This window comes from Phenylobacterium sp., assembly GCF_013911965.1.
Classification (GTDB): Bacteria; Pseudomonadota; Alphaproteobacteria; order Caulobacterales; family Caulobacteraceae; genus Phenylobacterium.
Genome location: NZ_JACESE010000014.1, coordinates 1 through 56,512 on the forward strand (window position 1 = coordinate 1; position 56,512 = coordinate 56,512).

Sequence of the window (56,512 nt, forward strand, 5' to 3'; positions counted from 1 at the left end):
AGGACGAGAGGACCGGGATGGACACACCTCTGGTGGACCTGTCGTGGCGCCAGCCGCGCAGCAGGGTAGCTAAGTGTGGAATAGATAACCGCTGAAAGCATCTAAGCGGGAAACTAACCTCAAAACAAGGCTTCGCTGAGAGCCGTGGTAGACCACCACGTCGATAGGCCAGGTGTGGAAGTGCCGCGAGGCATGGAGCTTACTGGTACTAATCGCTCGATCGGCTTGATCGTTCTTAGCAAAACTCATGTACGCCTTGTCCAATCCAGACAATGACGTCTTTCATCACCGATCCGTTTCGTTGACCTGGTGGCTATGCCGAGAGGTCCCCACCCGATCCCATTCCGAACTCGGTCGTTAAGCCTCTCTGGGCCGATGGTACTTCGTCTTAAGGCGCGGGAGAGTAGGTCGCCGCCAGGTCTACCAAACGGATCAACCCCAACACCCTTCCTTCACAACATCACCCTGCCGCGGGGTGGAGCAGCCCGGTAGCTCGTCAGGCTCATAACCTGAAGGTCACAGGTTCAAATCCTGTCCCCGCACCCAAATCCAACAAAACCCCCGCAGGCAACGCCCGCGGGGGTTTTCTCGTTGGGCGGACAGAGCGGCGCTTGAAGCGCCCGACGCTGTCTGGGGGCTGTTACGCGCCCTGGGCGGGACCATGATCCAGACCGACACGCCGGCGGCGCGACGACGCGCCGCTGAATCCCCAACAGACAGGCTCCAGGCCGCGACGGCCCAGAGTGTCTCGCGCCCGCCACAAGAATCCCCTACTACTCACCTAGAGTGAGTATTGGGGGCAGGCATGAGATTTGGGGTCGCGGCCGCAGTGGTGGTCGGTGCGTGGAACCTGACCACGGCAGAGTCTTCGGCCTACAGCTACGCATCGCCGACTCTGATCGAGCGGTGCGCCGGGCAGGCGAGTTGCGACATTCCCGCCGAGGAGATCGGCGCCGGGAGCTTTGTCGGTGCGCGGCTGATCCGCAGGGTGTCGCTCTCGCGCGACGGTGTGCCCGTCCTTCTTATCGAGCCTGAGCGGTCTCAGCCGCGCGCCGATACCTGGCTGATGCGCGTTGGACTGTTCGTGTCCCTGGACGTGGAGCAGCGGCCGATGCTCGTCGTCGCCCGCTACTACGAGAGAGGCGACAACCGCGATTACCGGGTCGACTACCCGGTGACCGATCCGATCTCGATGTGGCGGTTCGACGAGGGAGACAGCTTCAACCTCGATCTGACCGTCTACGCTTCTGGCGATCAGATGTGGATCGAGGCGCGTGATGGCCAAAGCAGCCTGGCGACAGTGCGAACCCTGCCTCTGTTCTTCGGCTTTGGGCCGAATGACGGGGCCGTTCGGATTTCTGTCGATGAGGCGGCGCTGAGTGGCGACGCCCGGCCGTCCTATTTCACGGCCAAGGCCGAGGCGCTTCTGGAAGACATCAACACCCGCTACGCCGCCGCGCCGGATGGGACTCCCTTCCTGGTCCAGGCCGACCGCCGCGCGGCGAGCGCCCTGGCCGCGGCCATCGTCAGCGGGAGCGGTCAATGAAGGCTTCATCACGCCTTCTCCTGGCGGCCGTCACGGCGGTCGCGGCCTTGTCAGCCTATGCGCAGGCGCCGGCTCAAGAGGCCGGGAGCGTCCTTCGTGCCCCACCGAGCAATCCATTTCCGCCCCGGCATGCCTGCCGTACGCCGCTGACGACGCAGCGAGAGGCCTGCGACGCCCTGCGGCGGATCATGAATCCGGACTGGTCGGCGCCGGAGGATTTAATCCTGCTGCCGCACCGCGGATACTGGGGGTTCGGCGCTGTCGCCTTCGTGCCGGAGAACTCGGGGCAGGGGCTCGCGAACGTCCGCCGCAACCGCTACGCCGCATCAGAAGTCGATTTCATGCCCAGCCTGGACGGCCTCGTGCTGTCGCACGACTACGTGCTGACGCGCATCGCCGACGCGCCCCCGAACGACCGCCGGCTGATCTACAATACGCCCACGTCCGAACTGACCCGCCTGCATCTGCGTGACCGTTTTGGGAACGTCACCGAGGAGGAACTGGCCACGAGCGGCGTTCTCTTCGACGGCTATTCGCTCGACGAGATGCCGGCTATTATCTTCGCCGATATCAAGCAAAAGGAAGGCGCCGGCCAGGCCTTCGCGGACAACTGGGTCGCGGCGCTCTCGCGCATACTCGAGACGACGCCCGGCCGCCACCGCGCGCGCCTGGTGGTGAAGACTCCCTACACACCCGACTACATCCGCAGAACCCTCAGCCCGGCCGCGCGCGCCCGCATGGACGAGATCCTGTGGATGCCACAGGTCGCCGACGACAATTACTACAAGAGCGTCCATCCCGGTGTGGATGGAACCCACGTCCGGAACTCCGCCGACTTTGTGGATGTATGGCATCGGACCGGGCTCGTGGCGGCGTTCGAGACGAACTGGAAGCTGCGGCACGACTCCCGTCGCTCGCCCTTCTCTCGCGGCGGAACGACCTACGCCAATATTCTCGACTACATCCGCCGAACCACAGGCCTGAGGGGCGGCGTCTTCGCCGAGGAGCCGGTGGGTCCGCGCGGTGTCGTGAACCGGCACGCCCAGTGGCACGTCAAGGACGCCGCCGCCGATCTGCGCGGCGACTTCTTCTTCGAGGCCGTCGAGCCGGAATGGGGAGGCTTCATGGTCGTGACGACCGACCGACCCGACATCTGGGAAGAGATGCGGCGCAAGGTGTGGCCCCGTCGCGAGTCCGAACCGCTCGCGCCGGGAACGGCCGAAGACTTCTGGAAGGAGAGCGCAAGATGAAGCGCTTTGTAGCCTTTGCGACCTTGGCGGCGTCGCTGTGGGCGACACAGGGGGCCGCGGCTACGCTTTCATGCGTCGATGGCCGCGTCGCGCAGCTCGGCTGGTCGGGCTACGCGCTCTCCGCCGACGCCGTCTCGTCCCCGAACAGTCCTTCGATTACGGGCCGGGTCGGGGATCGGTCTGTGATGATCACAATGCGCAAGGCCGACGATCGTCAGCGGCTTGAGCTGGCGCAAATGCGCTCGCAACTCGTGGCGGCGATGATGAGCGGCGCACGCGTCCGCTTTCACAGCAGTCTTCCCTTTCGGGAGGTGATCGCAAAATGCGAGCGACCGCAGGCGGTGGTCGAGCTCGTGGTCGAGGAAACGTCTGTCGAGACCCTCGCGCCGCAGATTTTCCCTTAACCGATCAACGCGCGCGCCGAGCGTGCCCCCATTCCGGTCGGCTGCGACAGGCCGCCATACGATAGGATCGAACATGTTGAAGCTCCTCGCCGCGGCGTCCGCCTGCGGACTGCTCTTCGCCGCCGCACCCGCTGCAGCGGGTGAAAGCTGTGCCTATGGAAAGATCGCCAGCCTCACCTGGTCCGGCTTCCGGCCCGAAACGGGTCCGGAGGCGGAGGTCAGCAACAAGCCGACGATCCAGGTGGAGATCGGCTCCAGCACCTTCGTCATCGGCATGAAAACGGCGGACGACCGGCAGCGCATGGCTCTCGCCGAGATGCGCGCCCATCTGACCGCGGCCATGTTGGCCGGCATGAATGTCAGAGTGTCTGCGATGAACGGTTGCCGAGCGTCGGGCGGCTGGGTTGAGGAAACGGCGGTCGACATCCTTGCGCCCTGAGGCGCGGTCGGGCGGGATCGCTGGTCGGCGTCCCGTCCGCCTTACCCGAAGAAATGCGCCTTCAGGGGGAGAACCGCCGCGCCCAGCGCCGTGGGCTCGCCGCTCAGTTCGGCCGGGATGACGGGGGGCAGAGGCCGGGGCGCGCCGCGGCGGGAGGCCGCAAAGGGCTTGATCCTCGGAATAAGATGCTCGGCGAGCGCGCGCGGCATGCGCCCGCCCAGAACGATCACCTTCGGATCCGCGACCGCCCCAAGCGCGGACACGATCATGTCCAGCGGCTCGCGCACCCGGTCGCACCAGGCTGAAACGCCGGGCGTTGAAAGGTCGAAATCGGCGATCAGCTCGGAGATCGACCCGACCTTTCCGCCGGCGTCCCGCACCATTTGCAACAGCAGCGCCATCGTCGGCCGGTCGTCGAACATATCCAACGGCAAGACGCCGGCCACCTCGCCGGCATTGCCGCGGGCGCCTCTCATCAGACGGCCGTCGACCACCATGCCTCCGCCGACGCCGGCGGCGAAGTGGACATAGGCAAAGCTGTCATGGCGCCGGCCGACGCCCAGAAAACTCTCCGCCACGGCGGCCGCGCCGGCGTCATTCTCGAGGATCACCGGCAGGCCGAGACGCTGTGAGAGCAGGGCGCGCAGGTCGATCAAGGCGAAGTCGTCCAGCGGCGGCGGCGGATTGATGCGTCGGCCGTCCTCCAGAAAATAGCCCGTGACCGCCACGCCGGCCCCTAACAGGCGAGCGCGGTCTGACACATGACGTCCGATCATGCCCTCAGCCAGAGCGGCCACACGGGTCAGAACGCCGTCTGCTCTCATATCAAGCCGCGGCTCATAGCAGGTCTCGAGCGCATCCCCACGGAAGTTCATCAGGACCACCGAGACGGCGTCGGTCATGATGGAAACGCCGATCGTGAAAGCGCCGTCTGGCGCCAGTTCGACACCATAGCCGCCCGAGGGATTGCCCCGGGTGCTGATGCGGTCGCCGAAACGCAGCAGGCCCCGTTCCGCCAAGCCGTCCACCAGTCTGGAGACCGACTGGATCGTCAGGTCCGTCTCGCGCGCCAGTTCCGCCCGGCCGACCGTCCCGTGCCGCAGGACAAGCTCAAGCAGGGCGCGCTCATTGCGGCTCGCCGCCACGTCGAGGCGACGCGAGAAGGCGGCGGGCGCCTTGGGGGTGCTTGCCTTGACCATAACGCTCCTTTGGCGCGGCGGCCGGGCCCGCGTCAAACGCCCTGTGTGATGCGGTTGTCATAAAATAGTGAGTTTGAGTGAGTAATGGTTCAACGGCATTCGAGGGGGACCACATGACCAAGCCATTCAAGCGCCGCACAGTTCTGCTCGCTTCCGCAGCCCTGCTGGCCGCCGCTGACGTCGCCGCGGCTCAGACGCCCGGCGCCGTCGCCGCTGATGTCCAGGAACTGGTGGTGACAGGCGCGCGCCTGCAAAACCGCAAGGCCGTCGCCGAGCGGCGCGAGACGCTGCAGGTGACCGACACCGTCACCTCCGACGAGGTGGGCCGGTTGCCCGACTTCAATATCGGTGAGGCGCTGCTTCGGCTGCCCGGCGTGGCGGTGCAGAACGACCAGGGCGAGGCGCGATTCGTCACCGTCCGGGCGCTGAACGCCAACTACAACTACACCCTGGTCGACGGGGTCTCGATCGCCGTTCCCGACCGCAATGGCCGGCGCGTCTTCATGGACGTTATGCCCGCCTCGCTGGCCGATCAGATCAACGTCTACAAGACCTTCACGCCCGACCTGGAGGGCGGCGCGATCGGCGGCGTGATCGACATCCGCACCGCCAGCGCCTTCGATCGTCCGCGGCACAGTTTCAGTGTTTCCGCCGAGATCGGCCGCTACGAGAACGACGAGGGCTTCGAGGGTTCGGGTCCGTCCGGCACGGCGGACTTCACCTATTCGACGACCTATGGCGACGCCGACCAGTGGGGCCTCGTCCTCTTCGGCAACTACTACAAGCGCGACTCCTATGCGCCCCAGGCCGAATACGGCAGCACCCGGCGGTTCTACACCGACGCTGGCGTCCCGGCGGGCCAGCCCGGCGCAAACACGGGCGTCTATCCGGGCAACGGTTTCGCCGTGCCGGGCGAGCGGCGCTGGTATGTCTATCACAACGACCGCACGCGCTATGGCGGCGGCGCCAAGCTGGAGTACAGCTCGGCCGCCGGCCACGACCTCTTCCTGCGCGGCTTCTGGAACACCGCCACCGACAATGAGGCCCGGCAGACAGACCTGCTCACCCACGGCGGCGGCGGCGTCATCGCCGATCAGACGGCGACCAGCGGCGATCTCCGTGGCGGCTCGGGCCTGTCCGTCCAGGAGAACCTCGGCCAGTTCGACTTCGAGCGCACGGTCTGGGCCCTGACCGGCGGCGGCGACCACCGCGCGCTCGGCGGCGACCTCTCCTGGCGGCTGAACTATTCAGGCTCCCATTTCGAGAACCCCGAGAACTGGGCCGAGTGGCGCCAGAACGGGGCGGGCGCGGCCTTCACCTACCAGCAGGTCGGCGACCACTACGTCTTCACCCCCGTGAACCCGGCGGCCTTCAACGACTATTCGGCCTACGCCCCCTATCGCCGCCAGTTCGACGACCGCGAGCTCAACGAGGACCTGTACGAGGCCAAGATCGACTTCGGCCGCGAGCTTCCAGGCCTGGGCGCCGATTGGCGCTACGAGGTGGGGGCCGGCGTGCGCCGGATCGAGCGCGATTTCGACGAGAACCGCGACCGCTACCTGCCGAACGCCGGCGCCACCTACGATCTGGCGGCCGCGGATGTTCTGCGCCAGGACCTCTGCCTGCGGCCGCCGGGGGCCGGGGCGGGGCAATGCATCGTGGTCATCGACCCCGCGCGGGCGAGCGCCAACTTCGCCGCCCACCTCGCCGCAAATCCCAGCCAGTGGCGGCTGGACACCATGGAGACCAACGACAACAACCTCGACTACAGCCTCCAGGAAACGGTCTGGAGCGGCTATGGTCTTCTCGCCTATGCCGGCGCGCGCTGGGACCTGATCCTCGGCGTCCGCTACGAGGACACCGAGACCGAAGGCAGGGGGCGCCGTCAGGTGAACGGCGTCTGGACCGACACGCAGAATTCCGGCGGCTACGACGATCTGCTGCCCTCGGTGAACCTCAGCTACGAGCTGGTCGACGACGTGAAGCTGAGGGCGGCCTACTCGAAGTCCATCGGCCGCGTTCCGTTCGACGCCATTGCGCCCGTGGGCGAAAGCCTCCGCGAGGACGGGACCAACGTCACCCTGTCGCGCTCCAACCCCGACCTGCTGCCCCGGCGGTCCGACAACTTCGACCTGGCGCTCGACTGGTACTTCGGCGGCGGCCGCGGACTCCTGTCGGCCAGCCTCTTTTACAAGAAGGTCGAGAACGAGTTCTTCACCGCCGCCTCGCTCGCGACCGTCGATCTCGACGGACGGCAGGTGGAGGCGACGGTGACCCAGCCGATGAACGCCGAGGACGCCGTCGACATCTACGGCCTGGAGGTCAACCTGATCCGCGAGCTCGACCCCATCCTGCCCGACGCCCTGCGCGGCTTCACCGTCTCGGCCAACCTCACCTTGCTGGACACCAACTTCAAGCAGCCGATGGGCGACGGTTCGGTGGTCGAGCTGAAGACCATGATCGGCCAGCCGGAGACCGCCTACAATCTGGCCCTCTCCTACGATCGCGGGCCGGTCTCGGCGCGCCTCGCCTACAACTACATGGGCGAGCGGATGTCGGAGCGCGTCAACACAAGCTCCGCCTATCGCAACCGCTATGACGGCGAAGAAGAGGCCCTGGACTTCAAGATTCGCTACGCCGTAACCGACCAGTGGTCGGCGCACGTCACCGCCTCCAACCTCACGGGCGAGGGCCGGACCGAGTGGATCGGTTGGGACCAGGAACTGCCCATGGTCGCGGCCGACTACGGCGCGGCCTACTACGTCGGCTTCACGTACAGGCATTGAGGAACGCGATGACCCACCGACTGATGCGGCGCCTTGCGGGCGTCTTGCTGGGGGGCGCGCTGGCCGCCGGTGCGGCGGGGGGCTGGGCCCTGGCCGCACCGGCGCCGAACCTGTCGCCGCCCGCCGCGGTCCGCGCCGAGGCGCTGCGGGACACCTTCCTCGATCCGACGGGCCGGGTGATGGTGGTGGCCCATCGCGGCTGCTGGAAGCAGACGGCTGAGAACGCAGTGGCGGGGATCGAGGCGTGCGTCCGGCTGGGCGTCGACATGGTCGAGCTGGATGTCCAGCGGACGCGCGACGGGCATCTCGTTCTCATGCACGACACAACGGTCGACCGCACCACCAATGGGACCGGCCGGGTCGCCGACCTGACCCTCGCCGAGGTGAAGGCCCTGCGTCTCAAGGCCGGGGCGGGCGGACCCGGCGCGCCCTTGACCGACTGGACGCCGCCCACCTTCGCCGAGGCCATGGCCGCGGCGCGGGGCAGGGTGCTGGTCAATGTGGACGCCAAGGGCGACGTGAACGACCAGGCTCTGCGCGACCTCGACGCCATGGGACTGGCGGGTCAGGCGCTGTTCAAGAGCGCAGCGCCCCCGGAGACCGCCGATCTCGCCGCCATCCTGTCGCGCGAAGACCTGCTGTTCATGCCCATCCTGCGCGAGGCCGACGGGACCTCTCTGGCGCTGGCGCCGGAGCGTTATCCACGACATCCGCCAGCCTACGAGCTGACCTTTGACCGCGAGGCCTATCTGGCCGAGGGCGCGCCAGGACTACGCGCGCGGCAGGCGCGGATCTGGGTGAACACCCTGCAGCCGCGCCACGCCGCCGGCCACGTGGACGCCGAGGCCGTGCGTGATCCCGAGGCGCACTGGGGGCGTCTCCTCGCCATGGGCGCGAGCATCATCCAGACCGACGAACCCGGCGCGCTCATCGCCTGGCTGGCCGAGCGGTCCCGCGCCTCGGCTGTCACGCAATGATTGCGGTGGGCCGATAAGCTCGCCGGGATTCTCACGGACGGACGCAGGGGTCCGCGCCTGCAGGACCCCTCGTTCATGGTCGGCCGGATGGCTATCGCCCCCTCGCCAGAACCCGTCGGCAAGCCCCTCGGCGCCGGCGCGTTCGGCGCCGTGACGGCGGCCTACGGCTGGGCGCACTACGGCAAGAGCCTGTTCTGGTACACAAGCGAGATCCTCTTCGCCTTCTTCCTCACCGAGGTCGGCGGGCTCACGGGGCGCGGCATGGGGGTGGTCCTAGGATTGGGCCTGCTGGCCAGCGTGGGCTTCGACCTGGCCTTCGGCTGGGGCCTGCGCAGCCGGCTCGCCGAGGTGCAGCGCGCCGCCCGGCTGCAGCTGACCGGCGCCATGCTGAGCGCCGGCGCCCTGGGCGCGCTCTTCCTGACGCCGTGGGTCGACGCGGCCCAGGTCAAGTTCGCCTTCGCCCTGGCCGCCATGCTGGCGTTCCGCTGCGCCTACGCGGTCTATGACCTTCCGCAGAACGTCCTCCTCGCCCTGGCCACCGGGAGCGCGCAGGCGCGTACGCGCGTGGCCACCTTGCGCCTCTTCTTCAGCGGGCTGGCGACCCTGTCGGTCTCTCTGCTCGTCGGCTTGGCCGTGGCCGACGGCGACGCCCAGTCCCGCGCCCGCGCCTTCCTCTGGAGCGCTGCGGCGATCGCCGTGCTGGCGGTGGGCAGCGCCTGGGGTCTGCGACGTGCGCTGAGCGGAGCGCCCGCGCCGGCCGACGACCCCGGCCCGGCGCCCTCCGCCCTGCCGCTGTCGACCAGCCCCGCAGCTTCGACTCTCGCCCCGGCGGCTCTCCTGCTGGCGGCGACCTTCGTCGTCTCCCTGACCGCGTCGATGTTCTCGAAGCTCGAACCCTACCTGGCCGCCTATGTCCTGGCCTCGCCGATCTGGGGCGGCGCCATGATCACCGCGGCCGCCCTCGGCACGACCTTTTCGCAGCTCGGCTGGGCGTGGCTGTCGGCCCGCCGGTCGCGGCCGGCCGTCTTCGCGCTCGCCGCCGCCCTGCTGATCGCCGCCGCCCTCGTCTTCCTCGCCGGCGTCACCATCTCGCCCTGGATCGGCCTGGTCGCGGCCCTGGCCTTCGGCGCGGCGAGCGGGGGTCTGGGATCGCTGATGTGGGCGGCGTTCGGAGACGTGGTCGCCGGGCGCGCCCAGATGGCCGGCGGCCTCGCCTTCGCCACCTTCACCGGCGTCTCGAAGCTCGCCCTGGCGCTCTCGGGTCTGCTGCTGGGCCTGTTCCTCCACGCGTTCGACTACCGCGATCCAGACGGCAGGGCCGTCCTTCTGGCGATGACGCTCTGGCCGGCCCTGGGTGGTGCGGCGTGCCTGGTCCTCGCCGCCCTTTGGATGCGGCGTCGCGGACCCGCCGCCTTCGGAGCCGCGCCGGCGCGTGCGCGATCCCGCTGCGGCGCGTGAGCGCAGACATCTCTCGCCGGATCTCGCCGCCGGCCGCTCCGGGCTTCAGCGGCCCGGCCTCAGCTCGTCACCCAGCTGGCGGCGTCGACCCGCACGGCGCGGACCCCGAGACGGCGGGCGCCGGCGAGGTCGGTGCGGGGGTTGTCGCCCACCATGAGCGCCTGGGCGGGGCTGCAATCGAGCCCGGCCAGCGCCTGGCGGAAGATGGCCGGATGGGGCTTGCCGGCGACCAGGTCGGGCCGCCGGTCGGCCGCCGCGGCGATGGCGGCGGCGAGAGCCCCCGTCTCCGGCACCGCCCCGCACCGGCCAGGATGGGTGTGGTCCAGATTGGCCGCCCAGAACTGCGCGCCTCTGGCGATCAGGGCGACAGCCTTGGTCAGCTTGGCGTAGTCGAAGCCCTCGTCGCGCATGACGATCACCGCCTCCGGGGCTGTGTCGTCGATGATCAGGCCCATTCCTTCGGCGGCGCCGGTCATTCGATGGCAGGCGACAAGCCAGATCCGGCGCGTCGCCAGCCGGCGCGCCGCCTCGCGCAGAACCGCCTCACCGGCCAGGTGCACCCTGGACGGCTCGATCATCAGGCCCTGATCGGCCGCGCGGGCCGCCAGGTCCTGAGCCGTCAGGGTGGAGTTGTTGGAGACGATGGCGAAACGCCGCGCCGCCGCGACGACCGTGACCGCGCCTTGTCGCAGGACGTCGTCGACGGCGAGACAGCCATCCCAATCAAGCATCACGGCCTGCGCCGAGCGGACCTCGGCGACAAGCCGCTTAAAAGTGACTGGCTTCAAAAGACCAGGTCTTTCTTCTTCATCTCCATGCCGTCGCCTCGCGCGGCGAGGGCCGCCAGCATGTCGCGCGAGATCGGGGCGACGAAGGGGTAGCGTTCCACGAAGGCCGTGTGGGTGACCATCTGGCTCCCGTCCCAGCGGTGCAGCTGGAAAGCGGGCGGCTCCATCTCGAAGAAGCCTTCGGCCAGCCGCTCGGGACTGGGGGCGCCGGCCGCCAGGTCGAGGTTCACCTGGTGGGCCGTGGATGGGCAGATGGTGGCCAACCGCCCGCCGACCAGGGTCTGGATGGAACGATGAACATGGCCGCAGAGGACGCGCACGATGTTCGGCCGCCGCGACATGGCCGCGACGATGCCGTCCGCCCAGCCGGCGCCGAGGGCGTCCATGGTGACGATGCCGGTCTCGAACGGCGGGTGGTGCAGGGCCACGACGGTCGGCTTGTCGGCGTCCTCGGCGAGCCGGGCCTCGAACCAGTCGAGCCGCGCCTGGCAATAGTCGCCGCGATGATGCTCGTCGCTGGTGGAGTCCAGGACGATCAGGCGCACCGGCAGATGGTCGACCGCATACTGGACGAAGGGCCGTGCGCCGTTCAGGTGCGGATAGTCCAGCTCGGCCAGCAGGGTCGCCCGGTCGTCATGGTTGCCGATGGCCAGGTAGAAGGGGATCTCCAGCCGTGCCAGCTGGGCCTTGAGCTCGGCATATTCGGCCTTCGTGCCGTGGTCGGTGAGATCGCCGGCGATGAGCACCACATCGGGGCGCGGATCGAGGCCGTTGAGGCGGTCGACCGCCTTGGCCATCATGGCGTTGGTGTCGACCTGCTCGCGATAGGCGCGGGTCCCCGCGGCCACGACATGGGTGTCTGTAATCTGGGCGATGAGCATGGTGCGGGCCTCAGCTAGAGAGATGGGGCGATCTGGGCCGCAACCGGGGCCCGGCGTGCGGCGAAGCGATGGAGGAGGAGCAGGCAGAGTCCGGCGCAGATCAGCGGCGGGGCGGCCGCCATCCAGCGCAGGGTCTGGCTGAAGGCGGCGCGCGCGGCGGCGTCGGCCTGGGGGTCGAAGCCGAGATGGCCCAGGATCCAGAGCGCCCCGGCGCCGCCCAAGGCCCCCGCCAGTCCGAGCGTCAGATTGAACGAGGCGTAGAAGACCCCGGCGCGGCGCTCGCCGGTGGCTTCGGCGTCGACGTCCACCAGGTCCGAAACGATGGCCCGGAGCAGCATGTATTCGGCGCCCCAGATCAGTCCCTTGGCCACGATGAAGCCGGCGAAGACGCCGAGCGCGCCGGCCGGCAGCAGAAGTGGGACCGGCGCCAGAACCATCTGGGCGGCCAGCACGCCGATGAGCGCCCGTCGCTTGTCCGTCCTGCGGCTGACCGTCAGCCAGAGGGGGATGGAGATGAAGCCGAACAGGGCCTGGACCACCAGAAAGGTCGCCGCCCAATCGGGCAGGGCCAGGCCATCGCGCACCAGGAACAGGTAGATGGACGAGCCGATCGCGTCCCCGAGCCCGACCAGGAAATAGGCGCCCGAAATGATCGCGAAGTCGCGCCGCCGGAAGACCACCAGATAGGAGTCGACGATGCTGGCTATGTCGAACCGGCTGCGCCGGGCCTGCGGCTCGGGAACCACCGCCATCAGCCAGCCGATGACCAGCGGCAAGGCGATGATGACGAGCCAGCCCATGAACTGCATCTGGTCGGCGATGTCGGCCCCGGACCGGCGCTCGAGGACGGCCGGGCCGATGGCGAAGATCGGCAGGGCGCCGGCCACTGCGAGCATCTTGAAGCCGAAGATTCGGGAGCGCTCGTCATAGTCCGAGCTGATCTCCACCCCCCAGGCGCCGTGGGCCACGATGACCATGGTCCAGGCCGTGTTGAGCACGATCGACCAGCCCAGGATCACGCCGAAGCCGGTCCCAGGAGCGGCGAAGTAGAGTTGCCAGGTGGCCAGGGCGATGACCGGGGCGCCGGCGAGGACCCAGGGCCGCCGCCGTCCGATGGGCGTCTGCGTGGCGTCGGTCAGCAGGCCCATGATCGGGTCGTTGACCATGTCCCACAGCCGGGCCAGCAGCATGATGTGGCCGACCGCGACCAGGGACAGGCCGACGTGCTGCGTCAGGAAGGCCGGCGCGAAGACCGTCATTGGGATCTGGAAGCCGGCGACCAGCATGGCCGGCGCCGACAGGGCCAGGATCTGGGCGAGCGACAGGCGGGCGAGCCGCTGCGGTTCCATCGGGATCTCCATTGGCCTTCCCCTGGGCCTCAGAACCGCGCGCCCAGGCGCACGCCGTAGAAGCCGGGCTCGCCGCGGATCGCCGTGGAGAGGCCGCCGAAGGATTTCCCCGTATTGCCGATGTCGATGACGAATTCTTCGTCGAAGATGTTGTTGCCCCAGACCTCGGCGTACCAGCGGTCGCCCGGACCCGAGACCCCGAAGGCCCCGTTGACCAGGGTGTAGGCCTCCTGCTGCTCGGCCGGCAGGTTGTCGTCGTTGAAGTAGTGCTGGCCGCGATAGGCGACTGTCCCCTGCAGCCGAAGCGTCATGCCGTTGGCCAGCGGCCAGCGATAGTCGCCCGCCGCGCTGAAGGTGTGCTTGGGCGCCAGACGCAGACGGTTCCCCGAGAGGTCGCCGGCTGAGGTGCGGAAGTTGTCGTACTGCCCGTCGTGATAGGCGTAGCCGACGGAGACGAGGAAGTTGTCCGTCAGTTCGCCGTTCAGGCTCGTCTCGAAACCGGTCGCGCTGGCCTCGCCGGCGTTGATCCGGCCGATCGCCGGGTCGGGGTCGACGGTGATGAAGTCCGTGTACTCGAAGTGGTAGAGGGCCGCGTCGAGGACCATGCGATCCAGCGCGCGGGCCTTCAGTCCGACCTCGTAATTGTTCACATATTCTGGCTTCACCACGTCACGGACGCCGACGCCGGCGGCTGTGAATCCGACGCCGATGCTGCCGGATCGTGCGCCGCGGGCGATGCCGGCATAGAGGTTCACCGACTCGTTCAGTCGGTAGAGCGCGACGATCCGCGGCGTCAGCAGGTCGAACCCGCCGTCCTCCTCGAAGAACACGCCCTTGCTGTTCCCCCCGAAGGCGCCGTTGCGCAGAGCGATCGGGGCGCGGCCGTCGAGCGTCGTGACCGTGGTGGCCGCCCGGCTGACGCCATGGTCGGACTGGTAGCGGAGCCCGCCTTCCAGGGTGAGGCGGTCGTTAACGCGCCAGCTGACGTCGGCGAAGACCGCCAGGCTGTCGCGCTCGTTCTGCTGAACCCGCCCGGTGAGGGTCATCGAGGTCACGGGCAGCAGCACGCCCGGGGCCGCCGGGAACATCGTCACGGGCGGAGCGGTGAGCCGGCCGCCGTTCAGCAGGTATTGCTCGTTCAACCCGATGGCGAGGTGGTCTTCGATCTCCTCGTGGAAGGCGCTGGCCCCGAAGAACACCGAAACCGGTCCGGCCGGTTGCCAGCTCAGGCGAAGCTCCTGACTCACCTGCCACTGCTGGGTGTCCTGATCGCCGATGATGTAGGCGACCGCCGTGCCGTCGCCGTCCCACTGCTCCAGGGCGTCGATCTCGCGATAGCCGCTCAGCGACTGCAGCGTCCATTCCGGCGACAGCCTGTAGGTGCTGTCGAGCACCGCGCTGAAGACGCGGCGATTGAGCTTCTGGTCGGGCCGGTCCTGGGCCGTGGGCGTGAACGGGCTGACGTCGCCGCCGGCCGGTGGAATGCTGATGCTCTTGAATTCGGTCGGGCCGGGATCGTCCTGCTGCCCCTGCAGGATCAGGTCGGTGGTCCAGTCGGCCGTGGGTTCGTACCGGAAGGCGACCCGGCCGAACTGCGTGTCGCGCGCCATCATCTGGCTGACCGGGCCGGCCAGGTTGTCGACGATGCCCTCGCGGCGCTTGATGCGCACTGCGCCGCGCACGCCCAGTACGCCCTCCACCAGCGGCGCATTGGCCCAGGCCGTGGCGTTGGTGAAGTTGTAGTCGCCGCGCTCGACCACCGCCTCGCCGAACGCCTCATTGAGATTGGGACGCGCCGAGCGGATCGAGATCGCCCCGATGGCCGCGCCGCGACCGAACAGGGTGCCCTGCGGCCCCTTGACCACCTCGACCCGCTCCAGATCGACGAACTCGACGATGGAGCCCGACTGGCGGCTGCCGTCGATGCCGTCGGCATAGATGGAGATCTGCGGCTCGGCGAAGGCGTCGGTCACCTCGGCGGTGATGCCGCGCATCACATAGCCGGTCCGCTGCGGGCTCTGTTCCTGAACGATCAGGCCCGGCGTCAGATAGGCCAGCTCGTTGTGGCCCTGGATGCCGAAGCTCTCGATCGCCTGGGGCCCGAAGGCCGTGATCGCGACGGGCACCTCCTCGATCGCCTGTTCGCGCCGCTGGGCGGTGACGACCAGCGCTTCCACCTCATGGGCGGCGGTCGCCTCGCCGGCAGGTTTGGCCTCCTGAGCGCCGGCGCTGGCGGCCAAGGCCCAGGACATCACGCTCAGACTCACGCCCGCAAAGCCCAGAAGGGCCGCTTTCCGGCTCGCCATGACACACCCCCAAGTCTGTTGTCTTGAACATACGTACCAGGGAGGTGCGACAAGAATGTGAAGTGCTGTCGGTGCAAGAACGCGCAAGCGCGTAGGCTGACAATCTTGACCTGAACATATGTCCCAGGCTCTAGGGCCGGGGGAACATCAGTTCCATGGCTTCGGCGACCCGTTCGGCGCGGCCGGCCGCGCCGGCGGCCCGTTCTGCGTCGCACAGAAGGGATGCGCCGCTTTCCCAGACGGCGTAGTCGGCGGCGTCGGCGCCCCCGGCCGGGCGTCCCAAGGCCGCCCCGAGCGCCGAGCGCGTCACCAGTCCGCGTATGCGGCGAAGCTCTATCGCCACCGGCCGGAAGCTGGGATCCACCGCGGCCTCCAGGCCGACCTCGGCGATGGCCCGCACCATGGCCAGGCGCTCCCCGGGCCGGCCGGCGCCGTCCCGCTCGCCGCGCGCCTGCTGATCGCGGGCGAAGGCCGCCAGGCTGGGGGCTTGCGCCGGCCCGGCGGGCCGGGAGGTCATCGACCGTTCGAAGACCCGCAGCAGCCCCTCGCGGACGAGATCGGCCCGCGAGCTGAAATGATAGGTCATGGACGACAGAGAGGCGCGCGCCCGGGCGGCGATGGCCCGGTGGGTCGCATCGGCGGTGCCGGCTTCGGAGATGATGTCGGCCGCTGCGTCGATGATGCGGTTCTTGACCGTCAGGTCCCGCTCCGAGGGGGCGGGCCTGGGATCCATGTGGTCCAGGCAGAGCTCGGTGTGCCAGTGAGCGTCCGACGGCCGCAGGGGCTCGCCCGCGGTGCGTCTCAATACGCGGCGCAGGGCCTCGCCGACGATCAGCTCCCGCTCTGGCGAGCCCGCCAGCGCCGGCAGGAAGACCAGCTCGAAGGCGGCGAACTCCGCAGCGATCGGATGGGGATCGATCTTGGCCCAGGCCTGACGCCAGGCCTCGATCCAATCGGCTGTCACTTCCGCCAGCGCCGGCGCGCGATCGGCCGCGAGCAGCAGGTCGCCCCAGAGCCGGGCGAGATCGGGCCGGTCGGCGGACAGGGCGAAGAGCCAGGCGGCGGCGGCCTCCGTCCGCTGCTCAAGGCTTTCGCTACGCCCGGCGAGTTCCGTCAGGCGCGCCAGCTTCTCCCGCCACGCGACGCCGGCCAGGTCGCAGGCGCGAGCCAGCAATCTGGGACGCGTCTCAAAGTGATAGGCGAGGAGGCTCGGCGCGACGCCTGCGGCCGCGGCGATCTCCCGCATGGAGACATCGAGGGGCCGGCGGCTGCGGAAGAGGGTGAGGGCCGCCTCCAGGATCGGTGCGGCGCCTCGTTCGCGGCCACTGCGAATCGCCTCATCGGTCATCGGGCCGATTTAACAGGCCTCTCTGCTCAAGTCCCGTCGACCGACCCGCAGGAGCCGGGTCCCTGGGGTCGGAACGCGACGCCAACGCCTCGAGCGAAGCAACCCATCCGCCGGGCCGGCGACAGCGCCTGAAGCACGCCGGCCAGGTCGGGCGGTCCTGCTGGCGTCTCGCCGAAGAAGGCGGCGGCGGCGAGGGCGCCGAGGGCCGGGGCGGTCTGAAGGCCGAAGCCGCCCAGGCCGGCCATCCAGAAGAAGCCCGGCGCCCGGCCGTCCCATCCGACGAGCGGCAGGCGGTCGGGCGCAAAGGTGCGCAGGCCGGCCCACCGGCGGCTCACATGGGGCGGCGCGTGGGTGGTCATCTCGCCCAGCCGCGCCATGGCCAGGGCGACGCCGGCTTCGTCGGCGACGGCGTCTTCCGGCGCGCAGGCCGTCTCATCGGCCGGACAGACGAGCCACTGCGCGCCGAAGGGACGGATATAGAGCCGCTCGCCCAGGTGCTTGACGATCGGTCCGTCGAGGCTGCGCGGCGGCGCTTCGACGAGAACCACGGTCCGTCTGTAGGACGTCAGGCCAAGCGGCGGCAGGCCCGCCCGGCCGGCCGTCTCGTCGGCCCAGGCCCCTGTCGCATTGACGATCGCGCGGCAGACGATCTCCTCTCCGGCGAGCCTGAGGCGCCAGCCCTCGCCGTCATGCGAGACGATGTGAGCCTCGGTCCCGAGCCATACGGCCGCCCCGCGGCGGCTGGCCATGGCGATGAGACCTTGGTGCAGGCGGGCGGCGTCCAGTTCCCCCGTCTCCTCTTCCAGCCATGCCGCGCCGACGACAGACGAACGCAGGACGGGGCAGAGATCGCGCGCCTCGCGCGGGGTCAGCGGCCGGACCTTTCCGCACGGGGGTGGGTGATCGCTGGGCCCGAAATGGAGGACGGGGCGGGGCCGGACGAGGGCGTCGCCGATTTCGGCCGGCGGCCGCTCGAGAAACGGGCGGCTCGCCTCGGCCAGCGTGCGGACGACCGGGCCGCCGTAGGATGGGATGTACATTCCCGTCGAGCGCCCGCTGGCGTGGGCCCCCAGCCGCGCCTCCTTCTCCAGAAGGAGAACCCTGATCCGCGGCGCAAGGCTGGCCGCCACGGCGGCGCCGGCGACCCCGCCGCCCAGGACGACGGCGTCGAACCTATGGCCCGCCATCAGCCCGGCACGGGGCGCATGCCGGGCTCGCCCTCGAGGTAGCCGGCGACCAGGGGGGCCGGAAGGTCGCTGGCCCTGAGCTGAGCATGCAGCCGTTCGACGTCCCCGCTGTCGATGAAGCGGCCGTAGGCGGCGATGACCGCAGACATGTCGCAGGCGTGCGGGGAGAGGCGCAGGGCGCGCACCCCGGCCGTCCACAGCGTCTCCGGCGAAAGCCCGACGCACTGCACGCCGTGGGAAAGCGTCTGCACCCCGTTGATGCTCAGGAACGGCGCGCCCTCCACAGTCTGGACCGCCTGGCCATCGGGGTCGCGGTCGCAGACGAAGCGGCAGGTGTCCTTCGACAGGCCGAAGCGGTGGGCGTGGTGGCAGCGGGCCGAGAGCGCGAGCGGCATGCGCCCGAAGGCGAACAGCTCGATCGGCAGCGTCGGGCAGGCCCGATGGATTTCGGCGATCGCGCGCAGCGGCAGTTCGACGTTGGCGCAGAGGCGGTCACATCCTCGATCGATGAGAATCTGCGCCGCCGTCGCGTTGTAGACGTTCAGCAGCGGCCCGGCCGTGAAGGGCTGGCCGACCGGCAGGACTGGCAGCGCCGAGACGTCGTTCACCTCCACCAGCGCCGCGTCCTCCAGCAGGCGGCGCATCCGGCTTCGGTCGCGCGCGGTGGCGAGCAGCGCCAGGGTGGACCAGACCACCTCCTTGCCGGCGGCCCTCAGGCGATCGGCCGCCCGGGCGAGGACGTCGGCGTTCAGAGGCTCGCGCTTTCCGCAGACCACCTCCCCCAGATAGACGCGCCGCACGAGGCTCTCGCCCGCCATGCGGTCGTAGAAGCCGGCGACATCCTCCGCCGACCAGTTGAACAGAAGCGGGCCAAGCGCGAGCTCCAATGTCATCCTAGCGCCACCGCTTGTTGTAGGCGCCGGCGGTCTCTCGCCCGCCTTCGGCCAGGTCGGTGAGCAGGTGCTCGAAGGGCGCGGTGCTCTCGCCGCGGTCCAGGGCGTCGATCGCCGAGCGGAAGGCGCGTGTCACGCGCGCCACATAGGCCTTGCCGCGCTGCCGTCCCTCGATCTTGACGGCATGGACGCCCGCCGCCCGCAGTTCGGCGAGCAGTCCCATGGCGTTGAGGCTGGTGGGCTCCTCGAAGAGGTAGGAGGCTTCTCCCTCCACGGCGAAGCGTCCCTTGCACAGCGTCGGATAGCCGACCGTCTTTCCGGCCGGCGCGTGATCGAGCGCCAGACCGGCCAATCGGGTGGTCATGCCCGCGGCCGAGCGTTCGAAGCTGACGGCTTCCGGCGGCGAACAGACGCCCGACAGGTTCGGCGACTGGCCGGTCGCATAGGACGAGAGCGCGCACCGCCCTTCGGCCATGACGCAGAGGCCGCCGAAGACGAAGGCTTCCACCTCGGTGGCGACATCGGCGACCAGGCGGGCGATTTCCTGCGCCGACAGCACCCGCGGCAGAACCACCCGGCGCACCCCGAAGGTCTCGGCGTAGAAGGCGATCGCCTCGGGCGTGTTGGCGGCCGCCTGGACCGACAGGTGCAGCCGAGCCGTCGGGCTTAGGGCCCGGACGTGGGCCAGGACGGCCAGATCGGCGGCGATGATGGCGTCAGCGCCGGCTTCCAGGGCGGTTTCGGCCGAACGGCGCCAGCGGGCTTCGTCGCCGGCCCGGGCGAAGGTGTTGATGGCCACGAGCACCTTGGCCCCTCGGCGGTGGCAATCGGTCACCGCCTGCGCCAGCTCTCCGGCGTCGAAGTTGAGGCCCGGGAAATTGCGGGCGTTGGTCTCGTCACGCAGGCCGCAATAGACGCTGTCGGCGCCCGCCTCCACGGCGGCCTCGAGCATGGCCGGCGATCCCGCCGGGCAGACGAGCTCAATCGATCCCATGGGCCCCTCGCGGTCGAAGCGTGGTGCGGCGCCAGTCCAGCAGCCGGCGCAGGATCGGCTCCAGGCCGGGCGCCAGGGCGGCGGGCGCGAGAAGATCGGCCAGGCGCAGGTCGGCCGCCTCCAGGGCGTTGTGCAGCGCCATGATCGCGGCCGTGTCGCCGGTGACGTCGAGAGCGCCGGAGAAGAAGATGGCGTCGGCGTCGGCCGACCCCTCGAACAGGGCGAGCAGATCGGGCAGGGCGCCGGCGACGGCGGCGACGCAACCGGGCGTCGGACCCCGCCGGACGACCCGAACCTGCCCGCCGCCGCTTTCCAGCCTCAGCTCGAAGGCCACCGGCAGGTCGGTCGGCGCGATGAGGTACCGGCAGCCCTGATATCGGCCGAGGCGCCCGAAGGCGGCCGGGGATCGCCTCCAGGCCCGCCGGATCGCCCGATTGAGCAAGACTTCAACAGGCCGTCGCATCGCCATGGCGACGTCGGCGAGCGCCTGTTCTGTCACGCGCTTGTCCAACTGCAGCATGGTCCCCCTCGTGGCGGAGCCGATCGCTCCTGTCGGAGGCCTACGGGATCGGGGCGGGACGTCGAATGGCGTCGGTCAACGGCGCTGTTGACCTTGGTTGGCCCGGCTCTCCTAGGCGATCAATTGGGTCGGTCTGTTGGACCAGGTTTCCAGCTGCGCCTTGCCGGCGCTGCGCGTCACCTCGGGCGCATGGCTGTCGATCAGCAGGTCGGGCTTGGCCAGGCGCGCCAGGACGACCGGCCGGGTGATGGTCACGGAGGGGCCGTTCACGCTCACCCCGTAGTCGGCCAGGTTGGCGAAGGCCCGCGAGAGGTTCTCCGGCGTCATGCCCAGCAGGGAGGCGAGCACCCGCTTCTCGTGAGGCAGGGTCACCGTTTCGGCGTCCCCCTGCCGGACCCGCAGGGTGATCAGGTAGTTGGCCAGGCGTTCGATGCCGCCGCGCAGCTTCTGGTTCTTGATCGAACGGACGAGGCCGCGGTAGCAGCCGGCGAGCTCCTCGCTGACTGCGAACCCGAAGCCGGCATCCTCGCGCATCTCGCGGCGCAGGGTTTCGCCGGAGATCATCAGGACATCGGATCGCTCGCGGGTGGTGGCGGTCATCAGGGCGCTTGTGTCGAGCACCACCGCAGCCAGGATGAAGGTCGAGAGCGGTCCCAGCAGGGCGAGGATCGTCTCCTTGTCGTTCCAGGTGCCGGACAGCTCCACGGTTCCGTCCAGCACGATGTAGAGAAAGTCGACGCTGTCGCCTTCCATCAGGAGCGTCGTGCCGGCGGGAAACCGCTGCAGAAAGGCCCCCTGCATCAGACGCTGGAAGGTCTCCTCGCTCGCCGCCTGCAGGAACGGCAGGGTGCGCACGCGTTCGATGTCGGCTTCTCTGATCGGCATTCATGACCCTCCCTTGCAGGGAGGGAACATGCGGGCGTTCGTCGCGCGAACCTTGATCTATGTCAGGCCGCCGAGCATTGGCGGTCCGCCGTATCGTCGCAGCGCGCCAGATCGGCCGGCGTGTTCAGGTTGACGAAGGATCCGGAGGCCTCCGCCGACCAGGACACCCGGCAGGCGCCGATCTCCCGCAGCAGCCCCTTCAGCGACCGGCCGCCGTGAGCCAGGTAGGCGGTGAGGCTTTGGCGCGCCTGGGGCCTCCAGAGGCCGCAGGCCGGATGGTCGCGATGGCCGTCGCTCGGGAAGGCGGCGAGGACCTGAGGCGCAAGGTCGAGCGCCGCCTCCAGCCGGCAATACAGATCCGTCGGCAGGCGCGGTGCGTCGCAGGGAATGGTCAGCACATGCTTCACCCCCAGTCCCGCGGCGTGATCCAGGGCGGCGGCCACGCCGGCGAGGGGCCCCTCGACCCCATCCGGATCGAAGAGCAGAAGGGCGGGCGGCAGACCGGCGGCCTGGCCCGCGTCCCGGACCGACAGGGCGAGGTGATCGGCGAAGCCGGCGGCCAGGCGGAGCGCGTGTTCCCCCAGCGGGCGGCCGTTCAGGAGGCGCTGTGGCTTGCCGCCCCCCATCCGCTCTCCGGCGCCGCCGGCCAGCACCACGCAGAGCCGCTGCGCGCTCATGGCCTTCGCCCCTGCCGCCGGTGGAAGCGGTCGGAGGCCGCCAGCGCCCGCGCCCGCTCGAGCCGGCCGACCGAAACGTCCAGATCGCGCAGCAGGCCGTCCTGGATGGAGTAGATCCAGCCGTGGACCTCCAGCGGCTGCTTTCGCCGCCAGGCGTCGCGGACGAACGGATTGGCCGCGATGTTGCGGACCTGTTCGATCACGTTGCGCTCGCAGAGGTCGTTCACCCGCGCCTCCGGATCGGAGATGGTCGCCAGCTCGTGCTCGCATCGCCAGGAGAGCGTGCGGACCGGGGAGAGCCAGTGGTCGATCAGGCCGTGCCGCTTCTCCGACAGGGCGGCGCGCACGCCGCCGCAGCCGTAGTGGCCGCAGACGATGACGTGGCGGACCTTGAGCACCTCGACCGCAAACTGCAGCACCGAAAGGAAGTTGGCGTCCTGCGCCGGCGCGAGGTTGGCGACGTTCCGGTGCACGAAGAGCTCGCCCGGATTCAGGCCGACGATCTCGTTGGCCGGCACCCGGCTGTCGGAACAGCCGATCCAGAGGTATTCCGGGCTCTGCTGACCGGCCAGGCGGCGGAAGTACTCCGGATCGGCGCGGTTGCGCGCGGCGGCCCAGCGCAGATTGTTCTCGAAGAGGTCGGCGATCACGGGCGCGCGTCCAGGACCAGTCCGCGCCGGGCGGCCAGGCGCCGGCTGAGCGCCAGGAGGTCCTCGGCCGACAGCCTCAGCCGGGCGATCGGCAGGACGACGGCGTTCTCCAGCGCCAGGTGCCGCAGTTCATGGCGCGCGAAGGTGACGAGGGTCGACTTCGCCTGAGGATCCAGACCCGGCGCCTTGCGGGCCGAGAGGCAGGCCTCCAGGCGTGTTCGCACCGCCTCGGCGTGGGCGACGTCGGCCCTGTGCTCGGCCGACAGCCGTCCGAGCGCATTTTCGATCTCGTCCTCCGGCAGGGCGCGGCGGCGGAGCAGGGGAAAGAGGTCTTCTTCCTCGTCGATGACGTGCAGGGCCAGGTCGTAACGGATGAAGTCGAGGATGCGCGTGATCGGCTCGGCGGCGAAGGCGCTCGCCGCGGCGACCTCCTCCACCAGGCGGCAAAGCTGGCGATGCCGGTAGTGCTCGGCGAAGAACCACTCGAGCGGCTCGCGCAGCAGCTCGCGTGGAATCTCCTCGATGTCGGCAAGGGGGGCGCTCGCCATGGCGGCTCTCCAGAGGCTCAGTAGCGGTAGTCGAGGCTCACCCAGACCTTGGTGCGGTCGGCGTAGCCCGGGCGGTCGCCGTCGAACCACGCGACCTTGGTCTCCAGGGTCAGGCGCTTGCCGAGCGGCGCGGCGGCCAGGAGATCGATTTCGGTCCCGTACGGATCGCCGTCGTCGGGCAGGGTGAAGCGGTGAGCGGCCGCAACCAGGCGGATGGGGGGCAGGGCCTGCGTCCGCAGCGTGGCGCCGGCCTTCAGGTTGAGGTCCTGGACGCCCTCGGGCGGCGTGGCGAGAAAGACGTCGGCCCAGCCCTGGAAGGCGTGAAGCGTCGCGAGCGGCGTGGAGAAGCCGCGGCGGCCGTCTCCGTCGAGGCGTTCGACGCCGAGGCTGCCCCAGGTGTCGCCCTTGCGCAGCCCGACCGAAGCCGCGGCGTAGTCGACCTCGAAGTCGAGGGGATTGGCCGCATGGTCCGTCTGGCGCGCGTAGGCCGCCTCCAGCGTGCCCTTCAGGCCGTCGGCTGAGATCGGCTTGTGGATCTGGACCCCGAGACCGAGCGTGGCGCTCGACTGGGTCGGCGCGTTTGCGAAGTCCAGCCACTCGCCGTGCGCGCTGAGCTGGCCCCAGGGCTGTTTCCAGTCGGCCTGAGCCAGGTGGCTGTCGGAGCGCCATTCGCCCTGAGGGCTGTCGTCGCCGAACACCCGCCGCACCCGGTCCACATAGGCGTAGGTCACCGACAGATCCTTGGCGGCCTTCAGGTCGAGCCGGACGGCGTCGAAGGTCTGCTCGTTCTGGCGGAAGCCCACATTGCCGACGAAGCGGGCCGAACCGAGCACGATCCGCTGGCGGCCGACGGTCGCTGCGCCCTTGTCGCCCGTCCAGGAGAGCTGCAGGCGGTTGAGCTCGGTCGTCTCGGGGTCGGCCACGACCGGAAGGTTCGCCTTGCCGTTCGTGGTGGAGTTGTAGCGGTCCTCCACGGCCAGGACGTTCTCGCCCTCGATCAGGCCCTGGAAGCCGCGCCAGACGGGCGTCTGCAGGCCCAGACGCGTGCGCAGGGTGAGCGCCCCGGCGTCCTTCGCCAGGTCCGCCTGATCGACGCCCTCGTAACGCAGGCGGCTCTCCAGGATCAGCTTGACCTCGTCGGCGGCGGCGGGACTTGCGCAGAAGGCGCCGGAGACGAGGGCCGCAGCCCACAGATGTGGATGGCGCATGGTCTTCAGACCCTTCGGATGACGGTGAAGCGCGGCTTGGGCGGCGCCACCTTGAGGCGGAGAATGGCGGCCAACGCGGCGAGCGCGGGGTCGGCGGCGCCCTGGGCGGCGGAGATGAGCTTGGTCCAGTCCTCGTCCGTGGCCTCGGCCAGGAAGTCGGCGGTGGTCGCCTGCACGTAGTCTGCAAGCGGGACGCCTGCGGCCTCTGCGGCCGCCGCCACCTTCTCGAAGAAGGCCGGGTCGACCGCCTGCAGCCAGGACTCCAGACGTTCGCCGGCCAGCCCCGGCTCGAGCAGCCGGCCGAGGGTGAGCGAGCCCTCGCGGACCCGGCCATCGTCGCTGAGGCTGACCGCCACGCCCTCGGTGCGGGCCGCGGCCGCCAGGTCGGCGACATAGCGGGTCGCCGCAGCGGTCCAGGCGCGGCTCTCCAGGTGAAGGCGGATCCGGTCCTCGACCAGCTCGAAGGGCAGCAACCGGCCCTCGATGCGGCGATCGAGGCGGAGCACATGCCAGCCGAAGCGGGAGCGGACGGGCGAGGCCGCCACTTCGCCCGGCTGGAGGCCCGCCAGCGCGCTCTCGACCTCGCCCACCAGGTCGCCGGGGCGAAGCTGGCCCAGGGAGCCGCCGGCGCTGGCGCCCGACGGGCAGGCCGAGTGGGTGCGAGCGAGATCGGCGAAGCTCGCCAGGCCCTGGCGGAGCTGAGCGATCAGGTCATCGGCCAGGGCCTGGGCGCCGGCGTCGCCATCCGCCTCCGCCTCCGCCTCGAGCAGGATGTGCGAGGCTTCGGTGAGCGGCGGGGTGCGGAACCGCTCGCGCTGGCTCTCGTAGAGGCGCAGGCACTCCGCCTGGCTGGGCGTGGCCACCGAGAGCTCGGTTTCCAGCACCGCGCGGGCCAAGGCCTCTTCGGGGGTTTCTTCCCGCCCCAGGGCGTCGGTCTCCGGTTCCGGCGTCAGGCCGAGGTCCTGACCGCGTCGGATGAGCAGAGCCCGGATGGCGAGCGCGTGGGCGGCGGCGGCCCGGGCCTCGGCCGCCGAGGCGCTGGGATGGTTCTGGATTTCCTGGGCGATGAGCGCTTCGGGCAGCTCGACGCCGTCGATCACGAGAGAGGGCATGAGGGGGCTCCGGCTCAGCGATCGAGGTGCGGGCGCACGGCGCGCGCGACATAGACGGGGGCGGCGGGCTCGGGGCGCCGCGGGAGCGGGCGCCTTGTCCGCACCAGCTGCCAGCCGCGCCGGTTCAGGTACCAGATCGGCGCCGACAGCATGTGGACGAGCCGGGTGAACGGGAAGACCAGCAGGATGGTCAGGCCGAGGAAGAGGTGGGCCTTGAAGATCCAGTGGACGTCGGCGACGTGGTCCGCAGCCCCGGCGCGGAAGGCGAAGATGCCCTGCGCCCAGTTCATGAACTTGACCATCTCGTGCCCGTCGCGGTGGCCGAGGGAGATCGGGATGGTCGCCAGGCCGAGCGCCAGCTGGATGACCAGGATCGCCAGGATGGCGGTGTCGCCGAAGCTGGAAGTGTTCCGGATGCGCGGGTCGAACACGCGGCGGTGCAGCAGGATGAGACCGCCGAGGATGGCGACCAGGCCGGCTGCGCCGCCGGCGACGATCGCCAGCATCTGCTTGAAGCTGTGGCTGATCCCGAGCGCGTCGAAGACGGCGATCGGGGTCAGCAGGCCCACGAAATGGCCGCCGAAGATGGCCAGTACGCCGAGGTGGAAGAGGATCGAGCCGGTGACCAGCTGCCGCCGGCGCAGGAGCTGCGAGGAGCCGGTGCGCCAGGTGTAGGGCTCGCGGTCGAACCGCAGGACCGAGCCGATGACCAGGACCGACAGGGCGATGTACGGGTAGACCCCGAAGACGACTTGGTTGAGATCCATCTCACGCCTCCTTTAGGCGGACGCCCGAGCGCGCGCGGGCGCCGGCGCTTGCATGGCCTGGACGAGGGCCTCGGCCTTCGGGCAGCCCACATCGGAGGGTCCGAAGGTCACGGCGGTCTCGGCCCACAGCCTGTCCATGGCTTCGAGGTCGGCGGGGTCGTCCTCCGGCTCCTGAAGGAGGGCCGCCAGCGCCTCGCTGTCGGCCGGATGGGCCGCCAGCGCCAGCAGGGCGCCGAACGCCGCGCGATAGGCGCTGCCGCGCTTGTGCAGCCGCTCGCCCAGGGCGGCGATCACGTGGGAGGCCTCGCCCAGCAGCGAGGCGGCTTCGGCCGGGGGCTGGGTGGACAGGAACTCCAGGAAGACCGGCAGGTGGTCGGGGAGCTCGTTGGCCGTCAGGTCCAGGCCCTTGCTGCGGTAGAGCTCCAGCAGGGCGACCATGGCCTGGCCGCGGTCGCGGCTCTCGCCATGGATGTGCTCGTAGAGGTTCAGCGAGAGCGATCGGGTGCGATCGAACAGCCAGACGTAGCGCTCCTGCGCCTCATAGAGATCGCCGGCGCCGATCTCCTCGCCCAGCCGGGCCAGGGCCCGCTTGATCGGGTGGGGCAGGGCGGCGTCCTTCTGCAGAACCGCCACGGCCTCGTCGAGCGCCGCCCGGGTTTCGTCGGTGGGGTAGCGCAGCAGGAGCGCCAGAGCGCGATAGGACAGGGACATGGATCAGGCCTCCATCGGCGTCTTGGCGCGCGAGCGCTTGTTGGGCCCGAAGAGGCCCAGCTCGGTGCGTCCGCCGGAACAGTCGTTGCCGAAGGTGAAGCCGCAGGAGCCGCGCATGTCGTAGGCGTCCTCTGCGGTCTCGCGGTGGTTGGTGGGGATGACGAACCGGTCCTCGTAGTTGGCGATCGCCATGTACCGGTACATCTCCTCGACCTGGGCGGCGGCCAGCCCGACCTTGGCCGCGACGCCGTGGTCGATGCGCCCGTCCACGGTCTTGGCCCGCATGTAGCTGCGCATGGCGAGCATGCGTTGCAGGGCGAGCGTCACCGGGGCCTCGTCGCCGGCGGTCAGCAGGTTGGCGAGATAGCGGACCGGGATGCGCAGCGAGGCGACGTCGGGCATTTCGCCGTCCATCTCCAGGGCGCCGGCCGCGGCCGCCGACTGGATCGGCGAGAGCGGCGGCACGTACCAGACCATGGGCAGGGTCCGGTATTCTGGGTGCAGCGGGAAGGCGACCTTCCAGTCGATCGCCATCTTGTAGACCGGGCTCTGCCGCGCGGCCTCGAGCCAGGCCTCCGGGACGCCGTCGGCGCGCGCCTGGGCGATCACCGAGGGGTCGTTGGGGTCGAGGAAGACGTCCAGCTGGGCCTGGTAGAGGTCCTTCTCGTCGGGCGTCGACGCCGCCGCCTCGATCCGGTCGGCGTCATAGAGCAGGACGCCGAGATAGCGGATGCGCCCGACGCAGGTCTCCGAGCAGACGGTCGGCTGGCCGACCTCGATCCGCGGGAAGCAGAAGGTGCACTTCTCGGACTTACCGGACTCCCAGTTGTAGTAGATCTTCTTGTAGGGGCAGGCCGAGACGCACATGCGCCAGCCGCGGCACTTGTCCTGATCGATCAGGACGATGCCGTCCTCGTCGCGCTTGTAGATGGCGCCGGACGGGCAGGCCGCCACGCAGGCCGGATTGAGGCAGTGTTCGCACAGCCGCGGCAGGTACATCATGAAGGTGTTTTCGAAGGCGCCGTAGATGTCCTTCTCCACGCCTTCGAAGTTGTAGTCGGCCGACCGCTTGGCGAACTCGCCGCCCAGGATCTCCTCCCAGTTCGGCCCCCACTCGATCTTCTCCATCCGCTGGCCGGTGATCTTCGACCGCGGCCGGGCGGTGGGGAACGCCTTCATCTCCGGCGCCGTCTGCAGGTGCGCATAGTCGAAGTCGAAGGGCTCGTAGTAGTCGTCGATCTCCGGAAGGTCGGGATTGGCGAAGATCTTGGCGAGGATGCGCCACTTGGCGCCCATCTTCGGCTCGATCTTGCCGTTCGCCTTACGGACCCAGCCGCCGTTCCACCGCTTCTGGTTCTCCCAGTCCTTGGGATAGCCGACGCCGGGCTTGGTCTCGACATTGTTGAACCAGGCGTATTCGACGCCTTCTCGGTTGGTCCAGACGTTCTTGCAGGTCACCGAGCAGGTATGGCAGCCGATGCACTTGTCGAGATTCAGCACCATGCCGATTTGAGCGCGGACCTTCATCAGACGGTCTCCTTGGCCGAAGCCGGTTGGTCGAGCCAGTCGACCTTGTTCATCTTGCGGATGACGACGAATTCGTCCCGGTTTGCGCCCACGGTGCCGTAGTAGTTGAAGCCGTAGGCCAGCTGGGCGTAGCCGCCGATCATGTGGGTGGGCTTGAGGACCGTGCGGGTGACCGAGTTGTGTATGCCCCCACGCCGGCCGGTGATCTCCGATCCGGGCGTGTTCACGATCTTTTCCTGCGCGTGGTACATGAAGGTCGTGCCTTCACGCATGCGCTGGGACACCACCGCCCGGGCCGCGATCGCCCCGTTGACGTTGAAGACCTCGATCCAGTCGTTGTCGACGATGCCGGCGCGCTGGGCGTCGACCTCCGAGATCCACACCACCGGGCCGCCGCGGTTGAGCGTCAGCATCAGCAGGTTGTCGCTGTAGGTGGAGTGGATGCCCCACTTCTGGTGCGGGGTGATGAAGTTCAGCACGATCTCGGTGTTGCCGTTGGGCTTGGCGCCCTTCACGTGCGTGGTCTTCAGGTCGACCGGCGGACGGTAGACGCAGAGCGCCTCGCCGAAGGCCCGCATCCACAGATGGTCCTGGTAGAGCTGCTGGCGCCCGGTGAGGGTCCGCCAGGGGATCAGCTCATGCACATTGGTGTAGCCGGCGTTGTAGCAGACGTGCTCGCTCTCCAGGCCCGACCAGATCGGCGAGGAGATGATCTTGCGCGGCTGGGCGACGATGTCGCGGAACCGGATCTTCTCCTCTTCCTTGGGCCGGGCGAGGTGGGTGTGCTCCCGTCCGGTCTGCTTGCCCAGGGCGGCCCAGGCCTTCACCGCGACCTCGCCATTGGTTTCGGGGGCCATCATCAGGACCGCCTCGCAGGCGTCGATGTCGCTGACGATGCGCGGCAGGCCCTCGTTGGGCCCGCTGTTGACGCGCCCGTTCAGGTCGCCGAGCAGCTTGATCTCGTGCTCGGTGTTCCAGGCCAGGCCCTTGCCGCCGTTGCCGACCTTGGTCATCAGCGGCCCGATGGAGGTGAACTGCTCGTAGAGCGCCGGATAGTCGCGGGTGACCACGGCGATCTGCGGCATGGTCTTGCCGGGGACCGGCTCGCACTCGCCCAGGTACCAGTCCTTGACGCCGAAGGCCTGGGCCAGTTCGCCGGGGCTGTCGTGCTGGATGGGCGTCAGGACGACGTCCTGCTCCACGCCGAGCACCTCGGGCGCCACCTGCGAGAACCGCTTGGCGATGGCCTTGAAGATCTCCCAGTCGGACTTCGACTCCCAGGCCGGGTCCACCGCTGCGCTCAGCGGGTGGATGAAGGGGTGCATGTCCGAGGTGTTGAGGTCGTTCTTCTCGTACCAGGTGGCCGTCGGCAGGACGATGTCGGAGTAGACGGCCGTGGTCGACATGCGGAAGTCGAGCGTGACCAGCAGGTCGAGCTTTCCTTCCGGCGCCGTGTCATGCCAGGCGACGTCCGCCGGCTTCTGGCGGCCTTCCTCGCCCAGATCCTTGCCCTGCACGCCATGGGCGGCGCCGAGCAGGTGCTTGAGGAAGTATTCGTGGCCCTTGCCCGACGAGCCGAGCAGGTTGGAGCGCCAGACGAACATGTTGCGCGGCCAGTTGGCCGGATCGTCCGGATCCATGCAGGACATCTGCAGGTTCCGCGACTTGAGCTCGCGAACCGCGTAGGCCTTGGGATCGATCCCTTCGGCCGCCGCGGCGCGCGCCACCTCCAGCGGATTGGTCTTCAGCGCCGGCGCCGAGGGCAGCCAGCCCATGCGTTCGGCCCGGGCGTTGAAATCGATCAGCGAGGCGTCCCAGGGACCGGCCGGCGCCGTGGGCGAGAGGATCTCCCCGGCCGTCACCGTCTCGTAACGCCACTGGTCGGTGTGGGCGTAGAAGAACGACGTCGAGTTCTGCTGCCGGGGCGGCCGGATCCAGTCGAGGGCGAAGGCGACCGGCGCCCAGCCGCTCTGCGGACGCAGCTTCTCCTGGCCCACATAGTGCGACCAGCCGCCGCCGGACTGGCCGACGCAACCGCACATCACCAGCATGTTGATGACGCCGCGGTAGTTCATGTCCATGTGGTACCAGTGGTTCATCGCCGCGCCGATGATCACCATCGACTTGCCGCCGGTCTTCTCGGCGTTGGTGGCGAAGCCGCGGGCGACGGCGATGATCTGGTCGCGCGGGACGGTGGTGATCGCCTCGGCCCAGGCCGGCGAGTAGGGCTCGGCGTCGTCGTAGTCGCGCGGCATGTGATCGCCGCCGAAGCCCTGATCGACGCCGTAATTGGCCAGGAAGAGGTCATAGACCGAGGTCACCAGGGCCTCGCCCTCGGCCAGGGCCAGCCGCTTCACCGGCACGTTGCGCACCAGCACATCGGGGTGGTCGGTGGAGGCGAAGCCGTTCGAGGCCTTGTTGGCGAAATAGGGGAAGGCGACGCCGGCGACGTCGTCATGGGCGCCCTTCAGCCCGATCCGCAGGCGGATCTCCTGGCCCCGGGAGTCCTTCTCTTCCAGGTTCCACTTGCCGTCCTCGCCCCAGCGGAAGCCGAGCGAGCCGGTGGGGGTGACGATCTGGCCCGAGATCTCGTCCAGGCCCACCGTCTTCCATTCGGGATTGTTCGTTTCGCCCATCTGGTCGGCGAAGTCGGACGCGCGCAGCAGGCGGTCCGGCACGAGCTGGCCGTCCTGTTCCACCAGGCGCACCAGCAGCGGCAGGTCCGAATACTTGCGCACATAGTCCCGGAAATAGGGGACCTGGCGGTCGACGTGGTACTCCTTGAGGATCACGTGGCCGAAGGCCATGGCGAGGGCGGCGTCGGTGCCCTGTTTCACCGCCAGCCACAGGTCGCCGAACTTCGAGGCTTCCGAATAGTCGGGGCAGATGACGACCGACTTGGCGCCGCGATAGCGGGCCTCGGTGTAGAAGTGGGCGTCGGGCGTGCGCGTCTGCGGGACGTTGGAGCCCCACAGCATCAGGAAGCCGGAATTGTACCAGTCGGCGCTCTCGGCCACGTCGGTCTGCTCGCCCCAGGTCTGGGGCGAGGCCGGCGGCAGGTCGCAGTACCAGTCGTAGAACGAACCGCAGACCCCGCCGAGGAGCTGCAGGTAGCGGGCCCCGGCGGCGTAGGAGATCATCGACATGGCCGGGATGGGCGAGAAGCCGAACACCCGGTCGGGCCCCCAGGTCTTGACCGTATAGGCGTTGGCCGCGGCGATGATTTCCGTGACCTCGTCCCAGGTGGCGCGGACGAAGCCGCCCGAGCCGCGCATGGAGGTGTACTCGGCCCGCTTGGCCGCGTCGTTCTGGATGGAGGCCCAGGCCGCCACCGGCGTCTGGGTCGCCCGCGCGGCCCGATAGAGCTTGAGCAGGCGGGAACGGACCAGCGGATACTTCACGCGATTGGCCGAGTAGAGGTACCAGCTGTAGCTGGCGCCGCGGGCGCAGCCGCGGGGCTCATGGTTCGGCAGCTCCGGACGGGTGCGCGGATAGTCGGTCTGCTGGGTCTCCCAGGTGACGATCCCGCCCTTGACGTAGATCTTCCAGGAGCAGGAGCCCGTGCAGTTCACGCCGTGGGTGGAGCGCACGATCTTGTCGTGGCGCCAGCGGGACCGGTAGGCCTCCTCCCAGCTGCGGTCGTCGTCGTTCATCACGCCGTGGCCGTCGGAAAACAGCTCGGTTTTGCGCGTGAAGAACGCCAGGCGGTCGAGCGTATGGCTCATTGGGCGGCTCCCAGGATGACAGGTTGCTGGGCGTGCAGCAGCGAGTTCTTGCGGCCGTAGAAGACCCAGTTCACCGCGACGCAGCTGAGGTAGAAGGCGAAGAAGATCAGGAGGGCGGTCTCAGGCCCGCCGGTCGCCTTCAGCGATTCCCCGAAGAGCTTGGGGATGACGAAGCCGCCATAGGCGCCGATCGCCGAGGAGAAGCCGACGATCGCCGCCGACTCCATCTCCGAGGCCTTCAGCCGGCTGGCGGCGTCGGCCTGCGGCATCAGGCGCGGCATGTCGCTGCGCATGATCGCCGGGATCATCTGGATGGTGGAGGCGTTGCCGATCCCGGTCCAGGCGAACAGCCACATGAAGCTGGCGAAGAAGATCGCGAAGGAGGGCTCGGCGCCCCAGGCGCCGATGCTGTGCAGCACCGCGGCGACCCCGGCGGCCATGGCCAGGAAGACCCAGTGCGTCACATGCTCGCCGCCGAACTTGTCGGACACCCAGCCGGTGAGGGCGCGCGAGCCCGCGCCCACGAGCGGGCCCAGGAAGGCGTACTGCAGCGCATTGCTGTCGGGGAACAGGGTGCTCGAGAGCAGCGGGAAGGCGGCCGAGAAGCCGATGAACGAGCCGAACGTCCCCAGATAGAGGTAGCACATGATCCAGTTGTGCTTGCGCTTGAACACGACCGCCTGGCTGGAGAACGAGGCCTTGGCCGAGGCGATGTCGTTCATGCCGACCCAGGCGAGGCTGGCGGCGGCGAGGATGAACGGGACCCAGACGAAGCCCGCGTTCTGAAGCCAGAGTTCGCTCCGCACGCCCTCGGCGATCGCCACCTGCGGCGCGCCGACGACGGGCGCGAAGGCGCCGGCCGCGATGACCAGCGGCACGAGGAACTGCATGACGCTGACGCCGAGATTGCCGAAGCCGGCGTTGAGGGCCAGCGCATTGCCCTTCTCGGCCTTCGGATAGAAGAACGAGATGTTGGCCATGGACGAGGCGAAGTTGCCGCCGCCGAGGCCGCAGGCGAGCGCCAGGGCGACGAACACCCAGTAAGGCGTCTCCGGCTGCTGGACGGCCAGGCCGATGCCGATGGCCGGGACGAGCAGAGAGAGGGTGGAGACCGTCGTCCACAGGCGGCCCCCGAGGATCGGGACCAGGAAGCTGTAGAAGATCCGCAGCGTCGCCCCCGAAAGGGCCGGCAGGGCCGTGAGCCAGAAGAGCTGGTCGGTGGTGAAGTCGAAGCCGATCAGCTTCAGCTTGGCGACCACCATCGACCACACCATCCAGATGGCGAAGGCGAGCAGCAGGTTCGGGATGCTGATCCAGAGGTTCCGGCTGGCGATCGGCCGGCCGGTCGCCTTCCAGAAGTCAGGGTCTTCGGGGCGCCAGTCGGTCAGGACGTGGCTGGAAGGGTTGGCGGAGGACATGGCTGTTCTGCCCTTTCGAGAGTCAGCGGCCGGCGCGCGCGGCGCTCTGGCCGGCGGCTGGCGGTGAAGAGGGGTGGGCGACGAGGCCGGCCATCTCGGGCAGACCCGGCAGGTCGCGCAGCTGCGGGGCCGCCTTCTGCTCCATCCGGCGGATGGCGAAGTGCATCCAGGCGAGCGCGCTGGCGACGAGGACGAAGAGCAGCATGAAGCAGCTCGTCCAGATTCCGGTGAGGTCGTTCAGCAGGCCGAAGACGATCGGCAGGATGAAGCCGCCCAGGCCGCCGACCATGCCGACCAGCCCGCCGACGGCGCCCACATGGGCGGGATAGTAGACGGGGATGTGCTTGTAGACCGCGGCCTTGCCGAGGCTCATGGCGAAGCCCAGCACGAAGGTCAGGGCGACGAAGGGCGCAAGCCCGGTGGCGAAGCTGAAGCTGATCGGGCCGCGGACGCCCTCGATCACGTAGTGGGTGGCCGGATAGGACAGCAGGAAGGTGCAGATCACGCTCAGGCCGAAGGTGATGTACATCACCCGCCGGGCGCCGATCTTGTCCGAGAGCCAGCCGCCGAAGATGCGGAAGAGCGATCCGGGGATCGAATAGGCCGCCGCCAGCATGCCGGCCGTCTTGATGTCGAGGCCGTAGACCCCGACCAGATAGCTGGGCAGCCACAGAGCCAGCGCGACGAACGCGCCGAAGACGAAGAAGTAGTAGAGGGCGAAGCGCCAGACCTGCAGCTTGCGCAGCGGCGTCAGCTGAGCGGCGGCGCGGACCGGCTTCTCGCCAGAGGCCCTGCGCGCGACCCGCTCCGGGTCGTCGCGCGTGACGAGGAAGGTCAGGATGGCGATGCCGGCCAGGGCGGCGGCCCAGATCTGGGCGACGGCCTCCCAGCCCATCGCGACCATGACAAAGGGGGCGGCGAACTTGGTCACCGCCGCGCCGACATTGCCGGCCCCGAAGATGCCCAGCGCCGTGCCCTGGCGCTCCTTGGGGAAGAACTTGGCCACATAGGTGACCCCGACGGAGAACGCCCCGCCGGCGACGCCCACGCCCAGCGCCGCCACCAGGAACTGCGGATAGGTGTGGGCGAAGGAGAGGAGATAGGTCGCCGCCGCGGCGGAGAGCATGACGGCCAAGTTCACGATCCGGCCGCCGTACTGCTCGGCCCAGATCCCCAGGATCAGGCGAATGAGGGATCCGGTGAGGATGGGCGTGCCGATCAGGAGGCCGAACTCCGCCCCGGACAGGCCGAGCTCCTGCCGGATCTGCACGCCGATGATCGAGAAGATCGTCCAGACCGCAAAGCAGGCGGTGAAGGCCAAGGTGCTCATCCACAGCGCCGTCTGGGCGCCCGGTTGATTGGCTGTCGGTGCGCTCACCGATCGTCCCCCTCTCAAGACCGAGCCAAATCTCGGTGTCGCAGGGATAGGACGTTCCTTCAGTTGTTCTGATTGACCGTCGTCAATTCAATGCGTGGACAACTGCAATTGGGCCGAATTGTCGCGGATATACTCGAAAGCAAGATAATATCTTCAGGCCGCAGCCGGAAATACTTCTGAGGGTCGCTTGATGTTTTTCAAGCGGCCGCTTGAGGGTTGTTCCTAACCCCCCAGCTGCGCCAGATTGCGGGTGTCGCCGAAGCGGTCCTCGGCCAGGCGGTGACCGCGGGGCTTCAGGGCGAGCGCCGACTCGATGCGCGCTTCCAGGGCGGCCGAATCCCCATTCTGCAGGAGGTCGCGCAGATCCACCCCGTCCTGGCCGAACAGGCACAGGCGAAGCTTGCCCGCAGCGGTGACCCGCAGCCGGTTGCAGCCGTCGCAGAAGCCGGGCGCATAGGGGGCGATGAGGCCGAGCCGTCCCCGGTGGTCGGGGTGGACGTATTCGATGGCCGGGCCGTCGTCGCCGGCCCGGGCCTTCGGCGTCCAGCCCCGGGCGGTCAGCCAGGTGACGAGGCGCTCGCCGGGCACGTGCTGGTCCTGGAAGAAGCCGGCGTTGTCGCCGGTGCGCATGAGCTCGATGAAGCGGACGGCCACGGGTCGCTCCCGGACGTACTCGGCGAAGCGGTCGAACCCCGTCCCCACCGAGTCGCGCTGCAGCACGGCGTTCAGCTTGACGCCCGCCAGGCCGAGGGTCAGGGCGCGGTCCACGCCCTCGAGGACGGCGGCGAGACGGTCATGGCCCGTGATCTTGGCGAACACGGCCGGCTCCAGGCTGTCGACGCTGACATTGAGGTGCGTGAGGCCGGCGTCGGCCCAGGTCGCGATGTTACGGGCCAGGTTCCAGCCGTTGGTGGTCAGGGCGACCTTGTCCACGTTCGACAGGTCGCTCAGCCGTCCAATGATCTCGGCGAGGTCGCGGCGGACCGTCGGCTCTCCGCCCGTCAGCCGGAACTTGCGCACGCCGCGCGCGCTGAACACCCGGCCCAGCCGCTCGATCTCCAGCGGCGTCATGAAGCTGCGTGGTCCCGACTTCTGATAGCCGTTGGGCAGGCAGTAGACGCAGCGGAAGTTACACACCTCGGTCACCGAGACGCGCAGGTAGCGGAAGCGGCGGCCGAAGCCGTCGGCGAAGGTTTCCACGTGGAGCCCCTTTCCAAACACGGGAGGCGAGGCTGTTTCCAGCCCCACCCTTGCCGTTGGCGACGGCGCGGCGCGGCGTCCTTGGCCGAAGCGGTAGGACGGCGCGCTCGGAGCGTTGCGGCGGGCGAATACGCCGCCGAATGGACCGGAGCCTAGGCGGGCCCGGCTCCGGGGCGATTGACAGCCATCAAGCGCGGCGCGCGGCGATCGGACGCGGCCGCGTCAGCATCGGGCTGTGGGTGACGACGAACAGGCCGAAGGCGCCCGACCACGCGGCGACCGAGGCGGCGAGCAGTTCCGGATGATAGCCGGCCGCCGCCGCGGCGAGTCTAAGGACGGCGGCGAGGTTCGCCAGCAGGTAGATGGCCTGGACGCTGCGGTCGGCGCTGAGGTCGCGGCCGGTGTGGCCGCGGCTGGCCCGGGTCATGACGGCCAGCGTCATGACGCCCACCGCCCCGACGGTCAGGGCGTGCACGCCCAGGGTGGTCGGCGCTTCGGGCAGTACGGCGCTGAGGCCCATCAGCATCAGCGACAAGGCGAGCCAGAAATAGCCCAGGTGCAGGATCCAGACGAGCGGCTCGGCGGCTGCGCGCCATCCCCGCCACCGCACCAGGCGGACCAGGTTCGCAAGGCCCGCCAGACCCAGGCCAAGGCCCGTCGCCGCCGCGCTGGGCGCGGCGATCCAGGCGGCGAGGGAAGCGGCGCTCCCGAGCAGGATGAGGTGGTCGAACCGGGACTCCGGCCGGGCGGAGGGCGTTCGGCCCTGCGCCTTCAGCCAGTTGTTGGTGAAGCTCGGCGTGATCCGGCCGCCGATGAGGGCGATCAGCATCGCGACGGCCGCCAGGCCCGTCCGCCAGGCCATGTCGAAGTCCCAGCCGGACGGACGCAGGTGGAAGAGCAGGTTGCCCGCAGCCATGAGCGTGAGCAGCAGGCAGACGGGCAGGTTGCGCCAGTTGCGGCCCGCCGCCACCTCCCGCCAGATGATGGCGGCGAACACCAGCAGGAAGGCGCTGTCCACGACGGCGGCGACCCCCGGCGCGAGCCCCGGCAGGAGCATCGCGATCCGCCCGGCGAGCCAGAGGCCGACCAGTCCGGCCAACGGCGCGCCGATCACCGGCATACGTCCGGTCCAGTTCGGCACCGCGGTGGTCAGGAACCCGGCCACGATGGCGGCGAGCGCGCCGAAGATCATCTCGTGGATGTGCCACTCCCGGGTCAGCAGGCCCTGGCCGCTCACGAAGCTCCACACCCAGAGGGGCGCGCTGATCGCCGCCCAGGCGGCGCCGAGAAGGAAGAAGGGGCGAAAGCCGAAGCTGAAGATCGCCGGGCCGGCATAGGCGCGGCGGCGGGATGCGGTGCTCATCTCCTGAGACTGCGCCGCATCTGCGCGAGCCGCCTTAACAGCTATCAAGCCGCCGCCGCGGCTAGCCGCATTTGGAGTAGCCGCAGTCCACGCAGGTCTCGCAGCCTTCGCGCTTCACCAGTTCGAACCCGCCGCAGCGGGGACATGCGTGCCCGCGCGCAGCTTGGCGGGGCGAGGCCGCGACCGCAGGCGCCGCCGCCGCAACCGATGGCGTCAGCGCGCCCTGGCGCAGGGCGAGGTGCTGCTCGATCACCCCGCCGATCGCGGCCAGCAGGGAGGGCACGTAGCGGCCGTCCATCCAGCCGCCGCCTCGCGGGTCGAACACCGCCTTCAGCTCTTCCACCACGAAGGAGACGTCGCCTCCGCGCCGGAAGACGGCCGAGATCATGCGCGTCAGCCCCAGCGTCCAGGCGTAGTGCTCCATGTTCTTGGAGTTGATGAAGATCTCGAAGGGACGCCGGCCCTCCGGTTCGACGACGTCGTTGATCGTGACATAGACGGCGTGCGCGCTCTCGGGCCAGCGGAGCTTGTAGGTGGCGCCCTCGAGCGCCCGCGGTCGCTCGGGCAGGTCCGGCTCCGCCCGCGGTTCGGGGGCCGCTTCGGACGTCGCCGGCGCCACCGACAGCACCGAGCCCGTCACCGCATTGGGCCGGTAGGTCGTCAGGCCCTTGCAGCCCAGCCGGTACCCTTCGAGATAGACGTCGCCGAAGTCGTCGAAGGCGATGTCCTCCGGACAGTTGACCGTCTTGGAGATCGAGGAGTCGATCTCGGCCTGGGCGGCGGCCTGCATGCGCAGGTGGTCGGCCGGGGTGAGCGTCTGGGCGCTCACGAAGATGTCGGCCGGCGGCGGGGCGTCGCCGTGCGTCCGCTTCCAGACGGCCAGGGCGTAGTCCTCCACGGCTTCCTCGCGCGTCGTTCCGTCGGGCTGGCGCACCTTTCGCGTATAGGCGTAGGCGAACACCGGCTCGATGCCGGAGGAGACGTTCCCGGCCAGGAGCGACGTCGTGCCGGTCGGGGCGATGGAGGTCAGGCAGCCGTTGCGCAGGCCATGACGGGCGATGTGGGTGCGGGTTTCCTCGTCCAGACCGAGCAGATTCGGCCGGTCGAGGATGGCCGCGTCGTAGAGCGGGAAGGGGCCCTTCTCGGCGGCCAGGTCGGCGGAGGCGCGGTAGGCCTCCCGCTTGATGAGGCCGAGCCATTCCTGCGTCAGCGCCACGGCCTGTTCGGAGCCGTAGGGAACGCCGCAGAAGACGAGCGCATCCGCAAGCCCGGTGACCCCCAGCCCGATCCGCCGCTTGGCCTTGGCCTCGGTCTCCTGCGCCTCCAGGGGAAAGCGCGAGATGTCGATGACGTTGTCGAGCATCCGCACGGCGGTATAGGTGAGCTCGCTGAGCTGGCCCGTGTCGAGCCGGGCCCCGGGCGAAAACGGCTCTGCGATGAGACGGGCCAGGTTGATCGATCCGAGCAGGCAGGCGCCGTAGGGCGGCAGCATCTGTTCGCCGCAGGGATTGCTGGCCAGGATGGTCTCGCAATAGGCCAGATTGTTCTGCGCGTTCACCCGGTCGATAAAGATGACGCCGGGCTCGGCGGCGTCATAGGTCGCCTGCATGAGCCGCCGCCAGAGATCCTTGGCCGGCACGGTGCGATAGGTCACCCCTTCGAAGGTCAGCGGCCAGTCTTCGCCGGCGTCCAGGGCCTGCATGAAGGCGTCGGTGACGAGAACCGACAGGTTGAAGTTCCGCAGCCGGCCGGGATCGCGCTTGGCGTCGATGAAGGCCTCGATGTCCGGGTGATCCACGCGCAGACAGCCCATCATGGCGCCTCGGCGCTGGCCGGCCGACATGATGGTGCGGCACATGGCGTCCCACACGTCCATGAAGCTCAGCGGCCCGGAGGCGTCGGCGGCGACGCCCCGGACCGGCGCGCCCGAGGGCCGAACGGACGAGAAGTCCATGCCGACCCCGCCGCCCTGCTGCATGGTGATGGCCGCTTCGCGGACCTGGCCGAAGATGGCCTCGAGGCTGTCGGGAATCTTGCCCATGACGAAGCAGTTGAAGAGCGTCACGGCGCGCCCCGATCCGGCGCCGGCCAGGATCCGGCCGGCCGGGATGAAGCGGTAGTCCTCCATGGCGGTCCGAAAGCGCTCGGCCGTCGCCTTGCGCAGGTCGGGGGCTTCGGCCTGGGCCAGGGCGTTGGCCACGCGTCGCCAGGTGGCCTCGATCGAGTCGTCGGCGTTCGCGCCGGTGGACGGCGCGAAACGGTACTTGCTGGACCAGATTTCCTGGGCGAGGGGATTGTCGAACGCCATGAGACTGCCTCCTGAGTGGGCCCTCGACGCTGGTCGATTCCATGCGGCGTGCGACAGGGCCGACTCGCGGTCGCAGCTTGGCCAAATCCTGCCTCCCGCCGACTGATCCAGATCAAGCCTCGCCCACGTCGCCTTCAAGGCGTCCGGCGCCGGTCGGGCGCACGATGGCCCCTCAAAGAGGAGGTCGTGGTCATGCTTTCCGAGATGCGGATCGTGGAGCGGGAATTCGCCCGCCGGCCGGCGTCCGCCGACGAGGACGCGCCCCCAGCGGTCCGGCGCCGCCGGCGTTCCCCCCGGCGGGGGCTCGCGGCTTGGCTTCTGGAGATGGTCTGGATGATCGACACCCCCTATGCGGCGGCGCGCCTGCGCCCCACGGCCGGGGGCGCTTAGAGCGGAAGGACGCGGAGCCGGTCGCCGGAGGCCGCCGCCGGCGCGCCCGCGGCGCGGCGGACCAGCAGGTTCCATTCGGCCATCACCGCCTGGGCGCTGGAGTCCTGGCTGCCGCAGGCCGCGGCGCCGAGGTCTGTGGCGCGCGCGCGAACAAACAGCTCTCGCTCGCCTGCAGGCGGGAAGGCTCCGGCCGCCGGCGCGTCGCGCCAGGCCCAGGCCGCAGCGGCGGGCCGCCCCGTCAGCATGGCCAGGATCGGCGCGAGGAAGAGGCGCGCCGTCACCATGGCGGCGGTCGGATTGCCGGGCAGCCCGACGACCAGGGTTCCGGCCGCGCGGCCGACCCAGACGGGCTTTCCGGGCTTCATCGCCACCTTGTCCACGATGAGCTCGAGGCGATCGAAGGCGGCGCGCGCGAAGTCCCGCTCGCCCACCGATGCGCCGCCGGTCATGACGATGAGGTCGGCCCCGTCCTGGGCCTCGGCGACGGCGCGCTTCAACGTGTCGAGATCGTCCTGGGCATGGCGACGCCGAACCTCGCCCGCACCCCAGCGGCGCGCCAGGCTGGCGACGCCGAAGGAGACGCTGTCGGGCACGCGGCCAAGGCGTTCGAGCGCCTGGCCCGGAGGGACGAGTTCGTCTCCCGATGCGATGATCGCCACGCGCGGCTGGCGCACGACGGCGAGCGTGGGGCGGTCGGCGGCCGCGGCCAGCAGCAAGGCGCCCGGATCGAGGGTTCGCCCGCGGGGCAGGAGGCGCTGCCCGGTCCGGAAATCCGATCCCCTCGCGCGGACGTGCCGCCCCGAAAGCCGGGACGCCTCGACCATGATGCGATCGGCGGCGCGCTCGACCGCTTCCTGAGGCACGACCCGGTCCAGGCCGGCCGGCAGCGGCGCGCCGGTGAAGATGCGGGCGCAGGCGTCCGGCGGCAGGGACGGGCTTGCGCCGTCGCCGGCGAACACCGTCGCCTCCACGCGCCACGCCCGTCGTCCGGCCGCCAGCTCAGCCTCGGCGACGGCGTAGCCGTCCATGGCCGAGACGGGATGCTCGGGGCTGTCGCGGCGGGCGACGACATCCTCGGCCAGGACGCGGCCGTCGGCCTCGTCCAGGTCGACCGCCTCCGATGGCAGCGGACCGGCGAGGTCTTCGAGCCGCCGACAGGCCTCGTCGAAACCGATCATGCGCAGACGCCGCGATAGCGAGGCACCTGGCCGACCAGCGAGCAGGGCCGGAAGCGGCTGTCGAGCTCCTTGGAAAGCACCAGATCCCAGGCGTCGCGGCAGGCGCCGGTGGAGCCGGGAACGCAGAATATGAAGGTCTCCCCGATCTGTCCGGCCAGCGCCCGTGACTGCAGGGTCGAAACGCCCACCGTGCCGTAGCTCGCCTGATGGAAGACGACGGCGAAGCCATCCATCTCCCGGCGCAGCAGCGGCCGGACCGCCTCAGGCGTGACGTCGCGCGGGGAGAAGCCCGTCCCGCCCGTCGTCAGGATGACGTCGGCCAGGGGATCGTCGACCCAGGCGCGCACCTGGGCTTGGATGTCGGCCACCTCGTCGCGCACGATCGCGCGGCCGACCAGCTCGTGACCGGCCTGGGTGAGCCGGTCGATCAGGAGGGCGCCGGAGGAATCCGTGCTCTCGTCGCGCGTGTCGGAGACCGTCAGCACGGCGATGCGCAACGGGTGGAAGGGCAGGCTTACGTCGAGGCCGGCTTTCATGGCTCAACCTCCGGAGAAGGCGGAGAAGAAGGCGACTTCGGCGCCGGCCTGCACGTGAACGTCTCCGGCGGTGAGAACCTTGTCCACCGCCATCCGTACGCCGGGCGCGGTGAGCGCCGCCTCCGCCTGCGGCAGCTGCGCCGAGAGAAGGCGTCTCAGTTCGGAGGCGGAGACGCCGCCGGGCGGCAGATGGAGCCGGTGGCTCCGTCCGAGTTGGTCCCCGACGGCGCCGAAGAACAGGACGGTGGTGTTCGCCGCCTGCGGCGCGGCGTTGAGTGTCTGAAGCATAGGCGTCCCCGCGGTTCGAGGAGCCCTGACTAGGGCGCGGCCGCCCCCGTCGTACTTGCGATGCGTCAAGCCAGGCGCCTCCGGTTGCATTTGTCGCAGCTCCGCCAGGGAGCCACGTGACGGGCTTAGCCTGCGACAGGGGGAATCCGATCGGCGGATGTCATTTGGCCGCCCGACGATGATCAAGCCGGCGTTTGACCGCCGCCATGGCGGACGAGGGGGCGGCGGATCAGGCTTGGCGCATGAACGGGGAGGACCCTCATGCGTCTCAATCTGCGTATCGACTCTCTCGCCGGCGCGTCCGTCGCGCTTTCCATCGTCTTGGCGGGCGCATCCCTGGCCCTGAACGGCGCCCACGCTCAGACCGTGGCCGACGTCGCGGTGGAGGGGCGAGAGGCCACCACCACCACCGTCGCCTACCTCGGCCGCGCGCCCGAGGCGGTCCGAAGGGACGTCCGCGAAGCTGCGGGCCAGGTTTGCGGCGCGGCCCTGCGCAACAGCGAGCTCGAGCCCCTGGACCTGCGATGGTGCCGTGACACCGCGGCGGCGCGCACCCTTCGCACCTATGCCAGCCTGCGCGCCCAGGGGCTCGCGGCCGCCGCCCCGCTCGAGGTTCGCGTCCTCGCGGCGCGCTAGCCTCGCCCCTCGAGCCCCGGAGGAACCATGCCTCTTACGACCTGCGCGCGGGCGCTGCGGCGCACCGACAGCCATGTGGAAGGCGTGTTGAGCCGCGACCTCGGCCACCCGCCGGACCTCATCTGGCGCCACCTCACCGAGCCGCATCTTCTGCCGCTCTGGCTGGCGGAGGGGCAGGTGGAGCCGCAGCGGGGCGGGGCGGCGCGGCTCGACTTCGGACAGAGCGGCGCGGTGATCGACAGCCTCGTGACGGAGGCCATACCAGGCCAGGCGCTCGACTATTCCTGGAGCGCGCCTGGCGAGCCGCTGCGTCCGCTACGCTGGCGGCTGCGGGAGATCGGCCGTGGCGAGACGCGACTGCTCCTCTCGGTCAGCGTGCCCCTCGCGGAGGACGCCGCGCGCGCCCTCGCAGGCTGGGACGCCCATCTGGAAATGCTGGCCACGACCCTCGAAGGCGTGCCGATGAAATTTCCCTTCGAGCACTTCCAGAGCGTCCGCGCGGCCCTGGCCTCGCAACTCTGAGGCGAAGCGTCTCCGGCTGACGAAGATCAAGGCCGCAAGCGGCGGGCGCCAAGGCAGGTCGGACGCGGCGGGCCTACAGGAGTCCATCGGAGGTTCTCATGATTTCCCCAGACACCTGTGTTCGTGACATCGCCATCAGCCGCCCCGGCGCCACGGCCGTCTTCCGGCGGCACAAGATCGACTTCTGCTGCAATGGCGCGGCTTCGCTGTCGCAGGCCGCGGCGCGGCGCGGTCTCCCGGTCGTGCAGCTGCAGTCCGAGCTGGAGGCCCTTGGTCCTGATGAGGCGGGCCCGCCGAGCGATCCCAGCGCCCTGATCCCCCACATCCTGACGCGCTATCACGAGGTTCATCGCGCAGAATTCCCCGAAGCGATCCGATTGGCGCGCCGCGTGGAGGCGGTCCACCGGGCCAAGGACGACTGTCCGCATGGCCTGGCCGATCACCTGGCGTTGATGTTCGACGATCTGGAAGGCCACCAGCAGAAGGAGGAAGCCGTGCTCTTCCCGATGATGCTGCGCGGCGGCGGGCCGATGATCGCCTTTCCCATCGAGCGGATGGTGGCGGAGCACCTGGACGTGGGCGAGCAACTGGAGGAACTGGCGCGCCTGACCACCGACTTCGCGCCGCCGCCGGGCGCCTGCACGACCTGGCGAGCCCTCTACGAGATGTGCCGCAAGCTCGACGCCGACCTGCGTGAGCACATCCATCTGGAAAACAACGTGCTCTTTCCGCAGTTCGCCTGAAGCGGGCGACGCGCCGGCCGGACCTGCCGCGGCTATGTGTGTCGCCGGTCTTCCCCGGCGGCGGCGGCTGCGACGTTCCGCCGGCGCGCCTCAGCCAGCAGGCCTTCCACCGTGGCGCGGGTCTGCGGGTCAAGATCGGCTCGCGCCAGAAGGCGCTGGAAGTGCTCGATGTTCAATTGCCGGATGCGGTCTTCGTCCATGTGGGCTCCGAAGCCGGGAAATCGCGCTTAGGTTGTCATGAAGACCCATGTTCGTCGAGCGGGCCGGCGCCCGTTTCGGTGATCCTCGTCCAGCGGCCTAGCGTCGCACCGAAGCTCGCCCCGGCGACCTCGTCCCGGGTCCCGCGCGGAGCACCCGCCGCCGGCGGCCTCCTACTTGTGCCGCAGAATGAGCCGCGCGGCGGCGAGACGCCGTCTGTCCAGCGGTGAGCGCCGAGCTTGATCCGCAAGGTTGGCGGCCAGGCGCTTCACCTCGCAGCGCCGGAGCGGCCCGACGATCGCCTTGGCCTCTTGCAGGTTCACGGGCGGCCTCCTTTTGCCGGCGGCCCATCTTCGCCCGGGCGCGGCCGAGGGGCCTGGGCGGAGGTCAAGCTGGCCCTTGATCATCGGCAATCGGATCGTCCTGCCGGTGCGCGAGACTGTGTCGAGGCGCGCAGGGTGGTCCACCCGGGGAAGGAGGATGGGCGGCGCGCCTGACTGCCAGCCTCCCACTTGGCCCCTCAGCCTGGCTGCGGGGCCATTTTTCTTCATTCGGGCGTTCGTCGTGGCCTGGATGTCGCTAGCGGCAGCCCCCACAGGAGGCTCCAAGCGCCTTTTTTCTCACCGCTCAAGAATAGGGTCGCGGCGAGGCGGAAAATTAAGCGTGAATTAATCGCCGGAGATCACAGGTCTGCCCCGTCTCGGCAAAGGAATTCCTGCATGCGCTTCTTCGAGGGTCTGGCGGTTTCAAAGAAACTCCTGGTTGCATTCAGCGTCGTGCTTGCAATTTCTTTGGGCGCCTCGGTGATCTCCTTCCAGCGTTCGCAGGCGGTTGAGGAGGCGACCCGCTGGAACACGCACACCTACAAGGTGCTGGCGGAGGCTGAAGCCGTCGGCTCCGCCATGGTCGATCAGGAGACGGGGGTGAGAGGATACCTCGTGTCCGGCGATGAGAGCTTCCTTGAGCCCTATCATGCGGGGCTGAAGCGCTACGCGGCCGCAGTCGAGACGCTGGAGACCCTCACCGCAGACAACCCGCAGCAGCAGGAGCGGATCGCAGCCCTCAAAGGCTTCGCCGAGGAATGGCGCGTCGGCGTCGCCGAGGTCGAAATCCAGCAGATGAAGGATCCCTCGACCATCGAAGCGGCCCGCGCCCTCGAAGCTTCGGCGGCGGGCAAGAAGGCGATGGACGGCATCCGAGCCCTTCTGGACGAGATCCGCTCGACGGAGACCGCGTTGCTGGACGAGCGGTCCGCCCGCCGGGACCAGGACGCGGCCAATGCGCGCCTCTCGCTCCTCATCGGCGGGGTGCTGGCCGCCCTCGCTTCGGCGGTCATGTGGCTCCTGCTCTCGCGCACCATTGGAGCGCCGGTCTCCCGCCTGACGGAGGTGATGCGGCGGCTGGCTCAGGGGGACAACACGGTGGCTGTTCCCGCAGCCGACCGGTCCGACGAGATCGGCCAAATGGCCGCGGCGGTTCAGACGTTCAAGGACGCCGCCATCGAGAAGCTCCGGCTGGAGGGCCTTACCGCCGAGCAGGCCAAGGCGGCCGAGGAGGAGCGCCGGCGCGCCGAGGTGGCCAAGGCCGCCCTGGCGCAGCAGCAGGCTCTGGTGGTCGAATCGCTGGCGAGCGGACTGGGCAAGCTGGCGGCCGGCGACCTCACCTTCCGCCTGACCGAGGCCTTCGCGCCGGACTACGAGCAGCTCCGGTCCGACTTCAACGCCGCCATGGAGTCGCTCCAGGAGACGATGACCGTGATCGGCGGCGCGACCCAGGGCATTCACTCGGGATCGGGCGAAATCACACAGGCTTCGGACGACCTCTCCAAGCGAACCGAGCAGCAGGCCGCCAGCCTGGAGGAGACCGCCGCCGCCCTCGACCAGATCACCGTCACCGTGCGCAAGACGGCCGAAGGCGCGAATGCTGCGCGGGACGTGGTGTCTGCGGCGAAGCGGGACGCCGAGCACTCGGGCAGCGTCGTGAGGGACGCGATCGCCGCCATGGCCGAGATCGAAAAGTCATCGTCCGAGATCGGCAATATCATCGGGGTGATCGACGAGATCGCCTTCCAGACCAATCTGCTCGCCCTGAACGCCGGGGTGGAAGCCGCCCGGGCCGGCGACGCCGGCAAGGGCTTCGCTGTCGTGGCGTCCGAAGTCCGGGCGCTGGCCCAGCGTTCGGCGGAGGCGGCCAAGCAGATCAAGACCCTGATCTCCAACTCGAGCAATCAGGTCTCGCAGGGCGTTTCCCTCGTCGGACAGACGGGCGAAGCGCTCAACCGGATCGTGGCGCAAGTGGCCGAGATCAACGGCGTGGTCTCCGCGATCGCCTCCTCCGCCCAGGAGCAGGCCACGGGGCTTCATCAGGTGAACACGGCCGTCAATCAGATGGACCAGGTCACCCAGCAGAACGCTGCGATGGTCGAGGAATCCACCGCGGCCAGCCACAGTCTCGCTCAGGAAGCCCGCGAGCTGCAGCGTCTGATGGCCCGCTTCAAGACCGGACAGACCTCAGCTCAGCCGCCAGCGTCTTCCCGCCGCGCCCAGCCGGCGTTGAAGACCATCGCGCGTCATGCCGGCGGCGGCGGCGCGCTGCGGCGTGAGGAGATGGACGCCGAGTCCGAAGGTTGGGCGGAATTCTAGAACGCGGTCCTCTCGCCGCCGATGACAGGCGGCGAGGCGCCGTGCGCGCTCTTGGGCGCGAACTCTCCAGGGACGAGGCGCTCACCGTCGTTCGCGTCGAACCGGGCCCCCTTGCGGCGCCGGCCGGAGCCTAGGCGCCGGCCCCGCCCTTGGGCTTGCAGATCGTCATGAAGCCGCCGGCCATGAAGGCGGCCATCCGTTCCTTCACCGCGACGAAGTCCTCGGAACTGCACACCCCGTTCGACAGCTTGTCGATGCGTCCGGTGCGCGCGAGCGTCAGCATCAGGGCGCCGGTGACGAAGTGGTAGCCCCAGAAGATGTCGGCCTCCGCGCAGTCGGGCAGGGCCTTCTTTAACAGGTCGATCAGGCGCAGCACCACGGGGTCGAAGTGCTGGTCCATCAGCTCGGCGCCCCATTCGGGCGTATTGGCCACCTGGGCGCTCAGAGCGCCGTAGTTCTTCCAAGGCTCGCCCCCCTGGGTGTAGAGGTCAAGGTCGGTGTCGAGGAAGGCGCGCAGGGCGCCCTCGACCGTGGGCTTGCCGCCTGTCTCGGCGTCGTAGCGGTCCAGGGCCGCCATCCGCAGATCGCGCGTCACGACCGCACGGCGGGCGAAGACCGCGTCGAACAGCTGCTTCTTGTCGTTGAAATAGTAGTTCAGGAGCGTGTGGTGGACGCCGACCTCCTTGGCCACGTCCTTCAGCGTCACCCCGTGCAGGCCGTGGCGCGAGAACAGGCGCTCGGCCGCGTCGAGGATCTGCTCCATCTTGTCGGCGCGCTGCTGCTCCTTGGTCGGGCGTGCGGTCTTGCGCGGGGGCGTGGCGGCCTTCTGGCGGGAGGGCGGCGCTGCGGCGGCTGTCAATGCGATCTCGGGATGGGGCTTACTCGCGGCCATACTCAGCTCTCAGACGGGACTTGTCGATCTTACCAGTCGCGGCCAGGGGCATCGCCTCCAGCCGGATCACGGCGTCGGGAATCCACCACGGCGCCACCCGGCTGCGCAAAGGCGAAAGGAGCGCCTCGTCGCTGATCTCGCCGTCCCGTGTCTGCACCACCAGCACCGGCCGCTCGCCCCACTTCGGATGGGGCCGCCCGATGACCGCGGCCAGAGACACCTGCGGCAGCTCGGCGACCACGGCCTCGATCTCGGCGGGGTTGATCCATTCGCCCCCCGACTTGATCAGATCCTTGGCCCGTCCGGTGATCGTCAACTCCCCGGACTCGTCGATGCGCGCCAGGTCGCCGGTGGGGAACCAGCCGTCGGCGTCCGTGGCCGGCTGGGCCTCGCCGAAATAGCGGCGCAGGACGGCGGCCCCCTTGACCCTCAGGTGCCCCTCGACGCCCCGCTGCTCCGGCAGGGGACGGCCCTGGTCGTCCGTCAGCAGCAGGTCCACCCCGACGGCCGGGCGACCCGAACGGGCGGCCGCGCGTTCCGGGTCGTTGGGCCGGGCGAAGGTGCCCGATGGCGACAGCTCGGTCATGCCCCAGCTCGTCTGGACGGTGACGCCGAGGCGCTCTTCGAGCCGCGCCATCAGCGCCGGAGCGAGCGGCGCGCCGCCCACCACCAGCCGTTCGAGCGAGGGGGTTTCGGCGCCCGTCGCCTCCAGATGTTCGAGAAGGCCCAGCCAGACCGTCGCCACCCCGACGCCGACGGTGACGCGCTCCTCGTCGATCAGCCGGGCCAGGGCGGCGCCGTCCAGACGCCGGCCGGGCAGCACCAGGGCCGCGCCGGCCGCCGGGGCGGCGAAGGGCAGGCCCCAGGCGTTGGCGTGGAACATCGGCACCGCCACCAGCAGGCGGTCCCGCACGGTCAGGCCCAGCACGTCGGCCTGCAGCAGGCGCAGGGTGTGCAGGTAGCTGGAGCGGTGGGTGTAGGTGACGCCCTTCGGCGCCCCGGTCGTCCCGGAGGTGAAGCAAAGGCCGCACGGGGCGGTCTCGTCGAACCGGCCCCATTCGACCCTTGGCTCGGCGGCGTCGATCAGGGGCTGAAGATCAGGGCGCGCCGCCTCGGCCTCGTCCGCCGGCTCCGGATCGATCACCAGGACGCGCGGCCCGGCCGGCGCGGCGCGGGCGATCTGGTCGGCGAGGCTGGCGAGGTCGCCGCTGGCGATGAGGAGCCGCGCCTCCGAACGTCCGATCATGGCCGCAAGCTGATCGGCCGTCAGACGGGGATTGAGCGTGTGGCAGACCGCCCCCATGGCCATGATCCCATACCAGACCTCGAGGTGCGCCTGGCTGTTCCAGGCCAGGGTCGCAACCCGGTCGCCCGCCCGCACTCCCAGGTCGGCGAGCGCCTGGGAGACGCGGCGGGCGCGTTCGCGAAGCCCGGCATAGCCGATGCGGTCGCTGCGCCCGTCCGGCCGGGCGGTGACGACCTCGGCGTTCGGCGTCCACCGGGCGGCGTGGTCGAGGAACTTGTCGAGGGTCAGGGCGTAGGCCTGCATCTCCCCGTCGGCTACGGGCATGGCGACCCTCCGGCCGGGAGCGCCGGCGCGACCACGCCGACATTCCAGTTCCAGGGGGTCTGCCCCTCCTGACGCCGGCGGCAAACCACCTCTTCGTGCAGCTCGAACATGCCCGGCATCAGGTTCTCGCCCGGCTTGGGCGCGTCGGCGAAGCGCATGAAGGCCTCAGTCTCTCCATAGGGGCGCCAGGCGGGCGCGCCGGCGGCGGCGGGCGCGCCGTCGCGGGCGAAGCTCGCCCAGTAGCGCGTCATGGCCGCCGACAGCGCCGCCTCGGCCGGCGTGTCCGGCGGCTTCGGCCACTTCGTCGGCGTGCGGTCATGGGTTCCGAACACGTAGGGGATCTCCGCGGCGTGGAAGGCGTGGAGGTCCAGGGCCTGCGCCGCCGGATAGCCGTGGTCGAAGAGGTAGAGCCAGGCGCCCTGGCCGAGCGCTGTCTGGCGGCGGGCCAGGCGTTCGGCCGTCCAGCCATAGAGGGCGTCGCGCGGCGCGGCCAGGACGCTCTCGCCCGGATCGGCGGCCGGGTAGAGCGCCAGGAAGTCTTCGGCCAGGTCGCCGTATCGCGCCCGGATCAGCGCCTCGTAGGCCGAGGGGGTGTCGGGCGGGGGCGGCGCCAGGAAGCGGAGGGACCGGATCTCCCCCTGGTTGAAGCCGGCGAGGATGGGGACGGGCGCCTGCTCTCCGCGGTCGAAGGTCTCCACCAGTTGGCGGGGCAGGACCTTGCCGTCGATCGCGCCCCAGGGCTGGAAGCCGGCGAGGGCGGCCTCGAGGATCAGCTTGTCGGCGTCCATGGCCCGCAGGCGCGCCAGGCTGCGGGCTTCGAGCCGACGGCCAAGCTCGAGGCCGGCGGCCTCGGCCGCCAGCGCGCCGTGGCGGGCGGCCTTCAGCTCCGGCGTCGAGATCATGTAGGCGCTCTGGGCGACCGCCTTGTGGAAGAGGCCCCGCGCCGCCGGCGACGCCATCAGGTACATGACGCTGAGCGCGCCGGCTGATTCCCCCGCGGTGGTGACGTTGCCGGGATCGCCCCCGAAGGCGGCGATATTGTCCCGCACCCATTCCAGGGCCGCGATCTGGTCCAGCAGGCCGTAGTTGCCGGAGACGCCGTCGGGCGATTCGGCGCTGAGTTCCGGATGGGCGAGATAGCCGAGCACGCCCAGACGGTAGTTGAGCGTGACCACGACGAGACCCTCGGCGGCGAGGTTCGTCCCGTCGTACATGGCCTCGCTGCCGGCGCCGGTCACCAGCGAGCCGCCGTGGATCCACACGAAGACGGGCGCCTTCCGGGCGTCGGCCGGGGCCCAGATGTTGAGGAACAGGCAGTCCTCGCTGAGCGCGGCGTGGCGGGCGGCGTAGATGCTGCCGGGCCGCGACGGCGGCTGGGGACAGGCCGCGCCGAAGCGCGTGGCGTCGCGCACCTTCGTCCAGGCCGCCGGCGGGGCGGGCGGACGCCAGCGGGCCTGGCCGACCGGCGCGGCCGCGTAGGGCAGGCCCTTGAAGACGCGGACGCCGTCGGTGGTCTCGCCGGCCACGGGGCCGGAGGCGGTTTCGACGACGGGGCGCTCGGCCAGGGCCGCGGCCGGCAGGGCGAGGGCCGAGGCGGCCAGGAAGGCGACCAGACTCTGTCTCATGCGGCCGTCTCCTGGCTCTCGCGGCGAATGGCGCGCGCCAGCCACAGGAAGGCCCCCACCGCCAGGGCGTAGAACGGGACCAGGCTGTAGAAGGCCAGCTGCAGCGAATTGTCCGGATGGCTCGGCCGCAGCCAGTCGCTGACGAAGCCCAGATAGGTGGGGCCAAGGCCCAGCCCGATCAGGTTCATGACCAGCAGCAGGAGAGCGCCGGCCAGGGTCCGCTGGTCGGGACGGACCTCCTCCTGCACCAGGGTGACGGCAGGCGAGAGGTAGAAGTAGTTCAGGCCCGTGGGCAGGGCGAGGAAGACCAGCGCCAGGGGCCAGGTCGGCGCCCAGACGAAGCCCACGAACAGCGGCGCGGCCAGGGCCAGGCCGGCGGCCGGGATGTAGGCGTAGGCCGCCTTCCACCGCGGCGCGAACCGGTCGATCAGCCGCCCGGAGGCGAACATGCCGGCGCTGACGCCGATTCCGATCAGCAGGGCGTACCAGACGGCCACCTGCTGCAGGGTCATGCCCTTTTCCCGCATCAGGAACAGGGTCGTGAAGTTCAGCACGGCATAGGTGATGAACTGGGTGGCCGCGCAGGCCAGGGCCGTCCGCAACAGGACCGGATGGGTGAAAAAGGTGCGGCAGGTGGACAAGAAGCCGGCCGGGGGAGGGGCCGCCGTGGTGGCGTCGACCACCTTGTCCGGCGGCGGCGTGTCCAGGGCGCCGCGCCGCGGTTCGCGTACGAAGAACCAGACGCCAAGCGCGGTGACCACCCCGACGGCGCCCACCCAGAGGAAGGCGAGCCGCCAGGAATAGGCTGCGGCGATCGAGGCCCCGAAGGCGATGCCGATGGCCTGGCCGATGGGCGGGCCCAGGTTGAACAGGCTGAGCGCCGTTCCTCGGGCGCCCGAGGGGAAGTAGTCGGAGATGATGGCGTAGGAGGGCGGCACGCCGCCGGCCTCGCCGACGCCCACCGCCATCCGCGCCGCCGCCAGCTGGGGATAGCTGCCGGCCAGGCCGCAGGCGGCGGTGGCCGCGCTCCACAGGCCGCAGGCGATCGACAGCACCTTCACCCGGTTCGTGCGATCGGCCAGCCACCCCACCGGGATGGCCAGCACGCAATAGAAGAGGGCGAAGTAGAGGCCGCTGATCAGGCCGAGCTGCCCGTCGGTGACGCCCAGCTCGTCCTGGATCGGCTTGGCCAGGATCGACAGGAGCTGCCGGTCCAGGAAGTTGAGCACATAGATGAAGCACAGGGTCGCCAGCACCGCCCAGGCCGCAGGGCCTGGGCGGGCGGTGACGGCCGCGGCGGGGGAAGTCGCCTCGCCCGACATCAGTAGACGTACCGGACACGGACGCCGACGGTGCGCGGGCGCACGCGGGCGTAGCGGCTGGCCAGGAAGGCCTCGGGGTGGACGTAGGTCACCGACCGGTCGTCGAACAGGTTCTCCACATAGGCCCCGACGGTGAAGTGCTCGAAGGCGGCCGCCACATTGGCGTTGACCGTCGTGTAGGCGTCGGTGTGGTCGTAGGTGGGCATCGGGACCGCGGGGCGGCCCGGCGTGTTGGGGAAGGTGTTGGGGAACGAGCCCACCCGCTGGATCGACAGCGAGGCGTTGCCCTCCGCCGTCTGGCCGACGGGAAAGCGATAGCTGGTCACCAGCGACCCCTGGAACTGGGGCCCGGAGAGGCGCACGCCCTCTTCGGCCCCCGAAATGGCCGCCTCCTGGGGCGACAGGTCGTCGACCTCGGAATCGTTGACCGAGCCGTTGAGCGCCACCGTCCAGTTCGGATGCGGGGCGGCGAGGAGTTCGAACTCCAGGCCCTGGCTGATGGCGCCCCCGATATTGGTGGCGAACTGGACGGAGTCGGACACCCGGTTGGCCTGGACCTGGATGTCGTTCCAGTCGATCCGGTAGAGGGCCAGATTGGCGCTCAGCCGGCCGTCCAGCCAGCGGCCTTTCAGCCCGACCTCGTAGTTGATCAGATTGTCGGACTCCGCGCCGGCCGGGATCACCAGGTCGGTCGGGTCGAGCAGGCTGACGCGCCCGGCGAAGGCGTTCACCACGGGCGCCCGGAAGCCGGTGGCCACCGCGCCGTAGACGGTCATGTTCGGCTGCGGACGCCAGGAGACGCTGAAGCGGTAGGACGGACCGGTCTCCTCCGCCTTGACCCCTTCGGCCTCGACGATCGGCGTCACCGTCAGCGGCCCGGAGCCGCCCGCCAGGGCGACGGCGAGATAGTTGCTGTTGTAGCCGCCTTCGGTGAAGGCCTGGGCGTCGATGGAGCCGTAGCGCAGGCCGGCGGTGACCCAGAAGTCGTCGGTGAAGCGGTAGGTCAGCTCGCCGAAGGCGGCGGCTTCGTGGGCGATGGTGTGGTTGTAAAGCCGCTGGTAGTACTCGTCCGGCAGGCCGGTGATGCCCCGCGCGGCCAGGAAGTCGGCCCGCGACCGATAGCCGAAGTCCACGTCGCGCCGACGCTCGAAATAGAAGCCGCCCACCGACCAGTCGAACCGCCCGCCGGGGTCGGAGACCAGCCGCGTCTCCTGCACGAAGGTGTCGTCATAGGCGTCGGCGTCGAGCGCGAAGGCGATGGCCTGGGCGAAGGTGCCCGCCAGGTCGACATAGAAGGTCTGGTTGAACTCCGACCAGGTGGACGAGCTGGTCAGGCGGGCGCCGTCGAACTGGTACTCGACCGTGACGTTCTGGTTGGTCATCTCGCCGGTGAACAGGTCCGGGCGGTCGGAGATGCGCTTGTCGATCCCGAGCGAGGGGCTGGTGAGCGAGGAGTCCTTGGGGTCGCTGTCCTCGTGGGAGGCGGTCAGGCGCACCGAGAGCCGGTCGGTGGGCTCCCACAGCAGGCTGGCGCGAGCGCCCCAGGCGTCCAGGGCGTTTGAGCCTTCGATCCCGGTGCCGACATTGTCGATGTAGCCTTCCTCGTCGCGCAGGAAGCCGACGATGCGCAGGGCCAGCTTGTCCTCCTGCAGGGGGATGTTGACCATGGCGTTGTAGCGCTGGCGCAGGGCGTCGCCGTCGGTCATGCCGAGGTCGACCAGGGCCTCGGCTTCGAAGGCGGCGGGATTGGGCTTCTTGGTCAGGATGCGCAGGGCGCCCGCCAGGGAGCCCGAGCCGAAGAGGGTGCCCTGGGGCCCGCGCAGGAACTCGATCCGCTCCACGTCGAACAGGGTGGGATCGAGGATGGTCGAGTTGCCGTTCGCCGAGATCGGCAGCTCGTCGATATAGATCGCCACCGTGCTCTGCAGGTTGGCGTTGTAGCCGTTGGTGGAAATGCCGCGGGCGGTGAAGTTGTTGAAGTTGGCGCTGGCCCGGTTCAGCACCACGCCCGGCGTCTCGTAGGCGAGGCCCTCATAGCCCACGACGCCCTTGCGGGTGAGTTCCTCCTGCGACAGCGTCGTGATGCTGAGCGGAACGTCCTGAAGCCGCTCTTCGCGTCGGGTGGCGGTGACGATCACCTCCTCCACGACCGAGACCTCGCCTCTGGCGCTGGCCTGTGGCGCCTGCGCCATGGCCGTCGTCGAAGCCCCGGCGCACGCGACCGCGCACGCTGAGGCGAGAAGATACGCCCTCATCTCTTGTCCTCCCTCGACGTCGGTCATCAGCGCCGACGTTCGCAGGGATGGGGACACGATCGGCCCGCGGAGTCAACATTCACTCTCATGAGGGTGAATAACTAGGTTCTGCCAATGTGCAGACGCGCCGGGCTCGTCCGCCGCCGGATCAGAGGAGCCGCAGGCTCCCGGTTACGGGGCGACGCTCGCCGGCGGGCCCGCCGGCGCCGCGGGCGAGGGGGCGGATCGGTCGCGCAGGAAGAGGGCGGCGGCCGCGGCGACGAGGCCGAGGCCGGCGAGGCTGGTGGCGTAGGCCGCGCCGACGAAGAAGGGCAGCCAGGGCAGGTCGATGGCGGCGAAGTTGCGCACCAGCAGCAGGGCGACGCTGCCGAGATAACCCGAGGCGTCGGCGACATAGATCAGGAAGCCGGCGGTGGCGACCGTGCCGGAATAGGCGATCATCCGGTCGAACAGCATGGCGTTGAACGGCGTGTAGGCGAGGTAGAGGCCCGCCCCGCTGGCGATCATCCAGGCGATGGGCGAGAGCAGACCGTTCTGGAAGGCGAGGGTCGAGGCGCCCAGCAGGGCGAAGCCGGCCAGAATGACGCCGTGCATGAAGAGCAGGGCGCGGCCGTTGTTCTTCACCGTGATCAGCACGCCCATGGCGACGAGGGACAGCACGGCCACCGGGCCCTCGCTGGCGGTGAAGACGGCGGCGGCGTCGCCATAGCCGAGGGCCCGCCAGATCTCGGCGGCGAAGTTGTCGCGCAGGTCGCGGAAGGCCGTCAGCAGCACATAGGCCGCCACCAGCAGCACGACGACCGGCCAGTGGGCGGCCAGGAAGGCGGCGCGCTCCTTGGCCATCATCGGCCGCCGGGCCACGCGCTCGGCCTCGTCGGAGGGCGAGGGCGGGGGCAGGGCCGCAAGCGCCAGGACCGAAACGGCCAGCAGCGGCATGAAGACCACGCCCGTGGCCGCCGGCATCCAGAAGGGGCTGACCTGGGCGACCTCCATCAGCGCCTTGCCCACCGACTTCACCACCCCGGACGACAGGATGAAGCTGGCGCAGAGGATGGCGCCCAGGACCTCGCTGGTGCGCCGGCCCTCCATGAAGCCGAACACCAGACCCCAGATGAGCCCGAGGGGCAGGCCGTTCAGGAAGAGCGCCGCCACGTTCCAGGGCGCCGGGATGACGGCGAACAGCACCAGCGCGACCCAGGACAGGCCGATCAGCAGGACGATCGCTCCTGCGCGGCGCTCGGGCCGCATCTCGGAGATGATCTTGACGCCGGCCAGCTTGGAGAGGGCGTAGCCGGCGACCTGGGCCAGCACGAGGGCGATCTTGTAGTCGAGCGCGAAGTCCCAGCCGCCGACGTCGTCGAAGGTCGCCGCCGTGAACGGCTTGCGGAAGGCGTACATCGAGAAATAGGCGCAGAAGCCGGCCAGACCGGCGAACAGGACGAAGGCTGCGGGGTGCGCCCGCGCCAGCCGGAGGCGCAGCTGCTCGATCACTTGTCTTGCCCTTGTTGCACTCGCGTGGTCTAGACCAATCCTGCGACGACTGGATGACGGGGGGCGGGCTTGCGGCGCGTGAAGACGAGGTTCGAGGGCGGCCGGGGAGGGCGATCGGGATGAAGGCGCGCTATGACCTCGCCGTGGTCGGCGCCGGGATCGTCGGGCTCGCCTGCGCCCTGGCCGCGGCGCGCCGCGGCCGCTCGGTGGTGGTGATCGATCGGGACGCTCAGGCCAACGGCGCGTCGGTCCGCAACTTCGGCTTCGTCACGGTCACCGGCCAGCCTCGCGGCGGGATCTGGGCGCGGGCGCGCCGCAGCCGCGAGGTCTGGGACGAGATCGCCGGCGAGGCGGGGATCGAGGTCCTGCAGCGCGGCCTCTGGCTGCCGGTGCGCCGGCCCGAGGCCGTGGCGGTGCTCGAA

At 69.7% G+C, this 56,512-nt stretch carries 49 protein-coding genes, 1 tRNA gene, 2 rRNA genes and 1 riboswitch (1 of these 53 cut by a window edge); of the genes, 16 read left to right on the top strand and 36 right to left on the bottom strand.

The genetic code is table 11. The annotated features are described in order from the left end of the window. From H2041_RS14165 to H2041_RS14195, 7 genes are all read left to right on the top strand, one after another. Positions 1-233: ribosomal RNA gene (locus H2041_RS14165) — 23S ribosomal RNA — on the top strand; the annotation flags it as partial. A gap of 72 nt (positions 234-305) precedes the next feature. Further along, a 5S ribosomal RNA gene (gene rrf / locus H2041_RS14170) occupies positions 306-420 on the top strand. A gap of 49 nt (positions 421-469) precedes the next feature. After that, a tRNA-Met gene (locus H2041_RS14175) sits at positions 470-546 on the top strand. 259 nt (positions 547-805) lie between these two features. Further along, the gene (locus H2041_RS14180) at positions 806-1,546 is read left to right on the top strand and encodes a hypothetical protein (protein WP_293413674.1); all 741 of its coding nucleotides are present in this window, start codon (positions 806-808) and stop codon (positions 1,544-1,546) included. Continuing rightward, positions 1,543-2,796 carry a hypothetical protein gene (locus tag H2041_RS14185; protein ID WP_293413676.1) on the top strand — a complete coding sequence of 418 codons (1,254 nt, stop codon included), beginning with the start codon at positions 1,543-1,545 and terminating at the stop codon, positions 2,794-2,796. Before H2041_RS14180 ends, H2041_RS14185 begins: the two co-directional genes overlap by 4 nt. Next, on the top strand, positions 2,793-3,200 hold the full coding sequence (locus tag H2041_RS14190) for a hypothetical protein (protein ID WP_293413678.1): 408 nt from the start codon (positions 2,793-2,795) through the stop codon (positions 3,198-3,200). The genes H2041_RS14185 and H2041_RS14190 overlap by 4 nt, the downstream gene beginning before the upstream one ends. Before the next feature lie 73 nt (positions 3,201-3,273). Next, positions 3,274-3,639, top strand: a complete 366-nt coding sequence (locus H2041_RS14195; protein ID WP_293413680.1) for a hypothetical protein — start codon at positions 3,274-3,276, stop codon at positions 3,637-3,639. A 41-nt stretch (positions 3,640-3,680) separates the two neighbouring features. On the opposite strand, the gene H2041_RS14200 is transcribed toward H2041_RS14195, so the two are convergent. Continuing rightward, positions 3,681-4,838, bottom strand: a complete 1,158-nt coding sequence (locus H2041_RS14200) for an ROK family transcriptional regulator (RefSeq protein ID WP_293413682.1) — start codon at positions 4,836-4,838, stop codon at positions 3,681-3,683. Between the two features lie 113 nt (positions 4,839-4,951). Here H2041_RS14200 and H2041_RS14205 point away from each other — a divergent pair, with 113 nt between their 5' ends. From H2041_RS14205 to H2041_RS14215, 3 genes are all read left to right on the top strand, one after another. Then, complete coding sequence (locus H2041_RS14205; RefSeq protein ID WP_293413684.1) at positions 4,952-7,624, top strand: TonB-dependent receptor; 2,673 nt, start codon at positions 4,952-4,954, stop codon at positions 7,622-7,624. A gap of 8 nt (positions 7,625-7,632) precedes the next feature. Beyond that, positions 7,633-8,601: a glycerophosphodiester phosphodiesterase family protein gene (locus H2041_RS14210; RefSeq protein WP_293413686.1), complete on the top strand. Its 969-nt coding sequence runs from the start codon at positions 7,633-7,635 to the stop codon at positions 8,599-8,601. 87 nt (positions 8,602-8,688) lie between these two features. After that, positions 8,689-10,059 (top strand): MFS transporter, encoded by a 1,371-nt coding sequence (locus H2041_RS14215; protein WP_293413688.1) that lies wholly within the window; start codon positions 8,689-8,691, stop codon positions 10,057-10,059. A gap of 59 nt (positions 10,060-10,118) precedes the next feature. On the opposite strand, the gene H2041_RS14220 is transcribed toward H2041_RS14215, so the two are convergent. From H2041_RS14220 to H2041_RS14335, 24 genes are all read right to left on the bottom strand, one after another. Then, complete coding sequence (locus H2041_RS14220) at positions 10,119-10,790, bottom strand: HAD hydrolase-like protein (protein WP_293413690.1); 672 nt, start codon at positions 10,788-10,790, stop codon at positions 10,119-10,121. Between the two features lie 53 nt (positions 10,791-10,843). After that, the gene (locus H2041_RS14225) at positions 10,844-11,728 is read right to left on the bottom strand and encodes a phosphodiesterase (RefSeq protein WP_293413692.1); all 885 of its coding nucleotides are present in this window, start codon (positions 11,726-11,728) and stop codon (positions 10,844-10,846) included. A gap of 14 nt (positions 11,729-11,742) precedes the next feature. Continuing rightward, entirely contained in the window at positions 11,743-13,077 is a 1,335-nt protein-coding gene (locus H2041_RS14230) for an MFS transporter (RefSeq protein WP_293413694.1), read from the bottom strand. Between the two features lie 29 nt (positions 13,078-13,106). Then, positions 13,107-15,383 (bottom strand): TonB-dependent receptor, encoded by a 2,277-nt coding sequence (locus tag H2041_RS14235; protein WP_293413696.1) that lies wholly within the window; start codon positions 15,381-15,383, stop codon positions 13,107-13,109. 130 nt (positions 15,384-15,513) lie between these two features. Further along, the gene (locus H2041_RS14240; RefSeq protein WP_293413698.1) at positions 15,514-16,731 is read right to left on the bottom strand and encodes a TetR/AcrR family transcriptional regulator; all 1,218 of its coding nucleotides are present in this window, start codon (positions 16,729-16,731) and stop codon (positions 15,514-15,516) included. A 26-nt stretch (positions 16,732-16,757) separates the two neighbouring features. Then, positions 16,758-17,918: an FAD-binding oxidoreductase gene (locus H2041_RS14245; RefSeq protein WP_293413700.1), complete on the bottom strand. Its 1,161-nt coding sequence runs from the start codon at positions 17,916-17,918 to the stop codon at positions 16,758-16,760. After that, entirely contained in the window at positions 17,918-18,811 is an 894-nt protein-coding gene (locus H2041_RS14250) for a U32 family peptidase (protein WP_293413702.1), read from the bottom strand. The genes H2041_RS14245 and H2041_RS14250 overlap by 1 nt, the downstream gene beginning before the upstream one ends. Before the next feature lies 1 nt (position 18,812). Continuing rightward, positions 18,813-19,805, bottom strand: coding sequence for a peptidase U32 family protein (locus tag H2041_RS14255; protein ID WP_293413704.1), 993 nt, complete (start codon positions 19,803-19,805; stop codon positions 18,813-18,815). Next, entirely contained in the window at positions 19,792-20,325 is a 534-nt protein-coding gene (locus tag H2041_RS14260; protein WP_293413706.1) for an SCP2 sterol-binding domain-containing protein, read from the bottom strand. The genes H2041_RS14255 and H2041_RS14260 overlap by 14 nt, the downstream gene beginning before the upstream one ends. A gap of 111 nt (positions 20,326-20,436) precedes the next feature. Then, complete coding sequence (locus tag H2041_RS14265) at positions 20,437-21,210, bottom strand: cyclic nucleotide-binding domain-containing protein (RefSeq protein WP_293413708.1); 774 nt, start codon at positions 21,208-21,210, stop codon at positions 20,437-20,439. A gap of 62 nt (positions 21,211-21,272) precedes the next feature. Further along, positions 21,273-21,887, bottom strand: a complete 615-nt coding sequence (locus H2041_RS14270) for a molybdenum cofactor guanylyltransferase (RefSeq protein ID WP_293413710.1) — start codon at positions 21,885-21,887, stop codon at positions 21,273-21,275. Next, positions 21,884-22,537, bottom strand: coding sequence for a carbonic anhydrase (locus H2041_RS14275; protein WP_293413712.1), 654 nt, complete (start codon positions 22,535-22,537; stop codon positions 21,884-21,886). The genes H2041_RS14270 and H2041_RS14275 overlap by 4 nt, the downstream gene beginning before the upstream one ends. Then, positions 22,534-23,085 carry a hemerythrin domain-containing protein gene (locus H2041_RS14280; protein WP_293413714.1) on the bottom strand — a complete coding sequence of 184 codons (552 nt, stop codon included), beginning with the start codon at positions 23,083-23,085 and terminating at the stop codon, positions 22,534-22,536. Before H2041_RS14280 ends, H2041_RS14275 begins: the two co-directional genes overlap by 4 nt. Before the next feature lie 17 nt (positions 23,086-23,102). Then, positions 23,103-24,293, bottom strand: coding sequence for a hypothetical protein (locus tag H2041_RS14285; RefSeq protein WP_293413716.1), 1,191 nt, complete (start codon positions 24,291-24,293; stop codon positions 23,103-23,105). A gap of 5 nt (positions 24,294-24,298) precedes the next feature. Further along, a complete protein-coding gene (locus H2041_RS14290; protein WP_293413718.1) occupies positions 24,299-25,405 on the bottom strand; it encodes a peptidylprolyl isomerase in 1,107 nt (368 codons plus the stop codon). Positions 25,406-25,419: 14 nt separating this feature from the next. Continuing rightward, the gene (gene narI / locus H2041_RS14295; protein WP_293413720.1) at positions 25,420-26,172 is read right to left on the bottom strand and encodes a respiratory nitrate reductase subunit gamma; all 753 of its coding nucleotides are present in this window, start codon (positions 26,170-26,172) and stop codon (positions 25,420-25,422) included. A gap of 12 nt (positions 26,173-26,184) precedes the next feature. Continuing rightward, entirely contained in the window at positions 26,185-26,883 is a 699-nt protein-coding gene (narJ, locus tag H2041_RS14300; RefSeq protein WP_293413722.1) for a nitrate reductase molybdenum cofactor assembly chaperone, read from the bottom strand. Positions 26,884-26,886: 3 nt separating this feature from the next. Next, positions 26,887-28,410, bottom strand: coding sequence for a nitrate reductase subunit beta (gene narH / locus H2041_RS14305; RefSeq protein WP_293413724.1), 1,524 nt, complete (start codon positions 28,408-28,410; stop codon positions 26,887-26,889). Continuing rightward, entirely contained in the window at positions 28,410-32,135 is a 3,726-nt protein-coding gene (locus H2041_RS14310) for a nitrate reductase subunit alpha (protein WP_293413726.1), read from the bottom strand. The genes narH and H2041_RS14310 overlap by 1 nt, the downstream gene beginning before the upstream one ends. Continuing rightward, positions 32,132-33,553, bottom strand: a complete 1,422-nt coding sequence (locus H2041_RS14315) for a NarK family nitrate/nitrite MFS transporter (RefSeq protein ID WP_293413728.1) — start codon at positions 33,551-33,553, stop codon at positions 32,132-32,134. Before H2041_RS14315 ends, H2041_RS14310 begins: the two co-directional genes overlap by 4 nt. Before the next feature lie 22 nt (positions 33,554-33,575). Continuing rightward, positions 33,576-34,883 (bottom strand): nitrate/nitrite transporter, encoded by a 1,308-nt coding sequence (locus H2041_RS14320; RefSeq protein ID WP_293413730.1) that lies wholly within the window; start codon positions 34,881-34,883, stop codon positions 33,576-33,578. 270 nt (positions 34,884-35,153) lie between these two features. Beyond that, entirely contained in the window at positions 35,154-36,131 is a 978-nt protein-coding gene (gene moaA / locus H2041_RS14325; RefSeq protein WP_293413732.1) for a GTP 3',8-cyclase MoaA, read from the bottom strand. Next, positions 36,122-36,256: riboswitch (molybdenum cofactor riboswitch) on the bottom strand. It overlaps the preceding gene by 10 nt. 62 nt (positions 36,257-36,318) lie before the next feature. Next, positions 36,319-37,494, bottom strand: coding sequence for an NnrS family protein (locus H2041_RS14330; protein WP_293413734.1), 1,176 nt, complete (start codon positions 37,492-37,494; stop codon positions 36,319-36,321). Positions 37,495-37,555: 61 nt separating this feature from the next. Next, positions 37,556-39,802, bottom strand: coding sequence for an adenosylcobalamin-dependent ribonucleoside-diphosphate reductase (locus tag H2041_RS14335; RefSeq protein WP_293413736.1), 2,247 nt, complete (start codon positions 39,800-39,802; stop codon positions 37,556-37,558). A 186-nt stretch (positions 39,803-39,988) separates the two neighbouring features. Here H2041_RS14335 and H2041_RS14340 point away from each other — a divergent pair, with 186 nt between their 5' ends. After that, on the top strand, positions 39,989-40,192 hold the full coding sequence (locus H2041_RS14340) for a hypothetical protein (protein ID WP_293413738.1): 204 nt from the start codon (positions 39,989-39,991) through the stop codon (positions 40,190-40,192). Here H2041_RS14340 and H2041_RS14345 read toward each other — a convergent pair. Genes H2041_RS14345 through H2041_RS14355 form a run of 3 tightly spaced genes read right to left on the bottom strand, consistent with a single transcriptional unit; the run spans position 40,189 to position 42,194 of the window. Then, positions 40,189-41,370: a molybdopterin molybdotransferase MoeA gene (locus tag H2041_RS14345; RefSeq protein ID WP_293413740.1), complete on the bottom strand. Its 1,182-nt coding sequence runs from the start codon at positions 41,368-41,370 to the stop codon at positions 40,189-40,191. The two genes, H2041_RS14340 and H2041_RS14345, sit on opposite strands and share 4 nt — an antisense overlap. Next, positions 41,367-41,906, bottom strand: coding sequence for a molybdenum cofactor biosynthesis protein B (gene moaB / locus H2041_RS14350; protein WP_293413742.1), 540 nt, complete (start codon positions 41,904-41,906; stop codon positions 41,367-41,369). The genes H2041_RS14345 and moaB overlap by 4 nt, the downstream gene beginning before the upstream one ends. A gap of 3 nt (positions 41,907-41,909) precedes the next feature. Continuing rightward, the gene (locus tag H2041_RS14355) at positions 41,910-42,194 is read right to left on the bottom strand and encodes a MoaD/ThiS family protein (protein WP_293413744.1); all 285 of its coding nucleotides are present in this window, start codon (positions 42,192-42,194) and stop codon (positions 41,910-41,912) included. 261 nt (positions 42,195-42,455) lie between these two features. On the opposite strand from H2041_RS14355, the gene H2041_RS14360 reads away from it, so the two are divergent. The 3 genes from H2041_RS14360 to H2041_RS14370 all read left to right on the top strand — a co-directional run bounded on the left by H2041_RS14360 (position 42,456) and on the right by H2041_RS14370 (position 44,095). After that, positions 42,456-42,830 (top strand): hypothetical protein, encoded by a 375-nt coding sequence (locus tag H2041_RS14360; protein WP_293413746.1) that lies wholly within the window; start codon positions 42,456-42,458, stop codon positions 42,828-42,830. A gap of 27 nt (positions 42,831-42,857) precedes the next feature. Continuing rightward, the gene (locus tag H2041_RS14365) at positions 42,858-43,352 is read left to right on the top strand and encodes an SRPBCC domain-containing protein (protein WP_293413748.1); all 495 of its coding nucleotides are present in this window, start codon (positions 42,858-42,860) and stop codon (positions 43,350-43,352) included. A 98-nt stretch (positions 43,353-43,450) separates the two neighbouring features. Then, positions 43,451-44,095 (top strand): DUF542 domain-containing protein, encoded by a 645-nt coding sequence (locus H2041_RS14370; RefSeq protein WP_293413750.1) that lies wholly within the window; start codon positions 43,451-43,453, stop codon positions 44,093-44,095. A gap of 32 nt (positions 44,096-44,127) precedes the next feature. Here H2041_RS14370 and H2041_RS14375 read toward each other — a convergent pair whose 3' ends face one another. Together H2041_RS14375 and H2041_RS14380 are read right to left on the bottom strand one after the other, a co-directional pair. Beyond that, positions 44,128-44,295 carry a hypothetical protein gene (locus tag H2041_RS14375; protein WP_293413752.1) on the bottom strand — a complete coding sequence of 56 codons (168 nt, stop codon included), beginning with the start codon at positions 44,293-44,295 and terminating at the stop codon, positions 44,128-44,130. Positions 44,296-44,466: 171 nt separating this feature from the next. Continuing rightward, positions 44,467-44,616 (bottom strand): hypothetical protein, encoded by a 150-nt coding sequence (locus H2041_RS14380; RefSeq protein WP_293413754.1) that lies wholly within the window; start codon positions 44,614-44,616, stop codon positions 44,467-44,469. Between the two features lie 396 nt (positions 44,617-45,012). Between H2041_RS14380 and H2041_RS14385 the strand changes: the two genes are divergently transcribed. After that, positions 45,013-46,935, top strand: a complete 1,923-nt coding sequence (locus H2041_RS14385; RefSeq protein WP_293413756.1) for a methyl-accepting chemotaxis protein — start codon at positions 45,013-45,015, stop codon at positions 46,933-46,935. A gap of 130 nt (positions 46,936-47,065) precedes the next feature. Here H2041_RS14385 and H2041_RS14390 read toward each other — a convergent pair whose 3' ends face one another. The 6 genes from H2041_RS14390 to H2041_RS14415 form a co-directional block, all read right to left on the bottom strand. Then, positions 47,066-47,698 (bottom strand): TetR/AcrR family transcriptional regulator, encoded by a 633-nt coding sequence (locus tag H2041_RS14390; RefSeq protein WP_293413840.1) that lies wholly within the window; start codon positions 47,696-47,698, stop codon positions 47,066-47,068. A gap of 115 nt (positions 47,699-47,813) precedes the next feature. Further along, positions 47,814-49,397 (bottom strand): AMP-binding protein, encoded by a 1,584-nt coding sequence (locus H2041_RS14395; protein ID WP_293413758.1) that lies wholly within the window; start codon positions 49,395-49,397, stop codon positions 47,814-47,816. Beyond that, on the bottom strand, positions 49,388-51,022 hold the full coding sequence (locus H2041_RS14400) for a carboxylesterase family protein (protein WP_293413760.1): 1,635 nt from the start codon (positions 51,020-51,022) through the stop codon (positions 49,388-49,390). The genes H2041_RS14395 and H2041_RS14400 overlap by 10 nt, the downstream gene beginning before the upstream one ends. Continuing rightward, positions 51,019-52,344: an MFS transporter gene (locus H2041_RS14405; RefSeq protein WP_293413762.1), complete on the bottom strand. Its 1,326-nt coding sequence runs from the start codon at positions 52,342-52,344 to the stop codon at positions 51,019-51,021. Before H2041_RS14405 ends, H2041_RS14400 begins: the two co-directional genes overlap by 4 nt. Continuing rightward, positions 52,344-54,536 (bottom strand): TonB-dependent receptor, encoded by a 2,193-nt coding sequence (locus H2041_RS14410; RefSeq protein ID WP_293413764.1) that lies wholly within the window; start codon positions 54,534-54,536, stop codon positions 52,344-52,346. The genes H2041_RS14405 and H2041_RS14410 overlap by 1 nt, the downstream gene beginning before the upstream one ends. Before the next feature lie 234 nt (positions 54,537-54,770). Beyond that, positions 54,771-56,087 carry a DUF5690 family protein gene (locus H2041_RS14415; protein ID WP_293413842.1) on the bottom strand — a complete coding sequence of 439 codons (1,317 nt, stop codon included), beginning with the start codon at positions 56,085-56,087 and terminating at the stop codon, positions 54,771-54,773. 122 nt (positions 56,088-56,209) lie between these two features. On the opposite strand from H2041_RS14415, the gene H2041_RS14420 reads away from it, so the two are divergent. Further along, positions 56,210-56,512: the beginning of a TIGR03364 family FAD-dependent oxidoreductase gene (locus tag H2041_RS14420; RefSeq protein ID WP_293413766.1), read on the top strand. It continues 825 nt past the right edge of the window; 303 of the gene's 1,128 nt are visible here — the first part of the coding sequence; it begins with the start codon at positions 56,210-56,212; its stop codon lies off the right edge, out of view.

Coding starts and splice junctions, on each gene's coding strand:
- H2041_RS14180 (WP_293413674.1), top strand. CDS start 806: ATGAGATTTGGGGTCGCGGCCGCAGTGGTGGTCGGTGCGTGGAACCTG.
- H2041_RS14185 (WP_293413676.1), top strand. CDS start 1,543: ATGAAGGCTTCATCACGCCTTCTCCTGGCGGCCGTCACGGCGGTCGCG.
- H2041_RS14190 (WP_293413678.1), top strand. CDS start 2,793: ATGAAGCGCTTTGTAGCCTTTGCGACCTTGGCGGCGTCGCTGTGGGCG.
- H2041_RS14195 (WP_293413680.1), top strand. CDS start 3,274: ATGTTGAAGCTCCTCGCCGCGGCGTCCGCCTGCGGACTGCTCTTCGCC.
- H2041_RS14200 (WP_293413682.1), bottom strand. CDS start 4,838: ATGGTCAAGGCAAGCACCCCCAAGGCGCCCGCCGCCTTCTCGCGTCGC.
- H2041_RS14205 (WP_293413684.1), top strand. CDS start 4,952: ATGACCAAGCCATTCAAGCGCCGCACAGTTCTGCTCGCTTCCGCAGCC.
- H2041_RS14210 (WP_293413686.1), top strand. CDS start 7,633: ATGACCCACCGACTGATGCGGCGCCTTGCGGGCGTCTTGCTGGGGGGC.
- H2041_RS14215 (WP_293413688.1), top strand. CDS start 8,689: ATGGCTATCGCCCCCTCGCCAGAACCCGTCGGCAAGCCCCTCGGCGCC.
- H2041_RS14220 (WP_293413690.1), bottom strand. CDS start 10,790: ATGCTTGATTGGGATGGCTGTCTCGCCGTCGACGACGTCCTGCGACAA.
- H2041_RS14225 (WP_293413692.1), bottom strand. CDS start 11,728: ATGCTCATCGCCCAGATTACAGACACCCATGTCGTGGCCGCGGGGACC.
- H2041_RS14230 (WP_293413694.1), bottom strand. CDS start 13,077: ATGGAACCGCAGCGGCTCGCCCGCCTGTCGCTCGCCCAGATCCTGGCC.
- H2041_RS14235 (WP_293413696.1), bottom strand. CDS start 15,383: ATGGCGAGCCGGAAAGCGGCCCTTCTGGGCTTTGCGGGCGTGAGTCTG.
- H2041_RS14240 (WP_293413698.1), bottom strand. CDS start 16,731: ATGACCGATGAGGCGATTCGCAGTGGCCGCGAACGAGGCGCCGCACCG.
- H2041_RS14245 (WP_293413700.1), bottom strand. CDS start 17,918: ATGGCGGGCCATAGGTTCGACGCCGTCGTCCTGGGCGGCGGGGTCGCC.
- H2041_RS14250 (WP_293413702.1), bottom strand. CDS start 18,811: ATGACATTGGAGCTCGCGCTTGGCCCGCTTCTGTTCAACTGGTCGGCG.
- H2041_RS14255 (WP_293413704.1), bottom strand. CDS start 19,805: ATGGGATCGATTGAGCTCGTCTGCCCGGCGGGATCGCCGGCCATGCTC.
- H2041_RS14260 (WP_293413706.1), bottom strand. CDS start 20,325: ATGCTGCAGTTGGACAAGCGCGTGACAGAACAGGCGCTCGCCGACGTC.
- H2041_RS14265 (WP_293413708.1), bottom strand. CDS start 21,210: ATGCCGATCAGAGAAGCCGACATCGAACGCGTGCGCACCCTGCCGTTC.
- H2041_RS14270 (WP_293413710.1), bottom strand. CDS start 21,887: ATGAGCGCGCAGCGGCTCTGCGTGGTGCTGGCCGGCGGCGCCGGAGAG.
- H2041_RS14280 (WP_293413714.1), bottom strand. CDS start 23,085: ATGGCGAGCGCCCCCCTTGCCGACATCGAGGAGATTCCACGCGAGCTG.
- H2041_RS14285 (WP_293413716.1), bottom strand. CDS start 24,293: ATGCGCCATCCACATCTGTGGGCTGCGGCCCTCGTCTCCGGCGCCTTC.
- H2041_RS14290 (WP_293413718.1), bottom strand. CDS start 25,405: ATGCCCTCTCTCGTGATCGACGGCGTCGAGCTGCCCGAAGCGCTCATC.
- narI (WP_293413720.1), bottom strand. CDS start 26,172: ATGGATCTCAACCAAGTCGTCTTCGGGGTCTACCCGTACATCGCCCTG.
- narJ (WP_293413722.1), bottom strand. CDS start 26,883: ATGTCCCTGTCCTATCGCGCTCTGGCGCTCCTGCTGCGCTACCCCACC.
- narH (WP_293413724.1), bottom strand. CDS start 28,410: ATGAAGGTCCGCGCTCAAATCGGCATGGTGCTGAATCTCGACAAGTGC.
- H2041_RS14310 (WP_293413726.1), bottom strand. CDS start 32,135: ATGAGCCATACGCTCGACCGCCTGGCGTTCTTCACGCGCAAAACCGAG.
- H2041_RS14315 (WP_293413728.1), bottom strand. CDS start 33,553: ATGTCCTCCGCCAACCCTTCCAGCCACGTCCTGACCGACTGGCGCCCC.
- H2041_RS14320 (WP_293413730.1), bottom strand. CDS start 34,883: ATGAGCACCTTGGCCTTCACCGCCTGCTTTGCGGTCTGGACGATCTTC.
- H2041_RS14330 (WP_293413734.1), bottom strand. CDS start 37,494: ATGAGCACCGCATCCCGCCGCCGCGCCTATGCCGGCCCGGCGATCTTC.
- H2041_RS14335 (WP_293413736.1), bottom strand. CDS start 39,802: ATGGCGTTCGACAATCCCCTCGCCCAGGAAATCTGGTCCAGCAAGTAC.
- H2041_RS14345 (WP_293413740.1), bottom strand. CDS start 41,370: ATGATCGGTTTCGACGAGGCCTGTCGGCGGCTCGAAGACCTCGCCGGT.
- moaB (WP_293413742.1), bottom strand. CDS start 41,906: ATGAAAGCCGGCCTCGACGTAAGCCTGCCCTTCCACCCGTTGCGCATC.
- H2041_RS14355 (WP_293413744.1), bottom strand. CDS start 42,194: ATGCTTCAGACACTCAACGCCGCGCCGCAGGCGGCGAACACCACCGTC.
- H2041_RS14360 (WP_293413746.1), top strand. CDS start 42,456: ATGCGTCTCAATCTGCGTATCGACTCTCTCGCCGGCGCGTCCGTCGCG.
- H2041_RS14365 (WP_293413748.1), top strand. CDS start 42,858: ATGCCTCTTACGACCTGCGCGCGGGCGCTGCGGCGCACCGACAGCCAT.
- H2041_RS14370 (WP_293413750.1), top strand. CDS start 43,451: ATGATTTCCCCAGACACCTGTGTTCGTGACATCGCCATCAGCCGCCCC.
- H2041_RS14375 (WP_293413752.1), bottom strand. CDS start 44,295: ATGGACGAAGACCGCATCCGGCAATTGAACATCGAGCACTTCCAGCGC.
- H2041_RS14385 (WP_293413756.1), top strand. CDS start 45,013: ATGCGCTTCTTCGAGGGTCTGGCGGTTTCAAAGAAACTCCTGGTTGCA.
- H2041_RS14390 (WP_293413840.1), bottom strand. CDS start 47,698: ATGGAGCAGATCCTCGACGCGGCCGAGCGCCTGTTCTCGCGCCACGGC.
- H2041_RS14395 (WP_293413758.1), bottom strand. CDS start 49,397: ATGCCCGTAGCCGACGGGGAGATGCAGGCCTACGCCCTGACCCTCGAC.
- H2041_RS14400 (WP_293413760.1), bottom strand. CDS start 51,022: ATGAGACAGAGTCTGGTCGCCTTCCTGGCCGCCTCGGCCCTCGCCCTG.
- H2041_RS14405 (WP_293413762.1), bottom strand. CDS start 52,344: ATGTCGGGCGAGGCGACTTCCCCCGCCGCGGCCGTCACCGCCCGCCCA.
- H2041_RS14410 (WP_293413764.1), bottom strand. CDS start 54,536: ATGGCGCAGGCGCCACAGGCCAGCGCCAGAGGCGAGGTCTCGGTCGTG.